Source organism: Tepidimonas ignava (genome assembly GCF_004342625.1).
Classification (GTDB): Bacteria; Pseudomonadota; Gammaproteobacteria; order Burkholderiales; family Burkholderiaceae_C; genus Tepidimonas; species Tepidimonas ignava.
Map to the genome: position 1 here is coordinate 1 of NZ_SMAH01000015.1, position 56,759 is coordinate 56,759.

Consider the following 56,759-nt stretch of genomic DNA (forward strand, 5'->3'; position numbering starts at 1 on the left):
CGGCGCTCAGGTGCTGGTAGTGGGTTCCCATGGGACGGCGGCAGGGTCGAGTGCAGGGCAGATCAGGGGTGTTGCACTTGATTATTGACTCCACCGGGCGCTACAGGGAGCGGAGATGAGCGACTTTTATTTAGACGAAGAAATTTCGGACTACTGGCGATTGCCCAATGAGTTGACAGTCAGGCAGGCAGCACTATTGATTGTTGGGGTTGACCCTGCATCTAAGACTGGGAGCAATTGCGAAGTTTGGGCGGTTCACGAGCGCCCCCGAGGCTATGAGGCGGCGAAACATGGAATTTGTGCCGCGTTACGTAGCGGGAGAATCAAAGGCGTGCACGTTCCCTTGTTTGAACGTGACATCAACGGGCGCGAATGCGGCGAAATCGAGGGGACAACGGACATAGACAGGTCAAGCGTCGATCGAGATTCGTTGGTCGAATGGCTTTCAAGCCGTGGCATCCGCACCGGCTTTTTCTTCCCGGCGACAACCGGCACACCTGATTACATGGATCCGAAGCATCCCCGCTATGCCCCCAAGCTGGCTGCGGCAGTTTCAGCATGGCAAGCCACGACTGACCCGGCGGGGAGAAGCCCCAGACAGGCGCTTGAAAAATGGCTACGGGAGCACGCGGCGCAGTTTGGCCTGACCGATGACGAGGGCAACCCCATCAATCAGGCGATGGAAGAGTGCGCGAAAGTCGCCAACTGGGAACTTGGCGGAGGGGCTCCAAAAACCCCCTCACGAGCGAACCCACCCACCCCCAAACCCTAACCCGTCCACCCCCTGTTTTTCTGGGTTTCCCCTAGGAGCGAGGGGCTTTGCCCCGTTGGGCCGGGCGGTTTTTCTGCCTCGCCCGCTACCCCACCCATCCACCCCCCACCCCTTTCGAGGGGTGGGTTTTTTGAACTTGCCCATCTATTCCAGACGTCGCCAAGCTGGGAAACTGCGCTCCATCAACACCGATCGACGGAGCTCAGAAATGACGCCAAACGATGCCCCCGCAATTGACCCGCGTGCCCGCCCGCTCCTGAACACGAACGAGGCGGCAGCAATCCTTTGCCGGAAACCGCAAACGCTGCGCAAATGGGCAGCCTTGGAGTGCGGCCCCATTCGGCCCGTGCGGGTTTTCGGCCGTCTAGGCTGGCGGACTGATGAGGTGCTGCGCCTGGCGCGGGAGGGCAGCAAATGAGCGCGGAGCCCGAAAAGAAAAACCTCGCCGTTGGAATCGGCACCCCAGATTGCGTCGCAAGTGCCGCAGACCTGCAAGCGGCAGCCAAAGCCGGGCTGCTGGCGCTTGACCGCCTGGTTGCGCTGACCGAAAAGGCGGGGAGCGACATCGAAGCGCTGGCCGCCGATGCGGCCGGGCTGGGCATTGCGCGGGAAATGCACCATGCTGGCTGACGCGACCCGCGCCGCGACGCTGCTAACCCTGCCCGCCGACTGGCCGCAGCAGCTGGCCGGAGCCGCCGAGCGTTACGAACGCGCTGGCGGGGTGCTGCCCGCTGGCCACCGTGGCCGGTTCGATCGCGAGCGGCTGCCGGATGCCTTGACCTACTGCGCCGAGCACGGCATCGAAGGCCCGCGCGAGCGCCGGGGCCAATGGCGGACGTTCAAGTGTCCGCGGCACGGCGGATGGAGCCTGCGGATCAACGTCGAAGCCAGCAGCTGGTGCTGCATGGCCGGCTGCGGCAGTGGTGGCGACGTGCTGAGCCTGCACCGGTGGCTGACCGATGACGACTTCGTGACCGCTGCCCGAGTCTTGGGCGCTTGGGTTGACGACCCGACCGCCCCACCTGTTCGCCGCGACCGCCGCCCGGCAGGGCTGTCGGCAGCCGATGCGCTGACGTTGTTGCGCAGCGATGCGTTGCTGATCGCGCAAGAGGCTGCGCGCGCCTGCCGAATCGGGGTGATCGAGACCGCCGTGAAAGATGCGCTGCTGGCCGCCGCCGCGCGCATCCTGCGCGTGTGCGACTCGCGGGAGGATGGGTATGCGCCGCGATGACTTCGATCGTTTGCAGGCCCTGCGCGCCCGCCTGGACGCCGAGGCCCTTGGCGAAATCGAGCGCGTGCTGCCGCCGTTGCAGCCCGAGGACGCCGCGGCGGTGGCGGACGATGACGCCGTGGATCTTGACCGCGACGCCATCCTTGAGGCCGCGCGCCAGCGCCTGGAGCCGGACATCGGCGACGCCATGCCGCGCTACCCCGTCGAGGCGCTGGGGCCGCTGGCCGGGGTATGTCGCGCCATTGCCGACGGAAAGCAGGTCGAGGCCGCCATCGTCGGCAATGGTTTGCTGGCGACGTCGGCGCTGCTGGCTTCGATCCACTGGGACGTCGAAACCATCGATGGCGACCGCCGTCCCCTGTCGCTGTTCGCGCTGACGGTGGCCGTCTCGGGGGCCGGAAAGGACGTGTCCGACCGCATCGTCGGCGCGGCGCTGCACCGCTGGCAGCGGCAGGCAAACGAGACCTACCGGCAAGCCATGCGCGACCACGAGGCCGCGCTGGGCGGCCGCAGGAAAGGCGAGCCGGCGCCGGAGCCGCCGACCGCGCCGCACCGGCTGTGCTCAGACATGACAGTGGAGGGCCTGCGGCGCGCCTACAACGAAGGCGTGGCGGCGCAGGCTGTGTTCAGCACGGAAGGCGCCGCCGTGCTGGCTGGGCATGGGTTCGCTGATGAGAACCGATCCAAGACCGCCGCCGCGCTGTGCAGCTTGTGGGATCGGGGGGACTTGTCGGTGCTGCGCGCTGGTGGCGGTCGATTCGAGCGTAGCGGGCTGCGGCTGTCCGCCCACCTGGCGATCCAGCCGGTGGCGGTGACGCAAGCCCTGCACGATCCGCTGCTGGCGCAGATCGGGCTGTGGCCGCGCTTCCTGCTGGCGTGGCCGCCGTCCCCGAGGCCACGCCGCCATCACGTCTGGCGAGCGGAAGATGACGCCGTTGTCCGGCGCTGGTGGGCGCGCTGCGAGGAATTGCTGGCGTTGCCCGAGCCGGACGGCGAGCGCCTGGTCTTGCGCCTGAGCGATGAGGCGCGGCAGGTGCTGGCGGACTTCTTCGAGACCTGCGAGCGCCGCGCCGCGCGTGGCGGTGATCTATGGGGCGTGCGCCCGTTCGCGTTGCGCGCCTCCGAGCAAGCCACCAGAGCTGCCGGGGTGCTGGCTGCCATCCGTGGGCACGCGGTGGTGGGCGCGGACGATGCGCAAAACGGCGTGGCACTGGCCGCCTACAGCCTGCAATGCTGGCAGGTGGCGCTGGGCCGCCGCCAGCGCGACAAGGCCGCCGACCACGCCATGACGCTGCTGCGCTGGCTGCTGGATCGGCCTGGTGCGCGCGCCAGCAACACCGAGATCATCCGGCAAGGGCCGCGCGCGCTGCGCAACGCCGAGGCGCGCGACGCCTCCGTGGCGCGGCTGGTCGAGGTTGGCGTGGTGCGCGTTCGGGACGGCATCGTGGCCGTGGTCGGCGATTCCCCTTCGCCACCTGCGGCGAAAGCGGCGAAAGCGGCGAAAAGCCTTGACTGCCAAGGCTTCGCGCATGGCGAAGAAGTGGCGAAAGACGGCGAATCGCCGGCGCATCGTGCCGATCCTTCGCCAGCCGTTCGCCGCTTTTCGCCAGCCGTTCGCCGTACCGGAAACCTTGCGGCGCAAGGGTTTTCGCCGGATTCGCCGCTTTCGCCGGGGGTGGATGCGGCGAATCATGAGCCGCTGGTCGACGACGACACGGAGGTGTTCTGAGATGGGCGCGCGTGAGACCTTCCTCGACCTGGCCGCGCGCGGCATCCGGCTGGTGGCACAGGGTGACCGCCTGGTGGTGACGCCAGCATCCCTCCTGACCGCCGAAGATCGCGATGCCATCCGGCACTACCGCGACGAGCTGCTGGCGCTGCTGACCGAGGGGCCGGATTCCGACCACCGCCGCGCCGGAGGGACTTCCGCCACGCCAGTCCCTGCCGAAAGGGCCGCCGATCCGGTGGTGCTTTCCGACTGGCAAGCTGCCGACCGTGCTTACCAGCGTCACGCCTGGCGCTGCCCCGCCTGCTCATCGGCTGGCCGGGGCTACGGCAGCCGCTGCCCGACCGGAGCGGAGCTGTGGAAGGCTTACACCGCACAGCCTGGTCCCGCGACCAGCAAGCCAGAGCGCCAGCCGCAGCCCGCCGAGCCGCCGCGCCATCCGTTTGAGCGCGAGCGTCGCAACTGGACGCCGGCCACCGAGCCGGAGCTGCGGCGCATGGCCGCGATGTTCGAGCGCGCAAGGGCGCTGGGCTTCTCGTCGGAAGAGGCCGATCGCGCGGCTGATGTCGCGCAGTGGCGCGACCGCACGGGCGACGACCGGCGGCTGTGCCTCGAGTGTCGCAGCCTGCGCGCCGGGGCCAGCAGCCGCTGGTGGTGCGCAGCGCAGCGCCAGCCGCTGCCGCAACAGCTGGTGATGCAGCCGCACCGATGCGAGCTTTTTGACGACTACAGCACCAAGGAAGTGCATAACGATGGGGATTGACGTTCTGGTCCAAGACCGCCTGCACGGCAACCCCGCGGCCCGCGCCACGAAAGCCGTCAAGCCCTGCGCCACCGCGCAAATGATCGTCACGGACACCGGCGGAGAGCAGCACTTGGCAGGCTTGATGAGATTCGACGGCGACGCGATGCGCCAGCTGCTGACGCTGGCCGATGGCGATTAGCTGGCCGCGGTTGTCGAGCTGCCGGTCACGACGTGCATGACGAAGGTCGGCGAGACCAATTTCGCGCTGCGGGTAACGGTGCACCAGGTGTTGACGCTGTATCAGGTACCCCGCCGACATGGGGCCGCTCGAGGCGCGGCGTTGCGGGATGCGTCCGCAGCCCGCAGCGATGCCGCAGTCCGCCAGCGGCACCACGCCACTGCGCGGAGCGCAATGCGCCAAGCGCAAGACAATGATCTGCTCGGCCCGGCCCCCAATCTTCCGTAGGCTGGAGTGGACCACCAGCTCGCACGCTGGTATCCGTCATGTCTGTGTGGGCGGATGCTCTGAACCGCCTCTACGATTTCCGGGACGGTTCAGTGCCGGATGGAGCCGAAATTTGCATGTGCAGCTTCATGCGGTGGCACTTCCGGTGGCATGCGGTGTGGCGGCGTTTTGTCGGTCCCACGCCTCCAGCACCAGCCGCCGGGTGCGGTACTCGCCGTAGGCGCGAATCTCGCCCTCCTTGAGCACGCGGAAGGTCTCGCTGGGGTAGTCGGCGCCCATCACATCCGCGGGGTCGAGGATGTAGCGCAGTTCGTCGCGGGTAAGGCCGTACAGGCGCGCGTAGTACGCATCGAGCTCGGCGCGCAGCAGCGCCCGGCGCTCGGGGTCCCAGGCGAAGGGGCGGCCGCGCTCGCTGGCCGGGCGCGGGTCGTAGGCGGCCAGGTCGTCGTACCAGGCTTTGAGGTCGTGCGCGGTGTAGGTCAGCTCCAGCACGCGCGGGACGATGAAGGCCAGGTCGGCGGGGGTGTAGCGGGAGGGGGGTAGCATTGGGAACTGCTTCAAGTAGTGGTAAGTCAAGGACGTCCCACCAACTTTCTGGCGCGCGACAAAGTCAAGCACGAGAGCATCCAGATTCCCGAAGAAGACAGCGGCCAAGGTAGGTTCGGTCCCTGGCCCAAACCGGAACAACGGTAACTTATGCCCTACCCCCACCCTCGGCACCACGGACGCAATCACCGTGCGAAGGACGTGCGCACTGGTAATGTCGCGCCAGCCCATCAGCCACCGCGGACTGCGGCGGTCCATCCAGGCGTCGAGCAGCGCGGCCAGCGCCGCATCGCCGGCGCGCAGCGCCTGGGCGAGTTCGGCGAGTTCGTCGTCGGCCAGCCGCGCCTCGAGGTTCTGCTGCGCCCACTTCGGGAATTCGGCCGGCGCGTTCTTCGTCGTCAGACCTTCGCTGCGCAGCGCGGCGAGCAGGCGCGGGAAGCGCGCCTCGAGCTGCGCCTCGGTGGGCGCGACGTGCGGCTGGGCCTGCGCGGGCGTCCAGCCTGCGGGGCCTGCCGCGGCGCCGACACCGGCGGCTTGGCGGTGGAACAGCTCGCCGGCCACCCACTGGGCAAGCGCCAGCAGCAGGGCGGCCCGAGCCACCTCCTGCGCGGCACGCTCGCCCCGGCCCTGCTGCGCCGCGAGGAAAGCGAGCCACGCGCGCGCCACAGCACGCGGCACGCGGGCAATGCGCGCGAGCACCTCGCGCTCGTCCACCCAGTAGCGCGGGCGCACGCTGTAGGCCGGATCGGCCTTGCGCGCCTCGGGCACGTCCACCGTGTCCGGCTCGCCGCCGGCACCGGCGGCCTCGTAGCTGGCCCAACGGTGGTCGAACTGGTGGATCATCTTCGCCTCGTACAGCGGCAGCCGCGGCGGCTGGCCGGGGGCGGCGGGGGCGTCGAAGAACAGGCCGCTGTCGTTGGTCATGTTGAACAGGCCCTGGGAGAACGAGATGCCCCACGGATTGACCTCGGGCGCGAGCACCCGGCCCTCGGCATCGACCACGGCCTCGCGGATGAGCACGGGGGCGGCGCGGTAGAGCTTTTTGGTGAGCTCGGCATCCGCCCGGCTGCGGAACACCGGGCAGGTGCGGGTGTTCGGGTTGATGAGCGCGAATTCGTCGGCGGCGAGGGTGAAGCGTCGGCGGGCGTCGTGAATTTGTGCAGGTTGTCGAGCGAAGAAGACGAGCGACGCTGGCTCTGCTGTCGGGCTGCCACACAACGTCAGAAGAGCGAAACGGAACGAGTGATGGACTGAAGGGAAGACAAACTCCTCGTTCTCCAGACACAGCAGACTACGTAGGTAGCCGCCCACAGCGAGGCGTTCAAAGTAGGCCTTGGTGGAGTCGTCGGTGGCGATGCCGGTGGGCACGATGAAGCCGGCTCGCCCCCCGGGCCGGGTGGCCTGCAGGAAGGTCTCGGCAAAAAGGGCGTAGGTATTGAGCTTGCCAAACGCCGAGAGCGGAAAGCGCCCTCCCGCTCGAAAAAACAGGTTGGAAGCGTCGTACTGCCGCTTGGCGGCGTGGAACTCTCGCCACAGCCACGGAGTGGACCGCTCCAGCTCGGCGATGGCTTTTTTGCGCTTGTCCCCCGCCAGAGCAGCCACCGAAGGCGCGCGTGACGCGAAGAACTCTTCTTCGCTGATCTGCAGCTGCTCCCACGGCGGATTGCCGAGCATCACGTCGAAGCCGCCACGCGTGGCCACCTGCGGGAAGGCCAGCCACCAGTGGAACACCCGATGCTCGCGGCACAGTTGGCGTGCAGCTTCCTCCACCCCCTGCGGCAGCGGTTGGCCGTGGCGCACGCGCCAGAGGTCGCTGGTCTGCGGTACGGTGTCTTCGGTGTCGCGGCGCTTGGGCGCGAGGAAGGCCGCCACGTAGAGGTCGGCCAAGCGGGCCAGGGTGCTGGTCTGCGCCTCTTCCTGCAACCGCTGCCAGGCGGCGCGCTTTTCGGCCAGGCCCTCGGGGGTGTCGTCGGCCATGGCCTCCACGTCCAGCACGCGCGCGGCCAGTTCCTCCTCAGCGAACAGGCTACCGGCTGACTGAGCCTGCCAGCTCTGGCGGTCGGCGCGGTTTTGCTTCTTGAGCGCGGCGGCCACCTCGCGTTCGTCGCCGGAGAGGGCCGTGTAGGCTTCGTCCGGGATGCCGCCTTGAAGCACCTTGGGGTCGAGCACGCCCAAGAGCGCGTCGCCCACGCGCAGGTGGTGGTCAAGGAACGTCAGCGGCCGGTCAGGGCAGTAAGCCTCCAGCCACAGCGCGGTGCGGGCCAGCTCGATGGCCATGGGGTTCTTGTCCACGCCGTAGAGGCAGTGGCTGACCACGTCGCGCAGGGCGTGGCGGTAGTCGTCGGGGGTGGGGGCGCCGCCTACGCGCTCGGCGGCGGCACGCTGTTGCGCCACCTCGTCGGCCAGCCGCCGCGCCGCGGCCAGCAGGAAGTGGCCGCTGCCACAGGCCGGGTCGCAGATGGTGAGCGCAAGCAACGCCTGCACCGGCTGTTGTGGGTGGTCGCGCAGGGTTTGCTGGATGACCGGCTCCAGGGCGCTCTTGATCAGCTCCTGCACCAGGGCGTCGGGGGTGTAGTAGCTGCCGGAGAGCTTGCGCGCGTGACCGCGGGTGCTGGCCTGTGTGTCACCGTCGCCGACGAAGGCCAGGCGCGCGGTGGCGGGAGTAGTCAGGCCCTGCACGTCGGGCACCAGCTCCAGCAGACTTTCGTAGACGCTGCCGAGCTCCTCCGGCCCCATGTCGCGGTAGTTGATGCGCGCGAGGCCCGTGTCGGTGCGGGTCCAGCCGAGGTGGAAGATGGCGCGCAGCAGGTGGGCATTGTCCAGGCGCGCGGCGTCCAGCACGGGACACTGGTCGGCGCCGAAGAGGCCGCCCAGCGCCGGCAGCCCAAGCGCCGGCTCGCCACGCTGCAGCGCCGCAAAGGTGATGGTGAGCGCCTGCCAAAGGTCGTCGTGCGGGTCGTGGCGCTGATGTCGCAGCGAGCGCCGGCGCAGCCACGTCAGGGAGTAGCCAGCCAGGTAGCGGCTGCGCGCCTCGGGGCTGGCGCCCGGGGCAAACAGCAGGGGCTGGCCGCTGGTCGGGTCGCGCCGGTCCTCCACGGTGGCCAGAAAGATGAGGCGATAGACCAGCCGCAGCAGCTCCTCGAAGTAGGCTTGGGGACCATAGTTGCCGTCGGGAGCCCGCAGTCGCTGGCGCAGCGCGTCGTTGGCAGGGTGGCGCAGGAAGCCGGTGCCCAGCTCGCGCAGCGCCTGCGTCACCTGATGGCGCAGACGGCCGCGCACGGTCTGGCCGGTGGCCAGGCCCAGCGCGCGCCAGCGCTCCCAGGGGCAGTCGGCGGCGCTGGCGGGCGGCTTGCCGCCATAGCCGGCAAAGCGGCTGGCGTGCGCCAGCAGCCACAGCGCCGTGAAGTCGGCCAACAGGGCCTGGCTGAAGATGGCCTCCAGGTCGAACTCGAGGTAGGTGGGACGGGTGAGGCTTGCACTGTCGCGCAGGATGCGCAGCTGCAGCCCGTTGCTGACCAGGCCCCAAAGCCAGCCGTCGCGGGCGTTGAGTGCCTGCTGCGCGAGCTGAAACGGGCTGCGCTGGCGCACTTGGCGGCCATCGGCGGCGAGCTGGCCGTAGCGCTCGGCACGGCTGTCCAAGCCCTCGGTGTGCGCGGCCAGTACCAGCGGCACGTGGCCGCCGTGGGCAACATGAGTAGGCGCAGGGTCATCGCTGCGGTCGGCCGGGGTGACGTCGGCAAAGTGCAGCACGTGGCGCAGCAGCGGCAGCAGCCAGGTCTGCACGGTCAGCGTCCACGCATGGGCATCGTGACGCTGGCGCGCCTGCTCAAACGACTGCCACAGCCCCAGCGCGATGTGAAAGTCGCGGCGGATCTCGTCGCGCAGTTTCAGACCCTTGGGAATGTCGTAATGGCTTTCGGTCTGTTCGGTCGCGCCGGGGTCGGCCAAGTGGGTCAGGCGCAGCAGCTCTTCGGCGGGCAGCAGGCCACCTTCCAGGCGCACGGCGGTGTAGGTGAGGACGGGAGCGCGGGTGGACATGGGCTTCAGGCGGTGGCGGCGTCGGGCAGCAGCACATAAAGGCCGATGACGTCGGCAGGCAACAGGGCGGTGACGTCCAGTGCGCCGCGGGCGTCGGCGGCATCCCGCACGCGCCGGTGGTCGGCCAGCAGTTGCGCGGCCTGCGCGCGGGCCAGGGCATCCAGCGCCGGCTGCCACGTGGGCAGGGCCTGCAGCGCGGCCTGCAAGTGGCGCTGGCGCACGGCAGCGGGCATGTTGCGGCTGGCGGGCTGGTGCAGAAGCGCGCGGGCCTGCGGCGCCGTCAAGATCCGTGGTGTCCCATCCGCCGCTACGGCGATAGCCAGGGCCTGTTCGCACAGCATCAGATGAGTGCCGTGGGCACCGCTGCGCGTCAGGCGATGGCGCAGCCGCAGCAGCAGCACGGTGGTCTTGACGTTCACCCCGGTTACGAAAGCCGCACCACAGCGCGCAGCAGCGGGCTCGCCTTCGTCGCCAGCGCCTTCCAGCGCCTGCTCCAGCACATAGTCGGCCAAGGCCGCCACGATCGGGTGGGTGCGGTGCAGTTCGATGCAGCCGGCGGCGGCCGGGGGCTGCAGACTCACGCGCAGACTGCCTTCCCAACCGAGGGTGGCCAGCCGCTCGCGCAGCGCAGGCGGCAGGCTGCTCACATGCAGCTTGTGGTGCGCCGCAGCGCCGTGGCCAGTGGGCTCGAGCTCAGCGCCCAGGCGTGCCATGACACGCTGCACGAAGCGGGCCACATCCTCCTGTTGACCAAGGGCCTCGTTCATCTTGTCCCATTCAGGCAGCACGTCGGCTGGCCGCAGGCGGCGCTGGGCGAAGATGCTGCGGCTTTGCTTAGCCTTGTCGCGAGCGCTTTGCCAGGCGAGCTCCAGCTCGCGGCCTGCGGCATCGTCGGCGCCGAAAAGGTCCAGCGTGCCTTGACGCCGCAGCAGCCCCGCGCGCTGGCCGCGCAGCAGCACCGCGTTCATCAGGGCCTGCTCCAAGCGCTGGCCATCGTCGGGCATCGGCACCAGCACACCCAACTCGCGCCGGATGCTTTCGGCCTTGCGCAGGATGACCTCCAGCACTGCACCGTCGACGGGGTTGTTTTCGCCGTAGAGCATCGTGCAGCGCACCTCGCGCGCGCGCTGGCCAAAGCGGTCGACGCGGCCTTCGCGCTGCTCGTGCCGGGTGGGATTCCAGCTCAGGTCGTAATGCACGACGGCGTCAAAGAGGCTTTGCAGGTTGATGCCTTCTGCCAGGCAGTCGGTGGCTACAAGTACGCGGTGGTCGGCCTCACCGAGCCGCAGCACGGCGTCTTCACGCTCGTCGGAGGTGAGCTCGCCGGTTACGGCTGCCACTTGAGCGTCGCGCAAGTGCTCGCGCAGCGCCTCGGCCACGTAGTGGGCGGTGGCGATGTAGCGACAGAACACCACGGGGTGGAAGCCATCGGCCAGAAGCTGACGAACATGGGTCAGCAAGGTCTTCAGCTTGGGGTCGTGACTGGGGCCGTGCAACGCGCGGGCCGCCTCGATGAGGGCCTGCAGTCGTGCGCCGTCCTCGGTTTGCGCGGCAGGTTCGAGGTCATCGCCGGAGAGGTCGTCTTCGTGGCCGTCGAGGATGCGCTCGCTGGCTTGCTGCTCCAGTTCCTTCCACGGCGCCGTTTCGCCATCCCCCGGCAGACCGCCTTGAAGACGGGTAGTCAGCGCCCGCACCGCCGCTGCCGGCGAGGACGAGATGCAGCGCAGCAGGGCCAGCGCCGCCCACCCGTTCATGCGCTGTTCGCGCTGGCCGCGGCCCTGCGAGCGCTCGACCAGCTCGCGTGCGTAGTCCAGCACGTCCTCGAACAGCCGCCCCCAGTCACCGCCCAGGCGGTAGGTCAGCTCCGCGGAGCGGCGGTCGGGGAAAAGGGTGTTGTCATGCCACTCGGCGATGTCGGGACGGCGGCGCTGGACGAAGTGCTGGGCCAAAGCTTCACGCAGGGCGGCGCGCCTGTCTGGAGCAGCCTCGCGCAAGCCGGCGAATTCGGGCCTGAGCAGGCCCAGCAGGTTGTAGAAGGCCTCCTCGTCGCCGCTGTGCGGGGTGGCGGTCAGCAGCACCAAGTGCCGTTCGGGATCATCGGCCAGTCCGCGCAGCAGCTGATAGCGCAGCTGCCGTCCCTGTCCGCCGTAGGTGCAGGTATGCGCCTCATCCACGATGACGAATTCCGGACAGGCGCGCTGGAAGGCATCGCGGCGTCGGTCGGACTTGATGTAGTCCAAGCTGACGATGGTGTAGGGGTGCGCCTCGAACAGCGAGACGCCGGGGGCCAGTTCACGCTCAAGCCGGTCGGCGGTGTGGCTGCGGACGACGACGGCGTCGATGTGGAAGCGCTCGGCCAATTCGCGCTGCCACTGCTCAGTCAGGTGTGGCGGGCACAGCACGGCAAGCCGCCGGATGTCGCCGCGGTCCAGCAGTTCGCGTGCGATCAGAGCCGCCTCGATGGTCTTGCCAATGCCGACGTCGTCGGCGATCAGCAGCCGCACCACCGGCATCTTGAGCGCCATCAGCAGAGGGACGAGCTGATAGGCCCGCGGCTGCACGGCGATGTGGCCAAAGCTGCGCAGCGGGCCGGCGCCGTGGCGCAGGCTCAGCATCAGCGCATCAAGCAGCAAGGCGCTGGCGGCGTGATCTCGCGCCTGGGTGGGGTCGGGCGGGGCGAAGCTGGCGGGCTCGGGTGGCTGGGGCTCCAGCGGGACGTAAAGGATGGTCTCGTCCTCTTCGCTGCCGCCCAGAGGGCGCAGGTGCAGCTCGGCACCGCGGGAGGCTGGCATCACGATCCATTCCCGGCCGCGTGCGCGCACGAGCGAACCGGGCGGAAAGTCGAGGGTGTGGGTCGTCATGTCGTGGAGGGGGTACCGGTGCCGAACAGGTCGGCATGTTGCGCGAAGATCGCGGGCCAAGTTGCCGGATCCTGCCCGAAGCGCACGACGAGGATACCCAGCGCTTCGAGCTGGTGGTTGATTCGCTGATCGTGCTGCTGTTGCGCGGGGTTTTGGTGGTGCGGACCGTCGATGTAGATCGCGACCTGCATGTCGTCGTAGTAGAAATCCGCGCGGGTTTGAGCGGCCGGAATGAGGTGCTGAACCCGGTCGGGCGGCCGCAGGCCATGATCCACTACATATTGCAGCCAAGCCCGCTCCAGGCTGCTGCCGGCACCACGTTGCAACTGCTGCAGTTGCTCGTCTGCGGTACGGCCCTGGGTGCCCATTTCGATCTGTGCCCGGGTCAGTCGCGCAAGCAGCCGCAGCAACAGGCCCTGACCTGCCTGGTCCTTGCGGTCGATGTGCCCATGGTCAGGTTGGTTGTAGTAGGACAGCAGGCAGCGGTAGCAACCCGCCTCGCAGTAAGGCTGCCCTTTGGCGTCGAGCTCTTCCTGCAGGGCTTCGACCAGCCATTGGCTTTGCCCATCGGGCAGCCGGTAGTGCATGGCACGCAGCGCCTCCACGGCCACCCGCGCCAGTGCCGCCGGTTCGGTGGCCAGGCGCGTCAGCACGCCGGCGCCGCCCTCCGCTGCCTCGAAGAAAAGGATGGCACGGCGCTGCTCGCGTGTGGGCAAGGGTTCGGCCATGAGCTCGCTTTCCTCGAGCTGGAACGCTGTCTCGATGCCTCGCTTGAGCGCGTATTGCAGGGTGATCAGGGTGGAAGGCTGTAGCGGACCCAGCGCCTCGTGCGGGCGCACGATGAGGATGTTGCGCCGATCCTCCACGTAGGGGACGATGCGTTGGGCAGGCGTGGTGGCCGCGACGGCTTCGTGCGCGTCGGCATCCTCGCCTTCTGCGCCCTCTTCGCGCCAGTAGCCGGTCAAGGGGTCGATGTTGAAGCCGCGGATGGCCTTGTTGGCCCGCCTGCGCCAGCCGAAGTTCATGCGCCAGACGGTGGCGCTCGGGGCGTACTGCAACTGCAGCAGCGGCCCCCGCTCATCGCGAACGATGGCCTGCACGACCTGCAGCCGTCCGTCCACCTCGGCAAACTGAAGCGTGGTCTGCATCTCGTAGCCTTGGCGGATACGGTCTTCCTCGTTGGCCGTGATGCGCTCGACGCGTTTGGTGGAGACGTTCTCGATGCGGTAGAGCTCGCGCACTTCGGTTGCGCCGGACAGGTCGGCCCCACAGGAGATGCAACGCTCGGCGTCGCGCTGGCTGCGGAAGTGACCGTAGCCGCAAGAGGGACACAACCGCGCGGTCTCCACCGCCAAGCGCGCGCCGGTGCTGACCTGATCTTCGGCCTGGATAGTGAGGATCGCCTTGACGACGCGGTACTGCGCACCTTCGTGGTAGATAAGGCTGTAGGGGCCGAACTCCGACAGCGCCAAAAAGCGCGGTCGCGACAGAAAGCTCTCGCGCGCCAGCGCCCCCTTTTGCCCTGGCAGATACGCCAGCAACGGCAGGCGCGGAAAGTTGTAGCCCGGCAGAAACCCCTGGCTGGCCAAGTAGCGGTAGGTGTTGAAATCACTGTTGAGTGGGTTGTCGCCCGCCAACAGCAGGTCACGCTGGCGACGTGCCTCGTTGTGGCGCTGCTGGGCTTCGCGCCGTTCGCGTTCGCTGGCCGCGGGGTTGTTTTCGATGGCGTGGTTGAGGGCGATGGCACGCTGGGTTGCGCGATACAGGTCACGCCAGCGCTGCAGCGCACGGTCCAGCATCGCGGCGGCCTGCTGGAATACTTGGTGCGCCCAGGTGTCGTGGTACCAAGGCGCGCGCTCGGGCGTGAGCTCTCCGGCCAGCATGTTCAGCACGCGAAGACCGCGCTGGTGCGCCGCTAGCGTTACCGACGGCTTGCCCAAGGCTTCGGCCAGCGCGGGCTCCAGCGGCATATCGGGCTGGCTCAGGTCGAGCAGCTTGGCGATGCTGCTCTCGAGCTGTTGCCGGGTCTCGGCCAGCCAGATCGCATGCAGGTGCGCCTGGATCAGTTCGCGGTTGGCCAGATCCAGCTGTGGCGGGCGAACCTGACCATGCACCATGCGCACCGGATCGCGGAAGTAGTACTGGTCGTGAGGCGACTGCGCGGCACAGTAGGTGATGACGAGGGCTGGCTGGCCGGCGCGACCGGCGCGGCCGCTGCGCTGCGCGTAGTTGGCGGGTGTCGGGGGCACATTGCGCAGGTAGACGGTGTTGAGGGTCGCGATGTCTACGCCCAGCTCCATTGTCGGGGAGCAGAAGAGTACCGGCAGGCGATCGAGCGCCTGCCCGGTGGCGGAGGCATGCGTCTGTCGGTCTTTGGGCGTGTAGCGAAAGCGTGCCTCGCGCTGCAGACGTACGTCCTGATCCACTTGGGCGGTGTGCTCGCGCGCCTCGCACTCCAGCAGCCAGTGCACCGGCTGCCCTAAACCTGCGGCGACGTTGGTGTACAGATCGCGAAAGAACCGATTGACCTTGCCATCGTCCACTGCCTCCGGGCTAGCCAAGCGCCAGCGCAGCGCAGTTCCGTTGAGCTGCCAGCCCGGCACGCCCCATTCGGTGTCCAACCGCTGCACCAGCCCCCAGCGTTGGGCTGCCACGAGGATGGCGCCGATGACGGTGCCCCAGCTGCGGTCGTTGAGGTCGGCCGCCTGCGGGGCCGAGTCCCAGAAGCTCACTCGGCGCAACGTGCGCGCCAGCCTAGAACGGGCGGTAGCCAGCAGCACGGCATCGTCCGGCCGCCGGGCTCGGCGCTGCGCCAGGTTTTGGGGGTGTCGCGTCAGCATGACCCGGGAAGGCAGCAGCGCTTCGTCCTCCGCGAAGCCCCACGGCTGTTTGAGCAGTGAGTAGCCGCGCGAGCGCATTCCCTCCAGCTGGTTGGGGTCGAGGTGAAGCGAGGCAATGGCCAGTCCGCCGCGCATCGTATCGAGCACGGCACGCAGCGCCTTGGCACGTAGCTGCGGCGTAGCATCCCTCAGGAGCGCTGGAGCGTCATGCCATGCGTCCGGGTCAGCGGCGACATCCTCCAGATCCACGTAGTCGATGGTCAGCAGCTTGAGCTGCTCGAGATTCGGGTTGTTGAAGCGCCAGCCGTGACGCACGTCGCGCAAAGCACGGTAGGTCAGAATCTGCCTCATGAGCGCCTGGGCATCGCGGCGCTGTTGGCCCTTAGCCGTAGGCTGCTGGAGGTATTCGCTAAGCAACGCCGGATCGTCTCCGCCGAAACCGAGCGCGGCGAACACGCGGTCGCCCACGATGTCTTCGGTCAGCTCGTGCGAAGGTTCCTTCTGGAGTGCAGCCAGAAGCGCTGCACGCAGCAGCAGCACTTGGACGAAGTCGTTGAAGTGGCCGGCCTGCAGCGCCGCGTCCTGTCGGTTGTCGGTGAAGCCAAGCACCTTCTTGGCCTCCAGCGGCAGTTCGGTGTCGGCTTCGTGCAGGTAACGCAGCGCCGATAGCGTCAAAACCGTGGTGGCCGAGCTGCGCCCTTCGCCCGAAAGCGAGGTCAGCCGCACCGAGTCCTTGCTTGGGCCTTCGGTGGTGGTGCGGCAAACCAGACAGAACCGGAACTTGCCGGGCATGAACCAGGCTGCCAAGCCGTCGCCACCCTGGATGAGGCGTCCATCCGGCAGCACCCGCACCGGTTGGGGCACCACATGACGGTACGAGCGCCTGATGCGCCAACCGTCGGGGCCGCCTTCCTCCAGCCAAGTTTCGGGATAGGCGTCGGGATCGTTGGGGTTCCACAAGTCCCCGCTGAAGTCCGGCGCCAGAAAACCATGCTTGAGGTTGCTTTCGTCCTCTCGCTGGGGACGATCGTCGATGTCGCGTGGCTCAAACTGGGGATGGCCGTCGTCGGTCTCGGTCAGCCAGACGGGGTGGTATTCCTGTCCACACTCCCGGCAAAAATGGGTGGCGTAGTAGCGGCGGCTGCGCGCCTCGTCGCCGGTGACGAACTGCTGGCCATCCAGCGTGACATGCCGCTGCCCCGGCGGCTCCAGCGTGCTGAAGACTTTGCCGCCGCCCGAAATGAATTGGTGCAGCTTGAAGGCAAATAGGCTGCGGCCGTCCGCATCACGAACCTGGTGGGCCAGCAGCAGGAACTCCTGCAGGTAGCGACGACAAGTCGGCTGGGGCTGGCCGCTGTCGCAGCTGAGCCGCTCGGCCGCCTGCGCCAGAGTCAGAGGCTGGGCGCGCTGGGCCACGCCGTCCTCGTAAGCCAGTCCTAGGGTCAGCTCCACCCATACTGAAACAGGATGGGCTGCCAGGGCCTCGAACGTGGCCTGCTCCGGGACACCCTGCTGGATCGCTTCGGCCAAGCACGGGCGGATGGTCTCGAGCGTTTCGTGGGCGGGGGTGATGCGCTGCAGGGTTTCGCCGATGACATCGTCCTCGGTGAAAACTTGGCCGAAAAGGCGCTGGGCTACCTCGGCCACCACGCGTTGGCGCTGGCGCCGGTCACCGTCGGTGGCCATCGTGGCCGACGTCCCGATGCAAATGAGAGAATCATCTCCTGCCAAAGCCTCGCGCACCCGCCGCACCAGCAGTGCGACATCGGCACCTTGGCGGCCGCGGTAGGTGTGCAGCTCGTCCAGAACGAGAAAACGCAGACCACGGGCATTGCGCATGACCATCTTCGCGTCCTCTTGCTGCTTGGTCATCAGCAGCTCGAGCATCATGAAGTTGGTCAACAGAATGTCCGGCGGGTTGGCGGCTAAACGTTCACGCTCGGCCTGATCCTCCTGTCCGGTGAAACGGCCGAAGGTGACCGCCTGCCGGGCGGGATCGGCCCCCAGAAACTTGGCCAGCTCCTCCAGCTGCGAGTTCGCGAGGGCGTTCATCGGATAAACGATGATGGCGCGCGTGCCGGGCGCCGCGCCCTGCTGGCGCAGCCGCAGGCAATGATCGACGATCGGGATGATGTACGTGAGCGACTTGCCCGATCCCGTGCCGCTGGTGACGATGTAGCCCCGCCCCTGGCGGGCCGCCTGGATGGCTTGCACCTGGTGCCTGTGCAGCCGCAGAGGCGTGCCGGCGCTGGTGGCGCTTTTGCCGATTCGGAAGATTTCCGCACAGGCGGGGTGCAGCAGCCCCTGCGCCACGAGTGCATCCACGCTGCCGCCGTTTTCGAAGGTCGGGTTGACCTGGATGAGCGACTCCGGCCAGAAGCGCTGACTCTCGTACTCCGCATCGATGGTCGCGCGCAAGTCGTCGGCCTTGATGGTGGTGAAGCTGCGCGTGAAACGCTGGTAGTCTTGGATCAGTCGCTGCCGAAATTCGAAGACGTTCATCGTCTGACTTCCTCATCAGGCCTTGGCCGTGCATGGACTCAACCGCGTCGCCGCGACTGCAGCCCGAACATCACCCCCCAGACGCGCGCGTAGGCGTCGTGCAGATCATCGTCGGCGACGCTGGCCTTGAAATTGCCGTAATCCACCTCGCGCAGCCGCTGCGCGATGGTCTCGGCCACCACCTCGCGCGGCACCACCGCCCGGTAGCGGTAGTCGGTGTGCAGCGACTCGCGCACCGGGTAGCCCGGAAACACCCGCTCGATGTCACCCGCGCGGCGCGCCCGCACCAGCAGGCTATCCGGCGGGCACTCCTTAGACACGATGGACAGAAAGGCGTCGTTGAGGCAGATCCACATTCGCGTATACCCCCTTTCCCTGTTCCTCTTACCCCGCACCCGACCACGGATCCGGCATGCGCCCACCGTGGGCCTGCAACACCTTCTCCACCAGATCGACCACCTTGTGGTCGTAGGGCGAATCCAGCACCTCGCGCGCACGCTTCAGCGGCACCAGATGCACCGCCTGACTCTCCCAGCCCATGTCGGTCGGCGTGCCCCCCGTCCGCTTGGCAAGGTAGTAGCGCGTGCGCGTCGTGCTGCGATCCACGTCGCCCAGGAACGCCACGATGTAGGCCTTCAGGCCCGTCTCCTCCCACGCCTCCTTGATCGCGTTGGACTGCCAGGACGACCACTCGTCCTCCTCGAAGCGCCCTTTGGGGAAGGTAGCCGCGTAGCCGCCGAAGCCGTTGGTGGGCGATGCCATCCACAGCCGCCCGTCGGGCTCCATGATCACCAGCCCGGTCGAGAACTTCTGCCCGGGCTTCAACGGCGCCACGTCCGGCTCGTCCTCGATGATGAGCTGCCCGTCCACCTCGCCCCAGCCCTCGGCATCCTCCGGCGGCTCCCACGGCTCAAACGGCACGCCGTTGAGCGCGCCCACCGGCAGCTCGCAATGCGGCGTGATGGTGGCAATCTGCGCCGGGTTGGTCAGGCCCTGCAGCACGGGCTTGTGCGGCCGCTTGATCAAGACGTCCTGCCCGGCATCGTCGGGCCTCAGGTGGAAGGCCGGCTCCTCCTCGTAGGCAAAGACGACTTTCTTCTTCTGGATCAACTTCCGGTTCTCCCTGGGAACGGTTTCTTGGGATGGGCGATGCCGGCCCACCTGAGCGACGAAATGACCGGCGACAAGCGACAAGCGGTGGACACCTTGTCAGGCAGGCTGTCGCCGAGCATCCCGATCGACACGGGTCAACGCCAATCCATGATAGCGCCGGCGAAAGCGGCGTAGGCCAGGCCCCAACTCCCCTTTTTAGGGGAGAACGACCATGCGCAGGCTTGCCGCAAGCTTGTCGGCACCGGCATCTCTGGACCGACGTCATCGATCCAAGGCCCGCACGATCCGGACGTGCTGCCGCCAGCGTCAGCCCCATGGACCGCAGCCCTGCCATGCGCGAACGGCTGGAGCAAGAGGGCCGCCACTTGCCAAAACTGGCTACATGGTGGCTACATGGCGGCGAGCGCCCACAAAAAAGCCCGCTTGCTGTCGGGCTAAGTCGTTGATTTTTTTGGTGGGTCCTGTAGGATTCGAACCTACGACCTACGGATTAAGAGTCCGCTGCTCTACCAACTGAGCTAAGAACCCACGTGGTGGACCGAAGGAGGATCGAACTCCCGACCTCCGCATTGCGAACGCGGCGCTCTCCCAGCTGAGCTATCGGCCCGTGAGGCGCGCATTATAGCTCAGGTTTCGGTGCTTTTGACGTCCATGACGCGCAGGCTGACGCCGCCCGCTTGGCGCGCGGCTTTGTCGCCGATGACGGGTTTGTTGGCCCACGACTGGTAACGTGTGCGCAGTGGCTGCAGCCGCGCGGCCAGCGCCTCGGCGTCGTCGATGCGGGCTTGGTAGCGTTTGAGGGTGCCCCAGGCGGACTCGATGATTTTGGCGTTGCAGGTGGCTTCGCCGTGGGCGAGCAGCTCCAGCACCGCGGCGCGCGGGTTGCCCGCCAGGCTGTGGCGCATGGCGCCTTCGATGAGGCTGAGCACGTCGTTGTACAGGGCGCTGAGCCGCTCGGCGTAGGGCGGGTGGGCGCTGGCCGCCTGGGCCAGCAAGGCCGTCAGCGCCTTGGAGGTGCAAAAGCGCCGCCCCAGCACGGTCAGGCGCTCTTCGACTTCGTCGATTTGGATGGCGCGCTCGGCGGTGTACGCCAGCAGCGTGGCCAGGTTGCAGGCGGCTTCGAAGTCGAAGCCTTCGTCCAACAGTTGCGCCATCATGGCGCGCAGGCCCTGCAGCACGCGTGCGACTTGCGCCTCCAGCAGCAACTGGGCGATGTGCAGCACCTGCACCAGCCGTTGCAGGCGCTGCGATTCGGGGTGGCGTTCCAGGATGCGGCCGGCGTCGTCGATGCAGCGCTGCAGGCCCTTGCGGTCGCCGGCTTCGAAGCGCATGAAGCCCAGCAGCACCAGCGTCTGGGCGTCGAACATTTTGGAATCCAGCCCCAGGCGCACGCTGCGCGCCAGCATCTGTTCGGCCAGCTCGCGCTGGCCGCAGTAGTGCGCCAGCATGCCGTGGCGTTGCAGCCGGCTGATCGAGTACGGCGTGAGCTCCGTGGCCATGCGGTAAGCGGCCAACGCGGCGTCGAAGTTGCCCAGCTCGATTTGCGCACGGCCCATGACGTCGTAGGCGTCGGCGTAGCCGGGGTCGCTGTCCAGCAGGGCCTGCAGCGTGCCGCTGGCTTTTTGCGGTTGCCCCGCGTCCAGTTGCGCGCGTGCCACGCCCAGCCGGGCCCACGGCAGGGCTTTGGCTTCGACGACGGCTTCGTACAGGTGCTGCGCTTCGTCGTAGCGGTGCAGCCGCAGCAGCAGCTCGGCGCCCACGCGCGCGGCGTAGAGCCAGTAGTCCTGCCGGGCGTGGAAGCGTTGCAGGCACAGCTCGGCGGCGCGCTCGAAATCCTGCGCTTCGACGGCGCTGAAGATGTCGCGCAGCACGGTTTTGCGGTGGCGGGCGTACCCGATGCGCTCGGCCAGCTGACGCGCCGTGAACGGCTTGAGCAGGTACGAGTCCAGCGCCGATTCGGCGGCTTCGGCCACGCGGGCGTACGAGGCCTCGGCCGTGACCATGATGAACACGGTGGCAAAGGGCAGCAGCCCGGCGCGGCGCAGGTCGTCCAGCAGCTCCTGCCCAGTGCCGTGGTCGTTGGGAAAGTTCTGCTCGCACACCACGATGTCGAAGGTGCGAAATTCGAGCTGGCGGCGTGCGTCGGCGATGCGCGGCGCCTGGGCCACGGTGGCCGCGCCCAGGTCGCGCAGTTGCGCCACCAGGATGGAGCGCGAGGTGGGGTTGCCATCGACCACCAGGGCCGTGGCGCCGTACAAGTCCCAGGGGTTCATGCGGGCTGGTCAGGGCGTGGAGGCAGGGGGCGGCGGTCCAGCGGCCCCAGGGCGATGCCGCCGGCGGGGCGCAGCCGCGGGTCGCCCAGCGCGGGGCGGTGGCGCGCGGTGCCATAGGCGGCGCGCAGCGTGGCAACCTGCTGGTGCCAACGCTCGCCGTTGGGCAGTTGGTCGCGGTGGCGCTGCAGCACCAGCCAGGCCGATTCCACCGCGCGGGCGTTGTAGGTTTGCTGCGCCAGCGTCACCAGCTCCGCCAGGCCCATGACGGGGTCGCCGTCGGCGACGCGGCGCAGCGCCGCCTCGATGCGCTGCACCATGGTGGTTTCGCACTGGCGCAATTGCTCGGCGTAGGGGGTGTGGTGGCGCGCGGCGCTGGCCAGCAACTCGCCCATGGCCTTGGAGGTGGCCCAGCGCAGGCCGACGCGCTCCACCAGCGCCGGCTGCGGCGCGAGGGCGCCACGGTGCGTTAGCGCCGCCAGCGCGGCCAGCAGGTTGCAGGCCGCCTCCATCGTGAAGTCGGGCGCGGTGGCGTCGTCGTGCCAGCGTGCGACGTCGCCGTCCAGCGCGGCGCTGTCGTGGGCGCGCTGCAGCGCGTCGGTCAGGTGGACGAAGCGCTGCAGGCGGACGTCGTCGGGGTCGGCGGCGGCGCGCTTGTGCAGCTCGGCGCGGTGGCGTTGCAGCTCGTCGGCGTCGTCATGCTCGTGGGCGGCGATGGCCAGCAGCACCAGGCTTTCGGCGTCGAACATTTTGGAGTCCAGCCCCAGCGCCGCGGCGCGCTGCAGCAATTCCACGGCCTTGTCCCGGTTGCCGATGAAAAACGCCAGCATGCCCAGCCGTTGTTGGCGACCGATGGCCAGCGGGGTGGCTTCGAGCGCGCGCTCCAGGCTGTCCAGCGCCTGGGCGAATTGCCCCAGCTCCGTTTGCACGCGCGCCAGCACGTCCAGCGCGTCCGGGTCGTCGGGGTGCAGCTCCAGCAGTTGGCGCAGCGTCTGCTCGGCCGCCGCCGGGGCGCCGTCGTCGAGCTGGCAGCGCGCCACGCCCAGCAGCGCCCACGGTTTGGGTTCGGTGTCCCAGATCGATTGGAACAGCGCTTGCGCCTGCCCCAGCCGCCCCAGGCGCAGCAGGATTTCGGCGCCCCAGCGCGCCGCTTGCAGCCATTGCGGGCCGCGCGTGGCGAAGCGCTGCAAGCACAGCTCGATGGCGTCGTCGTGGCGGCCCTCTTCCAGCGCGCGGTGGATGTCCCACAGGGCGACTTTGCGCCGCTGCGCCTGCTCGATGCGGTCGTACAGGCTGCCGGCGGAGTAGGGGCGCACGATGTAGCTGTCCACCGACGACTCCGCGGCTTCGGCCACTTTGAGGTAGGTGGCTTCGTCGGTGATCAGGATGAACACCGTGCCAAACGGCAGCAGGCCGCTGCGGCGCAGGTCGTCCAGCAGCGCCTGGCCCGAGCCGCCGCGTGGAAAGCTGTCGCCGCAGACCACGACGCCGAACGGGTGGCGTTCGATTTCGCGCCGCGCGTCGGCGATGCGGCCCACCTGCGTGATGGAGCTGAAGCCAAACGCCCGCAATTGACCGGCGATGGTCATGCGTGCGGTGGGGTTGGCGTCCACCACCAGCGCGGCGCTGCGCTGCATGTCGGGCGGCAGCGGGGCCAAGCTGCCCGCGGCGGCGGTGGTGGTCACACGACGGCCCCGAGCTTGAAGATCGGCAGGTACATCGCCACCACGATGCCGCCGATGATGGTGCCCAGAATGACGATGATGATGGGCTCCATCAGACTGGACAGGCCCGCGACCATGTCGTTGACCTCCTGCTCGTAGAAGTCGGCCGCCTTGCCCAGCATGTGGTCGACGGCGCCGGACTCCTCACCGATGGCGCACATCTGCAGCACCATCGAGGGAAACACGCCGGTGTTGGTCATGGCCTGCGTCAGCCCGGTGCCGGTGGCGACTTCTTGCTGGATTTTTTCGGTGGCTTCGGCGTACACCGAGTTGCCGGCGGCGCCGCCCACGGAGTCCAGCGCCTCCACCAGCGGCACGCCGGCGGCGAACATCGTGGCCAGCGTGCGGGTCCAGCGCGCGATGGCGGACTTTTCGACCAGCGGCCCAAAGATGGGCAGCCGCAGCAGCAGCCGGTCCATGAAGCGCTGCACTTTTTCGCTGCGCCGCCAGGCCTGGAAAAAAAAGTACAGCCCGCCGCCCAGCACGCCAAAAATCAGCCACCAGTAGGCGACGAAAAATTCGCTCATCGCGATGACCGCCAACGTGGGCGCGGGCAGGTCGGCGCCGAACGAGGTGAACACCTCCTTGAACGCCGGCACGACGAAGATCATGATGACCGACACGACGATAAAGGCCACCACCAGCACCGCGGTGGGGTACATCAGCGCCGACTTGACCTTGCTTTTGATGGCTTCGGTCTTTTCCAGGTAGTTGGCCAGGCGGTCCAGGATCTCTTCCAGGATGCCGGCCGCCTCGCCCGCCTCGACCAGGTTGCAGTACAGGGCGTTGAAGTACATGGGGTGCTTGCGAAACGCCGCCGACAGCGAGGTGCCCGTTTCGACATCCGTGCGGATGTCGTACAGCAGCCGCGACACGCTGGGGTTGGGATTGCCGCGGCCGACGATGTCGAACGCCTGCAGCAGCGGCACACCGGCCTTCATCATCGTGGCCAGTTGCCGCGTGAAAATGGCGATGTCTTTGGGCTTGATGCGCTTGGCCGAGGCCAGGCGGCGTTTTTTGACCTTGCTGACCACGATGCCCTGGCGGCGCAGCTGGGCCTGCACCTGGGCTTCACCAACGGCGCGCATTTCGCCTTTGACCGCTTTACCGTTGCGGTCCTTGCCCTCCCACTCGAAGATGTGTTCGCGGGCGGTTTGGGTTGCCGTGGCCATGCGCGTTCCCCGATCGTGTGTGGCGGTGGGTGGTGGTGCCGCTGGGTGCCCTGGAGCTAGTCGTTGGTGACCGACAGCACCTCTTCCAACGACGTGATGCCCATCTTAACCTTGCGCAGCCCGCTTTCGCGCAGCGTGCGCACGCCTTCGCGGCGCGCCTGTTGCGCGATGTCCACGGCGCTGGCGCCGCGCAGGATGAGCTGCTGGATGGCTTCGGACACCGGCATCACCTGGTAGATACCGACGCGGCCTTTGTAGCCGTCGTGGCACGCCGAGCAGCCGACCGGCTTGTACGGCTGCCAATCGCCGGCCAGGTCCTCCTCGGTGAAGCCGGCGTCCAGCAGCGCCTGGCGGGGAATGTCGTGGTGGGGGGCCTTGCACTTGGGGCACAGCCGCCGCGCCAGCCGCTGGGCGGTGATGAGGTTGACGCTGGCGGCGATGTTGAACGGCGCCACGCCCATGTTGATCAGGCGCGTCAGCGTCGAGGGCGCGTCGTTGGTGTGCAGCGTGGACAGCACCAGGTGGCCGGTTTGCGCGGCCTTGATGGCGATGTCGGCGGTCTCGAGGTCGCGGATTTCGCCCACCATGATGATGTCGGGGTCCTGGCGCAAAAAGGCGCGCAGCGCCGCGGCGAAGGTCAGACCGGCTTTTTCGTTGACGTTGACCTGGTTGACGCCCGGCAGGTTGATCTCGGCCGGGTCTTCGGCGGTGGAGATGTTGACGCCAGGTTCGTTGAGGATGTTGAGGCAGCTGTACAGCGACACCGTCTTGCCCGAGCCGGTGGGGCCGGTGACCAGCACCATGCCGTAAGGGCGGCGGATGGCGGCCAGCAGTTTTTCTTTTTCGTCGGGCTCGTAGCCCAGCGCGTCGATGCCCATTTGCGCGCTGCTGGGGTCGAGGATGCGGATGACGACCTTTTCGCCAAAGAGGGTGGGCAGGGTGCTGACGCGAAAGTCGATCACCTTGTCCGGCCCGACCTTGAGCTTCATGCGGCCGTCCTGCGGCACGCGCTTTTCCGAAATGTCCAGCCGCGAGATGACCTTGATGCGCGAGGCGAGCTTTTCTTTGACGGCGATCGGGGGTGTGGCCACCTCGCGCAGTTGGCCGTCGATGCGAAAGCGTACGCGGTAAAAATGCTCGTACGGCTCGAAGTGCAGGTCCGACGCGCGCATGGCGTAGGCGTCGAGCAGCATTTTGTGCAAAAAGCGCACGATGGGCGCGTCTTCCACCTCCGAGGGCGTTTCCTGCTCCTGGTCGGCGGGCGCCATTTCGATGCCGGCGGCGGCGAAGTCGAACTCGGTGCCGACGATGTGCTGCAGCGCCTGCCCCGCGCCGGTGGTGTAGGCCTGCACCAGGTGGTCGAGCTTGTCGACCTCGGCCACGATCCAGTCGACGGTGAGCTGGGTTTCGAACTTGACCTTTTCGGCCGCTTGCAGGTCCGACGGGTCGGCCGTGGCCAGGCTGAGCCGGTTGCCGCGCCGCGCCAGCGGCACGATGCGAAACTGCTGGCAGGTGCGCGCCGACAGCACGCCCTGCGGCAGGCGCTGCGGGTCGACGGCGTCGAGGTCGATCAGCGGCGCGGCGAACGCCTGCGACATGGTGTGCGCCAGCTCGCGCGGCGACACGGCGCGGCTGTCGATCAGCTCGGCGATAAAGCCCGTGCGCTTGCGCTGCGCTTCGGCGTACAGTTGCTGCGCCTGCTGCTGGGTCAGCTGGCCCTGCGCGATGAGGGCGCGCGCCAGCCCCGGCAGCGCCATCGTTGGCACGGCGTCAGCGGCTTCGATCATCGAGTCCTCCGTTCAGGGTGGATGGTGTGGGTGGGGTCGGCTTCGTGTATATTGCGCCCTCCTTGCGCGCCGTTGCCGGCGCGATGCCTGCCAGTTCGGAGCATATACGGAGTCACCATGGATCTGCGCAAGCTCAAAACGCTCATCGACCTGGTCTCGGAGTCCAACATCTCCGAACTCGAAATCACCGAGGCCGAAGGCAAGGTGCGCATCGTCAAGGGTGCGCCCGCCACCCAAGCCGTGGTCGCGGCCCCCGTGGCCATGCCCGCGCCTGCCGCGCCCGCCGTGGTGGCGGTGCCGGCGCCGGCCGAACCCGCGGCGCCCGCCACCGCCCCGGCCGCCGCACCCGTGCCGCAAGGCCATGTGATCAAGTCGCCCATGGTGGGCACCTTCTACCGCGCCCCCAGCCCCGGCGCCAAGCCCTTTGTCGAAGTGGGCCAGGCGGTCAAGGAGGGCGAGCCGGTGTGCATCATCGAAGCCATGAAGATTCTCAACGAGATCGAGGCCGATCGGGCGGGCGTCATCAAAGAGATTCTGGTCGAAAACGGCCAGGCCGTGGAATACGGGCAACCCCTCTTCGTGCTCGAGTGAGTCGCCGCGGCCATGTTCAAGAAGATTCTGATCGCCAACCGCGGGGAGATCGCGCTGCGCGTGCAGCGCGCCTGCCGGGAGCTGGGCATCAAGGCCGTGGTGGTGTACTCCGAAGCCGACCGCGAGGCCAAGTACGTCAAGCTGGCTGACGAAGCGGTCTGCATTGGCCCGGCGCCGTCGGCGCAGAGCTACCTCAACATGCCGGCCATCATCTCGGCCGCCGAGGTTACCGACGCCGAAGCCATCCACCCGGGTTACGGCTTCCTGAGTGAAAACGCCGACTTTGCCGAGCGGGTGGAAAAGAGCGGCTTTGTCTTCATCGGACCGACGCCGGAGTCGATCCGCCTGATGGGCGACAAGGTGTCGGCCAAGCAGGCCATGATCAAGGCCGGGGTGCCCACCGTGCCGGGGTCCGATGGCGCGCTGCCTGACGACCCGGCCGAGATCAAGCGCATCGCGCGCAGCATCGGCTACCCCGTCATCATCAAGGCCGCCGGCGGCGGCGGCGGGCGCGGCATGCGCGTCGTGCACACCGAAGCGGCCCTGCTGCACGCGGTGCAGACGACCAAGAGCGAGGCCGCGGCCGCCTTCAACAACCCCGAGGTGTACATGGAGAAATTCCTCCAAAACCCTCGGCACATCGAAATCCAGGTGCTGGCCGACCAGCACCGCAACGCGGTGTACCTGTTCGAGCGCGATTGCTCGATGCAGCGGCGCCACCAAAAGGTGATCGAGGAGGCGCCCGCGCCTGGTATTGCGCGACGGCTGATCGCGCGCATCGGCGAGCGCTGCGCCGCCGCGTGCAAAAAAATCGGCTACCGCGGCGCGGGCACCTTCGAGTTCCTGTACGAAAACGGCGAGTTCTACTTCATCGAGATGAACACGCGCGTGCAGGTCGAGCACCCGGTGACCGAAATGATCACCGGCATCGACATCGTGCGCCAGCAGATCCTGATCGCCGCGGGCGAAAAGCTGCCGTTCACGCAGCGCCAAATCGAGCTGCGCGGGCACGCCATCGAGTGCCGCATCAACGCCGAAGACCCGTACAAGTTCACGCCGTCGCCCGGGCGCATCACCGCTTGGCACGCGCCGGGCGGCCCCGGGGTGCGGGTGGACTCGCACATCTACACCGGCTACAGCGTGCCGCCCAACTACGACTCGATGATCGGCAAGATCATCGTGCACGGCGACACGCGCGAACAGGCGCTGGCGCGCATGCGCGGCGCGCTGGCCGAGGTGGTGGTTGAGGGCATCAAGACCAACGTGCCGCTGCACCGCGAGCTGATGGTGGACGCCAATTTCGAGGCTGGCGGCACCAACATCCACTACCTCGAGAGCTGGTTGGCCCAACGTGAGCGTGCCTGAACCCACCTCCGGCGCGGCGGCGCGCTGGTTCGAGCTGGTGTTGCGCGTGCCCGAGCCGCGCGTGGAAGACGTGTGCGACGCGCTGGAAGCGTTAGACGCGCTCAGCGTCAGCGTGGAAGACGCCGACGCCGACACAACGGCGGAGCGGGCGCTGTTTGGCGAGCCGGGGCTGCCACCGCCGGCGGCGGGCTGGCAGCATTCGCGCGTGGTGGCGCTGTTCGACACCGAAGCGCAGGCGCGCGAAGCGGCGGCGCTGCTGGCGCCGCAGGACTTTTTTGCCGAGTGCGCGGTGCTGGGCGTGCGGCCGGTGGCCGACACCGACTGGGTGCGCCTGACGCAGGCGCAGTTCGACCCGGTGCCGATCACGCCGGCGTTTTGGATCGTGCCGAGCTGGCACGAGCCGCCGGCGCAGGCGCGCACCGTGATCCGGCTGGACCCGGGGCTGGCGTTTGGCACCGGCACGCACCCCACGACGCACATGTGCCTGCGCTGGATCGCCACCCACGGGGTGGCGGGCCGCAGGGTGCTGGACTACGGCTGCGGGTCGGGCATTTTGGCCATCGCCGCGGCCAAGCACGGCGCGGCGGCGGTGGACGCGGTGGACATCGACCCCGCGGCGGTGCAGGCCACCGAAGCCAACGCCACCGCCAACGGCGTGACGCTGCGCGCGGGGCTGCCCGAGCTTGCGCAAGGCCCCTACGACGTGGTGCTGGCCAACATCCTGGCCACGCCGCTGAAGGTGCTGGCGCCGCTGCTGAGCAGCCTGGTGGCGCCGGGCGGCCATCTGGTGCTGGCCGGCATCTTGCAGCGCCAGGCCGACGAGCTGCGCGACGCCTACGCGCCCTGGCTGGCGTTGCAGGTGCACGACGCCCTGGACGGCTGGATCCTGATGACGGGCACACGAACCGCGGCCGCGTGAGCGCGCGCGCCGGCACGCCGCCGCGTGCGGGCGCCGTCATAATCGCGCCATGCGCTTCGTCACCCGCTGCCCCTCGTGCGGCACGTCGTTTCGCGTCGTCGTCGATCAACTCAAGATCGCCGACGGGTGGGCGCGCTGCGGCTGGTGCCAGCACGTGTTCGACGCCACGCAGGATTTGCAGCCGGAGCCAGCCTTGGCGCCGGGGCAGCCGCCCGACGCGCGGGTGCTGCCCGAGACCACGGCGACGCCAGCCCCCACGGCGGCGCAGCACCTGGTCGAGCCGCCGCCCGCGGGGGCGCCGGCCGAACCCGGGCCCCAGCCACAGCCTGTGGCGGCGCCTGCGCAGCCCGAGGCGGCGACCCAGCCGCCGGCGCCTGCCGGGGCGCCCGAGCCTGAGCCGGCGTCGTGGCCGGACGAGCCCGTTTCGCAGCCCCAGCCCGAGCCTGAGCCTGAGCCGGCGTTTGTGCGCCAGGCGCGTCGCCGCGCGCGCTGGCAGCACCCGCTGGTGCGCGCGGTGCTGGCGGCGGTGGCGCTGGGGCTGACCGGTCTGCTGTTGGCGCAGGTGGCCTGGCTGGGGCGGGCGGCGGTGCTGGCGCGTTGGCCGCAAGCCCTGCCGTGGTACGAACTGGCCTGCCAGCCGCTTGGCTGCACGGTGGGGCGGCAGCGCCCGGCCGGGGCGGTGGTGGTCGAGGGGTCGGTGCTGCTGCGCCGCGCCCCCGACCGCTACAGCTTCCACCTGGTGCTGCGCAACCAGGCCGACGCCGAGGTGGAGGCCCCGGCGCTGGAGTTGACGCTGGTCGACGCGCAGGGCGAACCGCTGGCGCGCCGGGTCTGGTTGCCGCCGCAGTGGCCGCAACCGACCGAACGGCTGGCCGCCGCGACCGAGTGGCCCTTGCAGTTTGAGCTGGCCTTCGACCACCCCCAAGCCAGCCGCATGAACGGCTACCGGGTGGTGCTGTTTTACCCTTGATCCCCTGACACCATGACCATTCTTGTTTGCGGCTCGCTGGCGTTCGACACCATCATGGACTTCGAAGGCCGCTTCGCCGACCACATCCTGCCCGATCAGCTGCACATCCTCAACGTGGCTTTCGTGGTGCCGGCGCTGCGGCGCGAGTTCGGCGGCTGCGCTGGCAACATCGCGTATGGGCTGCGCCAGTTGGGCGCGCCCGTGCGGCCCGTGGCCACGCTGGGCGACGACGGTCGGCACTACCTGCAGCGGCTGCGCGCGCTGGGTGTGGACATCGACGCGATCCGGGTGCTGGGCGAGCACTACACCGCCCAGGCCATGATCATGACCGACCGCGACAACAACCAGATCACGGCCTTCCACCCCGGCGCGATGGCGCTGGCGCACACCAACCCCGTGGCCGACACCTCGGGCGTGCCGCTGGCCATCCTGTCGCCCGACGGCAAGCAGGCCACCTGGGAGCACGCCCACCAACTGCACGCGGCGGGCGTGCCGTTCGTGTTCGACCCTGGGCAGGGGCTGCCGATGTTCAGCGGCGAGGAGCTGCTGCGCCTGGTGGAGCTGGCCGACTGGGCGGCACTGAACGACTACGAAGCGCGGCTGCTGTGCGACCGCACGGGGCTGACGCTGGCGCAACTGTCACGCCACCTGCGTGCCCTGGTGGTCACGTTGGGCGAGCACGGCTGCGACGTGTGGATCGAGGGCACGGCCACGCGCGTGCCGGGCGAGCCGGCCAGCGCCATCGTCGACCCCACCGGCTGTGGCGACGCCTTCCGCGCCGCGCTGCTGTACGGCCTGGCCCAGGGCTGGTCGGTGCTGCGCGCGGCCCGGCTGGGTAACCGCATCGGGGCGCTCAAAATCGCCACGCGCGGCGGCCAGAACTGGCGCTTGCCGCCTGGCTTCGACGTGCAGGCCTGACGAAGCTGGCGGGCCGGGAGCCCCGTGCCCGCCGTGAGGCTGCCTTCAGGGCCGCGTTCCGGTGGGGAAAGGCCAAGCCGCCGTGGGTGCGAGCTTGGTTTGCGCCGCTGGTGCGGGGGCGGTGGCCTTCTTGGTGGCGGTTTTGGCGCTGCGGGCCTTCGACGCACCTGATGGGGTGGCCTTGGCGGTGGCTTTGGCCGGTGCAGGCTGCGCGGCGCTGGCCTTGGCTTTGGTTTTGGCTTTGCCGGTGGTGGCCGGGGCGGCCGCGGTTTTGGCGGCTGCTTGCTTGGTCGGCGTGGTCTTGGCCGCGGGGGCTGAGGTGGCCTTAGCCGTTGTCTTCGGGGTGGAGGGCTTCTTGGCGCTCACGGGGGCCGCGGCGGCCTTGGTGGCCTCGGCGGTGGCTTTGGCCGGCGCCGGCTGCGCGGCGCTGGCCTTGGCTTTGGTTTTGGCTTTGCTGGTGCTGGCCGGGGCGCCGCTGGCCGCTGCCGCCTTGCTGGCCTTGGCCTTGACCTCCGTGGTCTTGGCGGTGGCCGCCTTGGACGCTGAGGTCTTCTTGGCCGGTGCCGCCGGGGCTGCCGGGGCCTTGGCGGCAGCCTTCTTGGCGGGGGCCTTGGCGGTGGCGTCGCTCACCTTGGTGGCGCGTTTTTTCGGCGCGGTCGCCGCAGCAGGCTCGGTGGCGCTGGACGGCTGCGCTGCCGTCTTCTTCGTGGCCGTCTTGTTCTTGGCGGGCTCGGTGGCCGCGGCGGCGGCCTTCTTCGCGGTTGCCATGAGGTTCTCCTGTCTCAGGTTGGCGGGTGGGAACACGGTGACGGCGGCGCAGCGCTGCGGCGGACCTGGCTCAGGGGCAGGGTCTCAATCCCACGACAAGGCGCCGCCGGACTGGTATTCGATGACGCGGGTCTCGAAGAAATTGCGCTCCTTTTTCAGGTCGATCATCTCGCTCATCCACGGGAACGGGTTGTCCTCGTTGGGGAACAGCGGCTCCAGACCGATTTGCGTGGCGCGCCGGTTGGCGATGTAGCGCAGGTAGCCCTTGAACATGCTGGCGTTGAGGCCCAGCACCCCGCGCGGCATCGTATCTTCGGCGTAGCGGTATTCCAGGTCCACCGCGGTGAGGAACAGTTCCTTGATCTCGCGCTTGAACTCAGGCGTCCACAGGTGGGGGTTTTCCAGCTTGAGCTGGTTGATCATGTCGATGCCGAAGTTGCAGTGCATGGATTCGTCACGCAGGATGTACTGGTACTGCTCGGCCGCGCCAGTCATTTTGTTTTGGCGGCCCAGCGCCAGGATCTGCGTGAAGCCGACGTAGAAAAACAGCCCCTCCATCAGGCAGGCAAAAACGATCAAGCTCTTGAGCAGCTTTTGGTCGTTTTCCGGCGTGCCGGTTTTGAACGCCGGGTCCATGATCGCGTCGATGAAGGGGATCAGGAACTCGTCCTTGTCGCGGATCGATGGGATTTCGTGGTAGGCGTTGAAAATTTCGCCTTCATCGAGCCCAAGCGACTCCACGATGTACTGGTAGGCGTGGGTGTGGATGGCTTCTTCGAACGCTTGGCGCAACAGGAACTGGCGGCATTCCGGCGCGGTGATGTGGCGGTAGGTGCCCAACGTGATGTTGTTGGCCGCCAGCGAGTCGGCGGTGACGAAAAAGCCCAGGTTGCGCTTGACGATGCGGCGCTCGTCTTCGGTCAGGCCGTTGGGGTCTTTCCACAACGCGATGTCGCGCGACATGTTGATTTCCTGCGGCATCCAGTGGTTGGCGCAGGAGGCAAGGTATTTTTCCCAGGCCCACTTGTACTTGAAGGGCACGAGTTGGTTGACATCGGTCTGGCCGTTGATGATGCGCTTGTCGGCCACGTTGACGCGCCGAAAGCTGGCGGCCTGCGCGCGCGAGGCCTGCGTGGGCCCCGTCACCGCGGGGGTTGGGGAGGCCGCAACGGCCGCCACATGCGGCGTGACGGCGGAAACGTAGTCGAAGCCACCCACGGAGGGCGTGGGCGGCACGCCCAACACACCGGGGTGGGCCGTTGGTGAGCCAGCACCGCCCGCCGTGGGGCGGGCCGGCGGGGTGGCAACGGTGGGGGTGGCGTCGTCCCAGGTTAGCATGGTCAATTCCGTTTCGTGTCAATTATTGAAAGATGTACGCGCTTTGACAAGTCTGTGCCGCTGGCTGCTTATTGGCAGGCTTCGCAGCCGGGGTCGTCGATGGCGCAGAATTTGATGTCGGTGGCGGGCTCGACCGACGCCGGCGTGGCCAAGGTGGTGGCGCTGCCGGCCGTTGGCACGGCGTTGAGCGCGCCGCTGCGCACGGTGGCTTTTTCGGCGTGGGTGGCGCCGGTGGTGCGCAGGTAGTAGGTGGTCTTGAGGCCGCGAATCCAGGCCAGTTTGTAGGTTTCGTCGAGCTTTTTGCCCGAGGCGCCGGCCATGTAGATGTTGAGGCTTTGGGCCTGGTCGATCCATTTCTGGCGCCGCGCGGCCGCTTCCACCAGCCACACCGGTTCGATTTCGAACGCCGTGCGGTACAGCTCTTTGAGTTCGCGTGGCACGCGGTCGATCGGCCACAGCGAGCCGTCGAAGTGTTTGAGGTCCATGATCATGACCTCGTCCCACAGGCCCAGGCGCTTGAGGTCACGCACCAGGTAGTGGTTGATGACGGTGAATTCGCCCGACAGGTTGGACTTGACCGACAGGTTGCCAAAGCACGGCTCGATCGAGGCGTCCACGCCGACGATGTTGGAGATGGTGGCGGTGGGGGCGATGGCGATGCAGTTGGAGTTGCGCATGCCGTCGCGCTGGATTTTGGCGCGCAGCGCGTCCCAGTCGAGCGTGCGCGAGCGGTCCACTTCCAGGTAGCCACCGCGCTGCTCGGCCAGCAGATCCAGCGAGTCGATCGGCAGGATGCCGCGGTCCCACAGCGAGCCTTTGTAGGTGGAGTAGCGCCCACGCTCCACCGCCAGGTCGCTGCTGGCCCAGTAGGCGTAGTAGCAGATCGCCTCCATCGAGCGGTCGGCGAATTCGATCGCTTCGGGCGAGGCGTAGGGGATGCGCAGTTCGTACAGCGCGTCCTGAAAGCCCATCAGTCCCAGCCCCACCGGACGGTGGCGCAAGTTGGAGTCGCGCGCCTTTTTGACCGCGTAGTAGTTGATGTCGATGACGTTGTCGAGCATGCGCATCGCGGTCGTGATGGTGCGCTTGAGCTTGTCGTGGTCGAGCTCCTTGCCGTGGGGGCCGTCTTTGAGGTGCTGCGCCAGGTTGACCGAGCCGAGGTTGCACACGGCTGTTTCGGTGTCGCTGGTGTTGAGCGTGATTTCGGTGCACAGGTTGGACGAGTGCACCACGCCGACGTGCTGCTGCGGGCTGCGGATGTTGCATGGGTCCTTGAACGTGATCCAGGGATGCCCGGTTTCGAACAGCATCGTCAGCATCTTGCGCCACAGGTCGACCGCGCGCACCTTTTTGAACGGCCGGATTTCGCCGCGCTCGGCCTTGGCTTCGTAGGCGACGTAGGCTTCTTCGAACGCCTTGCCGACCTTGTCGTGCAGGTCCGGCACGCTGGACGGCGAAAACAGCGTCCAGTCGCCGTTGTCCATCACGCGCTTCATGAACAGGTCCGGGATCCAGTTGGCGGTGTTCATGTCGTGCGTGCGGCGGCGGTCGTCGCCGGTGTTTTTGCGCAGCTCCAGGAATTCTTCGATGTCCAGGTGCCACGTTTCCAGGTAGCAGCACACCGCGCCTTTGCGTTTGCCGCCCTGGTTGACGGCCACCGCCGTGTCGTTGACCACCTTCAGAAACGGCACCACGCCCTGGCTTTCGCCGTTGGTGCCCTTGATGTGGCTGCCCAGCGCGCGCACGCGCGTCCAGTCGTTGCCCAGGCCGCCAGCGAATTTGGACAGCAGCGCGTTTTCCTTGATGGCGTCGTAGATGCCTTCGAGGTCGTCCGGCACCGTGGTGAGGTAACAGCTCGACAGTTGCGAGCGCAGCGTGCCGGAGTTGAACAGCGTGGGTGTGCTGCTCATAAAGTCGAAGCTGGACAGCACCTCGTAAAACTCGATGGCGCGCGCTTCGCGGTCGATTTCGTTGAGCGCCAGCCCCATGGCCACGCGCATGAAAAACGCCTGCGGCAGTTCGATGCGGCGCTTGCGCACGTGCAGGAAATAGCGGTCGTACAGGGTTTGCAGGCCCAGGTAGTCGAACTTGAGGTCGCGTTCGGGCTTGAGCGCCGCGCCCAGCTTGGCCAGGTCGAAGGTGAGCAGCTCGGGGTTGAGCAGCTCGGCCTCGACCCCCTGCTTGATGAACGCGGGGAAGTACTCGGCGTAGCGCTCGTGCATCTGGGCGTGGGTGGTTTCCTGGCCCAACACCTCTTTGTAAATGGTGTGCAGCAGCAGCCGCGCGGTGACGTAGGTGTAGTCGGGGTCGGTCTCGATCTTGGTGCGCGCGGCCAGGATGGCGGCTTTGTGCACCTCGTCCAGCGGCACGCCATCGTAGAGGTTGCGCAGCGTTTCGGCGACGATGGGTTCGGCCTGCACGTCGGGCCCCAGGCCTTCGACGGCGGAGTGGATCAGCGCCTTGAGCCGATCCAGATCCAGCGGTCGGCGCTCGCCGCCGTCGAGCACGTGGATGGTGGGCTGCACCGGCGCGGCCGGCGCTTCACCACGCGCGGCACGCTCCTGGGCGCGGCGCTCGCGGTACAGCACGTAGGCGCGCGCGACCTCGTGGTGGCCGTCGCGCATCAGGCCGAGCTCGACCTGGTCTTGCACGTCTTCGATGTGGAAGGTGCCACCGCCAGGGCGCGAGCGCATCAGCGCGCGCACCACGTTTTGCGTCAGGCGCTCCACCGTTTCGCGCACGCTGGCGCTGGCCGCGCCTTGCGGGCCGTGCACGGCCAAAAAGGCCTTGGTCATCGCGATGGCGATTTTGGCCGGCTCGAACGGCACCACCGCGCCGTTGCGGCGGATGATCTGGTAGTTGGGCAGCGTCGTGGGGCTGCTGGCGCGCGGCGCTTCGGCGCTGGCCGCGGGGGTGACGGTGGGGGAGGAGAGGGTGGTTTGCATGGTTCCTCGCGAATCGTCGGCGGATCAAGGTTGTGTGTGGTGCAACACTAGATCTAGTGTGCACAGCAGCCGAAAAACACTAGCGGTAGTGTAGCGGGGCTGGCGCGGGGTGCAAGCGCGCCGAGGTAGAAATTTTTTACAGGGCCGCGCTGCGGCGATAGCTTGGGGTCAACCCGAGGTGGGGGCGGCCGGCGCCGTGCTGGCAAACCAGGCCGCGGGCCAGCCGGTCAGGCGGATCAGGCGTGCCCAGTCGAACCCCGGGCCGGGGTCGGCCTTGCGCCCCGGGGCGATGTGCTCGTGCCCGGCCACCGCGCGCAGCGTCGGCAGGTGCGCGCGCAGCGTGGCCAGCAGCGCGGCCAGCGCGGGGTACTGGGCGTCGGCAAACGCCGTGCCTTCCAGGCCTTCGAGCTCGATGCCGATCGAGTAGTCGTTGCAGTTGTCGTGCCCCTGCCAAGAGGAGCGGCCCGCGTGCCAGGCGCGGCGCTCGCAGGCGACGAACTGCACCAGCTCGCCGTCACGGCGGATGAGGAAGTGCGCCGACACCTCCAGCCCGCGGATGGACTGGAAGTAGGGGTGCGCGTCCCAGTCGAGCGTGTTGGTGAAGAGTTGCTCGATGTGCGGGCCACCGTAGTGCCCCGGCGGCAGACTGATCGAGTGCAGCACGACCAGCCACGGCTGCACACCGGGCGGCCGCGGCCCGTGGTTGGGCGAGGGCACGTGGCGGGCGGTGGGTAGCCACGTTTCGGCCATGGGTGCTCAGTTGCCTCCGCGCAAAAACAACCGGTACACCGGGTTGTCGGTTTCTTCCACGTAGGGGTAGCCCAGCTCGCGCAGGAAGCGCTCGAACGCTTTGCCATCCTTGGGCGGCACCTGCATGCCAACCAGGATGCGGCCGTAGTCCGCGCCTTGGTTGCGGTAGTGGAACAGGCTGATGTTCCAACTCGGGCGCATCAGGGTGAGGAACTTCAGCAGCGCGCCGGGGCGCTCGGGGAAGATGAAGCGCAGCAGCCGCTCGTCCTGCGCCAGCGGCGAGTGGCCGCCGACCATGTGGCGGATGTGCTCCTGCGCCAAGTCGTCGTGGGTGAGGTCCAGCGTGGCAAAGCCCTGTTTTTCGAATGCGGCGGCGATCTTGACGCTTTCGCCGCGGCCGTGCGTGGTCAAGCCCACGAAGACGTGCGCCACGCGCGTGTCGTGGATACGGTAGTTGAACTCGGTGACGTTGCGCGGGCCGCCGGGCAGCGTGCCGATGGTCTGCAAAAAGCGCAGAAAGCTGCCGCGCTCTTCGGGGATCGTCACGGCAAAGAGCGCCTCGCGCTCCTCGCCCACCTCGGCGCGTTCGGCCACGAAGCGCAGCCGGTCGAAGTTCATGTTGGCGCCGCACAGGATGGCGGCGTAGGTTTCGCCCTTGGTTTTGCGCTCGGCGACGTATTTTTTGATCGCGGCCACGGCCATCGCGCCGGCGGGCTCGACGATGCTGCGGGTGTCGACAAACACGTCTTTGATGGCGGCGCAGACCTCGTCGGTGTCGACGGTGACGTAGCCGTCCACCAGCTCGCGCGCGATGCGGAACGTTTCCTCGCCGACCAGTTTGACCGCGGTGCCGTCGGCAAACAGCCCGACGTCGGCCAACTGCACGCGCTGGCCCGCTTGCACCGAGCGCAGCATGGCGTCGGAGTCGTCCATTTGCACCCCGATAACGCGGATGTCGGGCCGCACCGCCTTGAGGTAGTTGGCCACGCCGGCGATCAGCCCGCCGCCGCCGATGGCGACGAACACGGCATCCAGCCGGTTGGAGCCCAGCCCCTGCAGCTGGCGCAGCATCTCCATCGCGATGGTGCCCTGGCCGGCGATGACGTCGGGGTCGTCGAAGGGGTGCACGAAGGTCAGCCCCTGCTGGCGGGCCAGTTCGGTGGCGTGCTGCGCCGCGTCGGAGTAGCTGTCGCCGTGCAGCACCACCTCGCCACCCAGCGCGCGCACGGCGTCCACCTTGACCTGCGGGGTGGTGGTGGGCATGACGATGACGGCGCGCGCGCCGAGCTTATGCGCGCCCAGCGCCACGCCCTGCGCGTGGTTGCCGGCCGAGGCACAGATGACCCCGCGCTGCAGTTGCTCGGGCGACAGGTGGGCCAGTTTGTTGTACGCCCCGCGCAGCTTGAAGCTGAACACGGGCTGCTGGTCTTCGCGCTTGAGCAGGATTTTGTTGTGCAGCCGGCGGCTGAGGTTGCGCGCCGGCTCCAGCGGCGTTTCGCGCGCCACGTCGTACACGCGCGCGGTGAGGATTTTTTTCAAGTAGTCCTGCGGGGTCAGGGCGGTGCGGGGGGTGTCGGCCATCACCGTATGATACGCGGCGCCTCGGGCTTGGCCGCGGCGGGCCGGGCTCGGCAAAAAAAGACCCGAACGCCGTCAGACGTCCGGGTCATGAACCACCCATAGAGGGCAGAGGAGACAACGGGCCGTATTATACACGGCTTATATTGCGCTGCAACATCCCCGCGTGCGGCGGGGCGCAGGAGGTGGACACGATGGAATGCACGGTGGCGTGGAGCGGCCCGCTGGGGCTGGGCTCGGGCATGGGGTTTGTGGCGCGCACGGGCAGCGGCCACGTGGTGGCGATGGACGGCGCGCCCGACGCCGCGCGGCCCGAGCTGGGCGGGGCCAACCTGGCGCCGCGTCCGATGGAGCTGCTGCTGGCGGGCACCGGCGGCTGCACGGCCTACGATGTGGTGCTGATCCTGCGCCGCGGACGCCACGACGTGCGCGGCTGCCAGGTGCAGCTCAAGGCGGTGCGCGCGGACACCGACCCCAAGGTGTTCACCCAGATCCACATGCACTTCGTGGTGCAGGGGCGGGGGGTGCCGGCGCAGGCGGTGCAGCGCGCCATCGAGCTCAGCCACGACAAGTACTGCTCGGCCAGCGTGATGCTGGGCAAAACGGCGCAGATCACAACGAGCTTTGAGGTCGTCGAGGTGGACGGGCCGCCGCCCGCCTCGGCGAACCCAGCGGCGGCGTGACGGCTGTCCGCGGCCGACGGGCCGCGGCCCGGCGCCGGGTGAGCGTGGGCGCGGTTCCGCGGCGGGGTCAGATCCGGTGCGCCACCGTCGTCATGACCTTGGCCGCGGCGCGCATGGCCCACTTGACCGGGGTGGGCAGCTCCACGCCGCCGGCGTGCAGCGCGTCGCGCGCGTGGCGGATTTCGTCGTCTTTCATCTGCTGCACGATGGCGCGCGAGGCGTGGTCGTGCGCGGGCAGGCGGTCCAGGTGGCCGTCCAGGTGCGCTTCGACCTGGCGCTCGGTTTCGACGACGAAGCCCAGGCTGACCCCGCGGCCGGCCAGGCCGGCGGCCACGCCGATGGCAAACGCACCGGCGTACCACAGCGGGCACAGCAGCGAGCGGCGGTCGCCCAGCTCGTCGAGCCGTTGCTGGCACCACGCCAGGTGGTCGGTTTCGTCTTGCGCGGCGGCTTCCAGGTGGCGCGCGGTGCGCTCCTGGTCCGCCGTCGCTGCGCCAGGCGCGATGCGCGCGGCGTAGGCCTGGCCGGTGTACAGCGCCTGGGCGCAGATTTCGCCGACGTGGTTGACGCGCATCAGCGCGCCGCTCAAGCGCCGCTCGGCGTCGCTCAGCGCCGCCGGGTGGGCGGCGAGTTCGGCCGGCGGCTGCGGGGTGGGGCGCGCCGCGCGGTGCGGCGCCAGCAGCGTGCGCAGCGCGTTGTCGGCGGCGATCAGGGTGGCATCGACGAAGCTGTTCATGATGGCGGCCATCGTAGCGCAGCGCTCACGGCGCGGGCTTGATCTCGGTCACGAAGTACCCGCCGCCGGCTTGCTCAGCCCGAAAGCGCACCCGCTGGCCCACCTGCAGGCCTTGCAGCAACGCGCGCTCGCGCACCTGGAACACCATCGTCATTGGGGGCATGTCCAGGTCGGGGATGTGGCCGTGGCGCAGCGTGATTTTGCCCGTGGCGGGGTCGAGGCGCCGTACCTCGCCCTCGGCCCAGGGGGACGTCGCCTCGGCGGGCCGCAGGTCGCCGGGGCGTGCCTGCACGGGGCGCACCCCCTCGGCGGCGTGGTACTGCGCCCATACCCGGTGCGAGCCATCGCGCTGCACCAGCAGCACGGCGTAGGGGTCGCGGCGGTGGCCGTACGCAGGGCCGTCCATGCCGGGGCTGCCCACGGGCATGCCCGGCACAGCCAAACCCAGGGCGGCTGGGCGTTCGCGCAGCAGGCGCTGGATGTCGACGGCGGGCACATGCCCCTCGATCACGTAACCGTCCACCACGGCGGTGTGGCACGACGCGTAGCGCATGGGCAGACCCAGCCGCTGGCGCATCGCGGTGTTGCCGACGTCGTGGCTTTGGACACGGAAGCCATGCTGCTGCAGGTGCGCGATCCAGTCGCCGCAACAGCCGCAGTGGGGGTCTTTCCAAACGTCGACCTTGGGGGTCGACGTGGCCAGCGCCGGCCAGGCCAAGGCCCCGCACAGGGCGCCCAGGTGGCCCAGCAGCAGGCGGCGCGATGGGGTGTGTGCGTTCATGGACGACTCTCCTGAGGGGCCGGGGTGACGACGATGGTGCCGCGCATGCCGGCTTCGAAGTGGCCTGGGATCAGGCAGGCGAAAGCGAATGTGCCGGCGCGGTTGAAGTGCCAGACGATCTCGCCACGCCGATCAGGCGGCACGTGCGCCATGTACGGCTCGTCATGTTCCATCGTGGGGTGTTGTTTCATGAGTTCGGCGTGGGCGGCGAGTTCCTCGTCGGTGCCGATGACGAGTTCGTGCATCACACGCCCGCGGGTGATGGCGCGCAAGCGCACCGTTTCGCCCTCGCGCACGGTGATGCGGTCGGGGCGAAAGCGCATGTCGTCGCCCATGCGGATGTCGATGGTGCGGCGCACGCGCGTCGGGTCGCCTGCAATGCCCCAGGGCTTTTGTTCGGGCGCTGCGGTGGGCATGCTGTGGCCGGCGTGGTGGGCGGCACTGCCGTGCGCGGCCGCCCACGCGGGCCAGCTGGCGGCGGTGGCCAGCAGCGCGCGGCGCACGCGGTCAATGGTGGTCATGGTGTCCTCCGTGGGGTTTGCGGGCGTCGAAAGGGGCCGGTTGGGGGGCAGGGCCGTGCCCGCCGTGATGGTGCATGGCGCCGTGCGGCGTCGGGGCGGCGTCGGGGTGCAGCGGGCGCGCTTGGGTGCCTGGGGGCTGGGCGTACCAGCCAGGGTCGCGGTAGCTGCCCGCCGGCAGGTCGCGGCGCACTTTGAGCGTGGTGAACATGCCCCCCATTTCGATGGGGCCATAGGGGCCGGTGCCGGTCATCATCGGCGGGGTGTTGTCGGGCAGGGGCATTTCCATCGCACCCATGTCGGCCATGCCGCGTTCGCCCATCACCATGTAGTCCGGCACCAGGCGCTGCAGCCGGTGCACCAGGCCCCGGTGGTCGGCGCCGATGAGGGTGGGCACGCCATGCCCCATGGGGCCCATGGTGTGGTGGCTCTTGTGGCAGTGCATGGCCCAGTCGCCTTCTTCGTCGGCGATGAACTCGATCTGGCGCATCTGCCCGACGGCCACGTCCACGGTGACCTCGGGCCAACGTGCCTCGGGGCGCACGGGGCCGCCGTCGGTGCCGGTGACTTCGAACTCGATGCCGTGGATGTGGATGGGGTGGTTGGTCATCGTCAGGTTGCCGATGCGCACGCGAACGCGGTCCCCCAGGCGTGCCAGCAGCGGGTCGATGCCGGGGAAGACGCGGCTGTTCCACGCCCAGACGTTGAAGTCCAGCATGGTGTTGACGTTGGGGGTGCGTGCGCCGGGCGTGATGTCGAAGGCGTTGAGCAGAAACGCGTAGTCGCGCTGCACGTCGGCGATCCACGGGTGGCGGCCCTTGGGGTGGGTGATCCACAGCCCCATCAGGCCCATGGCCATTTGGGTCATTTCGTCGGCGTGCGGGTGGTACATGAAGGTGCCAGGGCGGCGCGCGACGAATTCGTAGACCCAGGTCTGGCCGGGCGGGATCTGCGGCTGGTTGAGGCCGCCGACCCCGTCCATGCCGTTGGGCAGGCGCTGGCCGTGCCAGTGGATGGTGGTGTGCTCGGGCAGCCGGTTGGTGACGTAGATGCGCACGCGGTCGCCTTCGACGACTTCGATGGTGGGGCCGGGGCTGCTGCCGTTGTAGCCCCACAGGTTGGCGCTAAAGCCGGGCGCGAACTCGCGTACGACCGGCTCGGCCACGAGGTGGAACTCCTTGACGCCATCGTTCATGCGAAACGGCAGCGTCCAGCCGTTGAGGGTGACCACCGGCTGGTAGGGCCGGCCGGCGCCGGTGACACCGGGCGGTGTCCACGGGCCGGCGGTGCCGGGGTCGGTGCGGGTGACGGGCTCGGGCAGCGTCAGCAGGCTGGCGCGGGCCACGGTGGCAACCCCCAGCGCCGCGGCCCCGGCCAGTGTGTGGGCAAAGAAATGTCGGCGTTGCATGGTCAGTGTCCTTGGTCGGCAGGGGTGGCGTCGGCGGGCGTGGCGCCGCGTGCGGTGGGCGTGTACGGCAGACCGGCCTGCACCGCGCGCAGCATCAACTGCGCGTCCCAGGCGTCGCGTTCGGCCTGCAGCAGGGTTTGCTCGACTTGCAGGCGCTGGCGCACGGTGGCCAGCAGCTCCCAGGTGCTGATGAGCATGCCGTTGTAGCGCAGCACCGCTTCGTCTTCCAGTTGGCGCAGCGCGGGCTGGAGCTGGTCGCGCAGCAGCGCCAGGTGCGCCTCGGCCGCTTGGGCGGCGTGCCAGGCCAGGTGCAGGTCACCCACCAGCTGCCGCTGCAGCCGTTGCCAGTCGGCCTGCGCCTGCAGCGCCTGCTCCCACGTGTGGGGCCAGCGCGGCGCGCGCAGCGGCAGCGCCGGGGCGTTGGGTGCGCTGGCGGCCACGGCGGTTTCCCAGGCCGCCTGCAGGGTGGCTTGGGCGTGGGCGGGCACGCCGGCCGCGCTGCGCTCGGCCTCGGCGCGCCGCTGCACGGCCAGCGGGTGGCGCTGCAGCAGCTCGGCTTGCAGGCGCGGCAGGTCATCGGCCGTGGGCAAGGGCGCGCGCGCGGGCAGTTGGGTCGGCAGGTGGCGCCGCAGCGCCTCGGGGGTTTCGCCCACGCCCAGGCGCTGCCACAGGCGAATGAGCGCCTGGCGCTCATCCAGCCGCGCTTGCTGCAACCGCGCCGCGGTGGCCTGGCGCGGCAGGCTTTCGCGCAGCGCGCGCTCGGCGCTGAAGTTGCCCACCTGCTGCATGCGTTGGGCGAGCTCGGCGGCCAGCTCGGCCGCTTCGTGTTCGCGCTCGGCCAGTCGGCGCAGCGCACGCGCGGTCACGGCATCGAGCCACGCGCGCTGCGCCTGCAACACCGTTTGTGCCGCGGCTTGCTGGCGCTGCGCCTGCGCCACGGCGCCTTCGCCGGGCTCGATGCGCAGCTCGGGCGCTTGCCGCAGGGCGGCGCGCGCCACGTCGTCCAGGGTCCAGGGCTGGTCGGGGCCGGGTTCGTCGGCCGGTGGGTGGTGCAGGCCACGGGCCCGCTCCCAGGCGACGATGTCAGCGTGCCCACGCGGCATCGTGCCGACGGCGGCGTTGGCGTCGCGCCAGGCGTTGCGCGTGGATGGGGCGGGGGATGCCGCCGGCGCGGCGGCGGCATCGGGCGAACTGTGGTCGTGGGCGGTCTGGGCCAGCGCGGCGGCGCTGCCCAACAGCGCGGCCACGGCCCAGGCACCCACCACCAGGGGGTTGGAAGGCATCGATCGATCTCCTGTGCATCGCAAAGGGGGCGGCGATGGGGGGCGCGGCAGCGCCACCCGGCCACGGCGGAGAGGGCGATGTCAGGCGATGGGGGGACGCAACTCCGGTACGCGCGCCGCCTGCGGCGGTGCGCTCAGACGCAGCACCGGCCACGTGTGGCGGCTGGGCATGGCACTCCAGGTGGTGGGCACCGCAGCGCCCAGGGGGTTGTGGCACAGGTCGCACAGCGTGCAGCCCAGGTGGGTGGGCTGCGCGCCGTGCGGGGCGGGCGCTGGCTTGCTGGCAAGGCCGTGGTGTGCATGCGGCTCTGCCGCCGGCGTGGCGTGCGGCGACGCGGCGCCATGGGGCCCGTGCTGGGCAGCGTCCGCGTGGGTGACGGCGGTGGCGGCCGCGGGCTGATCGTGGCATGCGCGCAGCGCCATCACGTCGGCCGCCCACAGCCGCCATGGCAACAAGCACAGCACGCACCAAACGATCCAGCGCCGCATGATGGCCCGCATGATAAGGCAAAGCCGCTGTCCGATGGGCACACCGGGTTGGGGGCCGCGCCGGCTGTAGCGCACGGGACAGCGGGGTGCTTGGCGCTGGGCCCGTGCCGTGGCTATGCTGAGCAGCCTGCCCACCGACCACGAGGAGACGACACCGATGACCGCCGCCCTGCCCGAAGCCCGTGGTGCCCGCGTCGGCGACGACCGCCCCCACGCCGCGGTGTGGCCGCCGCGCGTGCCGCGCGCACTGCGACCGCCGCAAACCTCGCTGTGGTTCAACCTGGAGGTCAGCGCCCGGCGTTACCCCGACAAGCCCGCCACGGTGTTTTTCGATCGCGTGATGACCTACGCCGAGCTGCAGCACCAGGCCGAGCGTGTGGCGGCGTGGTTGGCGGCACGCGGCGTGCGCAAGGGTGACCGGGTGATCTTGTTGTCGCAAAACTGCCCGCAGTTCATCGTCGCCTACTACGGCATCGTGCGTGCCAACGCGGTGGTGGTGCCGGTCAACCCGATGAACAAAGCCGACGAGTTGGGCCACTACATCACCGACCCGCAGGCACGCGTGGCCATCGCCGCGGCCGACTTGGCTCCGGCGCTGTGCGCCGCCGACGCCGCGTTGCCCCCCGAGCAGCGGTTGCGCGACTTGCTGGTGTTGCACTACCACGACGCGATGCCGCCTGATGCGTTCGAGGGCGAGGCCGTGCCTGCGGCTTGGCGCGACTGGCTGCGCACGCGTCACCCGCTGCCCGTGCTGACGCACGGCCGCGTGGCCGATTGGGCCGAGGCCGTGGGCTGCCCCGCGCCGCTGCCGCCGCACGAGGTCGGCCCCGACGATCTGGCCGTGCTGCCCTACACCAGCGGCACCACCGGCTTGCCCAAGGGGTGCATGCACCCCCACCGCACGCTGATGCACAACGCGGTGGCGGCCGCGGTGTGGACCAACGGCACCGCCGAAAACGTTGGCCTGCTGGTGGTGCCGATGTTTCACATCACCGGCATGGTGGCGGGCATGCACACCAGCGTGTACCTGGGGGCGACGGCCGTGGTCATGCCGCGCTGGGACCGCGACCTGGCCGGACGGCTGATTTCGCGCTGGAAGGTCACGCACTGGACCAACATCCCCACCATGGTCATCGACCTGCTGGCCAGCCCGCACTTCGAGCGCTACGACCTGTCCAGCCTGGTGTTCATTGGCGGAGGCGGGGCGGCCATGCCGGCGGCGGTGGCGCAGCGTTTGCAGGACCAGTTCGGTCTGCGATACGTCGAGGGCTACGGCCTGACCGAGACCGCCGCGCCGTCGCACCACAACCCACCCGACCGCCCCAAGCCGCAGTGCCTGGGGGTGCCGTTCATCGGCTGCGACGCGCGCATCGTCGACCCCGACACGCTGCAAGAGCTGCCGGTGGGGCAGGCGGGCGAGATCGTGGTCAGCGGCCCGATGGTGTTCGACGGCTACTGGCAGCACCCCGAAGCAACCGCCGCGGTGTTTTTCGAGCGCGACGGCAAGCGGTTTTTCCGCACCGGCGACCTGGGCCGCATGGACGAGGAGGGCTACTTCTTCATCACCGACCGCTTGAAGCGCATGATCAACGCCAGCGGCTACAAGGTCTGGCCGGCCGAGGTGGAAGCGTTGATGTTTCGCCACCCGGCGATCGCCGAAGCATGCGTCATTGGGGTGCCCGACGCGTACCGGGGCGAAACGGTCAAGGCGGTGGTGGTGCTGCGGCACGAGGCCCGTGGCCGTGTCAGCGAGGCCGACATCATCGCCTGGTGCCACGAGCACATGGCCGCGTACAAGGCGCCGCGCATCGTCGAATTCGTCGAGGCGCTGCCCAAGAGCGGCAGCGGCAAGGTGATGTGGCGGCTGTTGCAAGAGGCGGCGCGCGGCGCGGCCAGCGCCGCGTGAGCGCGCGTCCCCTATGCTCGTGGACAATGATGCGGTGGCGTACCGTTGGTGGAGAAACCCTTATGGCTTTGCGTGCACTGTGGATCGACAAGACCGACGCGGCGGGTTACACCTGCACCCTGACCGAGCTGCCCGACGAGCGCCTGCCCGCGGGGGAGGTGACGGTGCAGGTGGCGTACTCGACGCTGAACTACAAGGATGCGTTGGCCATCACCGGCCGCTCGCCGGTGGTGCGGCAGTTCCCGATGGTGCCGGGCATCGACCTGGCCGGCACCGTGCTGGCCAGCGACGACGCGCGCTTTCGACCGGGGGATGCGGTGCTGCTCAACGGCTGGGGCATGGGTGAGGTGCACTGGGGCGGGCTGGCGCAGCGTGCCCGGGTGCGGGCCGACTGGCTGCAGCCACTGCCGGCGCCGTTGAGCGCGTGGGACGCGATGGCCATCGGCACCGCGGGCTACACCGCCGCGCTGTGCGTGCAAGCGCTGCAAGCCCACTGGGCCGCGCAGGGGGTGGCCCCAGGCAGCGGTGAGGTGCTGGTGACCGGCGCCGCAGGCGGCGTGGGCAGCATCGCCGTCGTGCTGCTGGCGCGCGCCGGCCACCGCGTGGTGGCCAGCACCGGACGCCCGCAGGAAGCCGATTACCTGCGCCAACTGGGGGCGGCCGAGGTCATCGACCGCGCGACGCTGGCCGCGCCAGGCAAGCCGCTGCAAAAGGAGCGCTGGATCGGCGTCGTCGATGCGGTGGGCAGCCACACGCTGGCCAACGCCTGCGCCAGCACCCGCTACGGCGGCGCGGTGGCCGCGTGCGGCCTGGCGCAGGGGATGGACTTCCCCGCCACGGTGGCGCCGTTCATCTTGCGGGGGGTGACGCTGTACGGCATCGACAGCGTGATGGCCCCGATGCCGCGACGCCACGCGGCGTGGGCGCTGCTGGCGCAGACGCTCGACCACGCCACGCTGCAAGGGTTGAGCCGCACCATCGGCCTGGCCGATGCCTTGGACGCGGCGCAGGCGGTGCTGGCTGGCCAGGTGCGTGGCCGGCTGGTGGTGGACGTCAACGCGTGACGTCGCTCGGGGTGCGCGCCGGCACGATGTGGCGGTACGCGTGCCACGTGGCGTGGCCCAGCACCGGCCCCACCACGAGCAGGCCCAAAAAGGCCGGCACCATCGCCAGCAGGCACAGCAGCGTGATCAGCGCGCCCCACAGCAACATCACGCCGGGGTTGTTCAGGCAGGCGCGCAGGCTGGTCAGTGCCGCCGACACGGCGTCGGTTTGGCGGTCCAGGATCATCGGGATCGAAATGGCGCTGCTGACAAAAATCAGCCCGGCGAAGATCGCGCCCACCACCAGGTAGCTGATGATGAACTCCAGGTTGTCCCAACTGAGCAGCGCGGTCAGCATGTTGGCGCCGGACGGCATGGTGTTCATCGTCACGGCAAACACCACCATGGCGGCGCGGCCCCACAGCATTTCCAGGATCAGCAGCACACCGCCAAAAATCGCCATCGTCGACAGCGTCGGCCGCCACGCCAGCAGCGACTGGCGCAACGACGGCGGCTCGCCGCGCTCCAGCGCTCGGCTGACGTCGTACAGCCCCAGCGCCAAAAACGGCCCCATCAGCAAAAAGCCCGCGCTCAGCGCCAGCACGTAGGCCGGCGCGTGCTGAAACGCCTGCCACAGCGCCTGCCCCATCAACGCAAAACAGGCGCCGTAAAACAGCCCGATGCGCGGGCTGCGCCGAAAGTCCTGCCAGCCCTTGGCCAGCCAGCGCAGCGGGTCGGTGGCGTGCAGCTCGGCCAGCCGTAGGTCGAACACCGATTCGCGCGCGGGCGCTGCGGTGGGGTTGGACGAGGTGTCGCTTGGGTCGTGGTGCAGCGTGGCCATCGGTCCCTCCGGATGCACGGCGTTTGATTTTTGTCAAAGCAACGGTAGCGCGTGCGTGGCCCGCTGTCCACCGTGTTTACCCCTAGGGGTTGTCCCCCGGCTACACTGTGCACCGCCATGACGACCACGTTTGCACCCCCGACCGTCGCCCCCGCCGAGCTGTTGGCCACGCTGCGTCACCAAGGCTATGCGGTGCTGGACGCGGCCGGCGTGTCAGCTTGGCTGGGGATGCCGCCGGCCGCGCTGCAGGCGCTGCAGCCGGCGTGGGATGATTTGCCGCCCGACGAGTACCTGAAGGACGGCGGGCGCTACCGCCGTCGGCGCCACGGCTGCTACCGCATCGAGGGTGACCAAGTGCAGCCGGTGCCGCACCGGGCGCACTACCAGCCGGTCGAGTACAACGCCCTGCACGGCGGCATGCGGCGCTGGTTTGCGCCGCTGACCCCGGCCCTGACCGCCCAGCCGGTGTGGCCGCGCTTGCTGCACGCGGTGGCCGATGTGGCCGGCGCGCTGCGCGGGCCGCAGCCGTGGTTTGTGGAGGCGCATCCGTTTCGCATCGACACCACCGGCGGCATCGGCCGGCCCACCCCGGAAGGCGCGCACCGCGACGGGGTGGACGTGGTGGCGGTGTTTTTGGTCGCGCGCCACGCGATCAAGGGGGGCGAAAGCCGCGTCTTCGCGGCCGACGGCCCCAACGGCCAGCGCTTCACGCTGACCGAGCCGTGGTCGCTGCTGCTGTTGGACGACCTGCGCGTGATCCACGAGACCACGCCGATCCAGCCGCTGCAGCCGGGTGTGCCGGGCTGGCGCGACACCTTGGTGCTGACGGTGCGCGCGGGCGGCTTTTTGGGTGACGACGAACCCGGCGCGCCCGTGGCTGGGTCGGCCTGAGCCACGCCGCCAGCGACCCGCAGCCGGTGGCTCAAGCGGGCGTCACTGCGGCTGAAAGCCGCTGTCGCGGATGATGCGGGCCCACACCTCGCGGTAGGCGCGCTCGCGCGCGGCCAACTGCTCGCCGCTCATGTGACCGACGTTGAGGCCCATCGCGGTCAAACGCTCGCGCAAGGCGGGCTGCGCGAGCACCTTGGCCAGCGCCGCGTCCAGCTGCGCCAACGTGGCCGCCGGCGTGCCCGCCGGCGCGAACAGGCCATAAAACGGCACCTCCTCGAACCCGGCCACCCCGAGCTCGGCGAACGTGGGCACGTCCGGCAAGGCAGGCTGGCGCTGGCGGCCCATCACGGCCACCACGTGCAGCTTGCCGGCTTTGTGGTGGTCGATGAAGTCGGGGATGGAGCCGACGCCGGCGGGGATCTGGTTGCCCAGCATGTCCGCCATCATCGGGGCGCTGCCGCGGTACGGCACCGGCACCAGGTCGAGCTGCTGCTGGCGCGCCAGCACCTGCACCAAAAACTGCGGCACCGACGCCGGCGCCGGGATGCCCACCGCCGCCTTGCCGCCTTGGCCGCGTACCCACTGCATGAATTCGCGCAGCGAGCGCGCCGGCGTGCCCGCAGACACCGCCAAGGCGTTGACGAAGGTGGCCAGCCCGCCGACCGCGACGAAGTCGCGCGCCGGGTCGAAGCCGGGGTTGCGCAGCACCAGCGGCAGGATCGACACCGTGTGGTCGTGCGTCAGCAGCACGGTGTAGCCGTCGGCCGGCGCTGCCTTGAGCGCTTGCGCCGCCAACTGACCACCGGCGCCGGCGCGGTTGTCCACGACCACGGGCATGCCCAGCGCCTCGCGCAGGGGATCGGCCAGCAGCCGCGCGATGGCGTCGGTGCCGCCCCCGGGCGGAAAGCCCACCAGGATTTTCAGCGTGCGGCTGTCGGCACGCACCGACCACGGCGCGGCCAGCGTTGCGACGGCCGCGCTGGTTTGGGCGATGAAGCGGCGGCGGGTGGGCGACAGGTCGAGCATGGGGCCTCCGAGACGTTGGACACAAGCGTATCGTCAGCCGCTTATCTTACGCTCCTGGCGCCGGCGGCGGTGTCGCCTGGGGGCGGCGCGGCCCGCACGGCTGCCGGATAATGCGGGGCCGATGTGGATCGACACCCACTGCCATTTGGACGCCCCCGAGTTCGGCCCGGACGCCGAGGCTGAGCGTGCGCGGGCTCGGGCGGCCGGGGTGGCGTGGTGCGTGTTGCCGGCGGTGCAGGCCGCTGACTTTGAGCGGGTGCGTGCGTTGGCCCACGCCACCGGGGATGTTTACGCGCTGGGTATCCACCCGCTGTACGTGCCGCAGGCGCACGACGACGATCTGCGGCGCTTGGACGACGCGCTGCAGCGCTGGGGCGACGACCCGCGGCTGGTGGCGGTGGGGGAAATCGGGCTGGATTTTTGGGTGCCGGCGCTGTGCACCGAGGCGATGCGTGCGCGCCAGCAGCACTTTTACCGCGCGCAGCTGCGCCTGGCGCAGCGCCACGGGCTGCCGGTGATCGTGCACGTGCGCCGCAGCGCCGACGCCCTGCTGGCGGGCCTGCGCGCGCAGGCCGCCGCGGGCCGCCCGGTGCTGGGCGGCATCGCCCACGCCTTCAACGGCAGCGTGCAGCAGGCCATGGCGTTCGTGGCGCTGGGCTTCAAGCTGGGCTTTGGGGGCGCGGCCACGTTCGAGACCGCGCGGCGGCTGCGCGCGCTGTGGGCCGCGGCGCCGGCCGACGCCATCGTGCTGGAGACCGACGCGCCCGACATTCCCCCACAGTGGTTGTACGTGCCGGCGCACGCGCGCGCCGCGGGCCGGCCGCAGGGCCGCAACAGCCCGGCGGAGTTGCCGCGCATCGGGGCCGCGCTGGCGCCGCTGCGCGGGTTGGAGCTGGCGGCGCTGGCCGCGTTGACGTCGGTCAACGCGCGCGCGGCGCTGCCGCGCTTGGCCGCGCTGGCGCGGCAGGAGGGGATGCCATGAGCGCCACCCCACGCCTGCAGGGTCTGCCGCCGGTGCTGGACGCCTCCACCGGCATCGTCGTGCTGGGGAGTTTTCCCAGCGTCGCGTCGCTGCGGGCGCAGCAGTACTACGCCCACCCGCGCAACCATTTTTGGGCCATCCTCGGGCTGCTGTGGGGCGAGCCACTGACGCAGTGGCCTTACGAGCAGCGGCTGGCCGCGGTGCTGGCGCGTGGCCTGGGCATTTGGGATGTGTACGCCCGCTGCGAGCGCCAGGGCAGCCTGGACAGCGCCATCCGCGCCGCCGAGCTCAACGACCTGGCGTGGCTGCGCCAGCGCTGCCCGGCGCTGCGGGCGGTGGCGCACAACGGTGGGGAGAGCTGGCGCCACGCACGTCACACCCGGGCGCTTGGGGTCGCGGTGGAGCGACTGCCTTCCAGCAGCCCGGCCAACGCCCGCTGGCCGCTGGCGCACAAGGCCCAGGCGTGGGCGCGTGTGCTGGCGCGCCATGGGGTGCCGGTGCGCCCGGACGTGTGGCAGCAGCCCGTGGACGAGGTCTGACCGCGATGCGCCACGCGCCCGTGTTGCCCCCCGTCACCCTGTCCGAGCAGGACGGCGTGCGCCACCTGCACCTGGGCACCCCCTGGATCCAGGGCAGCATGCGCTTGAAGCGCCCGCACGAGCTGGTGCTGCAGTACGTGCAGCGCATGATGGCGTGGCTGCTGTTCGTCGAGCCGGACGGGGTGGCGCAGCGGCGCGCCCTGCAGTTCGGGCTGGGGGCCGGGTCGATCACACGCTTTTGTCACCACCGCCTGGGCATGCGCACCACCGCGGTGGAGCTCAACCCCCAGGTGGTGGCCGCGTGCCGCGGGTGGTTTCGGCTGCCCGACGACGGCCCGCGGCTGCAGGTCATCGTGGGTGACGCCGCGCACTGGGTGCACCACGGCCCGTGGCAGGGCGCCGTCGACGCCCTCAGCGTCGACCTGTACGACCACGAAGCCGCCGCGCCTGTGTTGGACAGCGCCGACTTTTACGCGGCCTGCCGCGCACTGCTGACGCCCGATGGCTGCATGAGCGTCAACCTGTTTGGTCGCTGCGCGAGCTTGGCGCGCTCAATGGCGGCGCTGCAGCAGGCCTTTGGCGCCCAGGCCCTGTGGGTGTTCAAGCCCACGCGCGAGGGCAACACCGTGGTGCTGGCGCAGCGCCAGCCCCAACACCCGCCGCGCGAGGTGCTGCAGGCCCGCGCCGAAACAATCCGTGCCCGCTGGGGGCTGCCCGCCCCGCAGTGGTTGCGCAGCTTGCGCCCCTGGTCGCCATGAGTGCCGCTCCGCCCAACGCCGCCACCCACGCCCCGGATGCCCATGCCCAGGCCCGCCAGCGCAGCGGCCTGCTGCTGGCCGCGGCGGGGGCCGTGGCGTTCAGCGGCAAGGCCATCATCGTCAAGCTGGCCTACCGCCACGGGGTGGACGCGGTCACCCTGCTGATGTACCGCATGCTGTTTGCGTTGCCGTTGTTTGCGGCGATGGCGTGGTGGAGCACGCGCCGTGCGCACGGTGGCGTGCCGCTGACGTGGCGTGACCGGCTCGGTATCGTCTGGCTGGGGTTCACGGGCTACTACGCGGCCAGCTTTCTGGACTTTTGGGGCTTGCAGTACATCAGCGCGAGCCTGGAGCGGCTGATCCTGTACCTCAACCCGACACTGGTGCTGCTGCTGGGGTGGCTGCTGCATGGCCGGCGGGTGACGGCGCGCCAGTGGGGCGCCGTCGCGCTGAGCTACGCCGGCGTGCTGCTGGTGTTTGGGCACGAGGTGCGCTTCGACGGCCAGGCCACCGTGGTGGGCAGCGCCCTGGTGCTGGCCAGCGCCGTCAGCTACGCGCTGTACCTGGTGCACAGCGGGCAGATGGTGGCGCGCGTGGGCGCGCTGCGGTTGGTGAGCCTGGCCACGGTGGTGGCGTGCGTGCTGTGCATCGCGCAGTTTGTGCTGTTGCGGCCGCTGCACGCCGCCGTGGTGCCGGCGCCGGTGCTGTGGCTGTCGGTGGCCAACGCGGTGCTGTGCACGGCCGCGCCGGTGGTGATGGTCATGATGGCCATTGAGCGCATCGGCGCCGGTTTGACGGCCCAGACCGGCATGCTGGGGCCGCTGTCCACCCTGGCGCTGGGCGTGCTGCTGCTGGGCGAGCCGTTCAACGTGTGGATCGTGGCCGGCACCGCCTTGGTGCTGGCCGGGGTGCTGTGGGTGAGCCGTGCCAGCTCTGGGCGCTAGCGGCGCGGTGGGGTGCGGCGGCAACGAAAGGAGTGCAACGATGGACTTGGGCATTGCCGGGCGTTGGGCGCTGGTGTGCGGCGCCAGCCAAGGCTTGGGGTGGGGCTGCGCGCGTGCGCTGGCGCGCGAAGGGGTCAACGTCGTCATGGCGGCGCGCGGCGAAGCGGCGCTGCAGGCCGCCGCCGACGCTTTGCGCGCCGAGCTGCCGGCGGGCGCGGCCACGCGTGTGCTGACCGTGGCCGCCGACGTCACCACCGACGCCGGCCGCGCCGCGCTGTGGCGCGTGCCGGGCGGCCCGGGGCGCGACTTCGATATCGTCGTCACCAACGCCGGCGGCCCGCCGACGGGCGACTTTCGGCAGTGGGGTCAGGCCGAGTGGATGCAAGCTTTGCAAGCCAACATGCTGGCCCCCATCGAGCTGATCAAGGCCACCGTCGACGGCATGGCCGCGCGGGGGTTTGGCCGCATCGTCAACATCACCTCCAGCGCCGTCAAAGCGCCGATCGACATCCTGGGCCTGAGCAACGGCGCGCGCAGCGGGCTGACCGGCTTCGTGGCCGGCCTGGCGCGCAGCGGCCTGGCCGCCCGAGGCGTGACGATCAACAACCTGCTGCCGGGCAAATTCGACACCGACCGCCTGCGCGCCACGCTGCAGGCCGCGGCCGAGCGCAGCGGCCGCACGCTGGACGAGGTGCGCGCCGCGCAGCTGGCGCAGATCCCCGTGCGGCGCTTTGGCACGCCCGAGGAGTTCGGCGCCGTGTGCGCGTTCCTGTGCAGCGTGCAGGCCGGCTACCTCACCGGCCAGAACATCCTGCTCGACGGCGGCGCCTACCCGGGGACGTTTTGAGGCTCGCCTTCGGGGCGGCGCACGCCGCATGGCGCAGGCCGCCGCCGGCCACCGTGCGCCGCACCCTCATGCGCGCCGCGCCGACACGACGATGCCGGCGACGATCAACACGAACGCCACCGCGTGGTAAGCGCGCGGCGGCTCGCCCAGCAGCAGCGTGGACATCAGCGCCGTGAACAGCGGCGTGAGGTTGGTGAAAAAGCCCGCCACCGTGGGGCCGGCGCGCTGCACCCCCGCGCCCCAGGCGCGGTAGGCCAACACCGACGGCCCCACCGCCACGAACAGCACGATGGCCGCCAGCGGCCAGCTCCATGCGATGCGGGTCGGCATGTCCGCCGGCGCGGCCAGCGTCAGCCACGTCCATTCTCCCGCGGTCAACACACCCGCGGTCAGCAGGCCAAACACCGTTTGCGCCAGCAAAAACGCCGCCCAGTCGGCGCGCACCCGGGGGTCTTCGTCGTGGCGTGTCAGCAGCCAGCTGTAGCACGACCAGGTGAAGGCGGCGGCCAGCATCCAGGCGTCTCCGGGCACGAAGCGCAGTTGCATCAGGTTGGCCCATGAGCCCTGCGACAGCACCACCAGCACGCCCGCCAGCGACAGCACCGCGCCACCCAACTGCGGGCGCTGCACCGGGGCGCCGAAGAACAGCCGCCCCACCAGCATCATCCACACCGGCATGCTGGAGGCCACCAGCGTCACGTTCAGCGGCGACGAGGTGTGCAGCGCCAGGTATTGCAGCATGTTGTAGCCGGCCACGGCCAGGCTGCCCAGCAGCAGGTAGCGGCGCCAGTCGCCCCAAACGGGGCTGCCGCGGCGCAGGATCCAGCCGCCCAGCGGCGCCAGCAACAGCGCCGCCAGCACCCAGCGCAGCAGGTTGAACGTGATCGGTGGGATCCACGGGGCGGCCACGCGGCCGACGATGGCATTGCCCGCCCACAGCAGGGGCGGCAGCGTCAGCAGGGCGATCGTGGCGGGCGACAGCGGCGTGGGTTGGGCGGGTGAGCTTGACGGCATACCCCCTCACTGTAGCCGAGGCCGAGCGACCGGGGCCGTTGCGGGGGTGACAATCGGGTGGCGGCAGGGCGTGCCGGAATGTGGCACCATCGGCGGCCACGACCAACCACGTGACGCGAGGAGCATCGAACCATGAACACCACCAGCCGCGCCGTGCTGATCGACGCCCCCGGCGGCCCCGAGGCCATGCGTGTGGCCGAGGTGCCGGTCGGCGCGCCGGGCCCTGGCGAAGTCCGCATCCGCCACCGCGCCATTGGCCTCAATTTCATCGACGTGTACCACCGCACCGGGCTGTACCCGCTGCCGATGCCGGCCCGCCTGGGGATGGAGGGCGCCGGTGTGGTGGAGGCGGTGGGCGAGGGGGTGACGCACCTGCAGGTGGGCGATCGCGTGGCCTACGCCGCCCAGCCGCCGGGTAGCTATTGCGACGTGCGCGTGATGCCGGCGATGAACGTATGCCGCTTGCCCGACTCGATTGGGTTCGAGGAGGGCGCGGCGATGATGCTCAAGGGTCTCACGGCGCAGTACCTGCTCAAGCACTGCCGGCCGGTGGAGGGGCTGCAGCCGGGCGATTGGGTGCTGCTGCACGCCGCCGCCGGGGGCGTGGGGCTGATCGCCTGCCAGTGGGCGCGCGCGCTGGGGCTGCGGGTGATTGGCACCGCCGGCAGCGACGACAAGTGCCGCCTGGCGCAGGCCCATGGTGCTGAGGTGTGCATCAACTACCGCACGCACAACTTCGTCGAGCGCGTCAAGGCCATCACCGGCGGGCAGGGCGTCAAGGTGGTGTACGACTCGGTGGGCAAGGACACGTGGGAGGGCTCACTGGACTGCCTGCAGCCGTTCGGGCTGATGGTGTCGTTTGGCAACGCCAGCGGCCCGGTGCCGCCGTTCGCCCCCGGCATCCTCGGGCCCAAAGGCTCGCTGTACGTGACGCGGCAGACGCTGTTCACGCACATCCGCTCGCGCGAGCGCACCCAGGCCATGGCGGACGATTTGTTCAGCGTCGTGACGTCGGGGCAGGTGCGCATTCACGTCGCGCAGCGCTTTGCGCTGGCTGACGTGCAGGCCGCGCATCGGGCGCTGGAGGCGCGTCAGACCATCGGCTCGACGATCCTGCTGCCGTGACCGGTGAGGGTCAGCGCGTGGCGGCGGTCGGGTCGGCGGCGGCGCTGATCGCCGCCGTGCGCTCGCACCAGTAGCTGAGCGCGTGCCCCCGCGTGGGCTCGCGCACCACCTGCAAACCCGTGAAGCCGTGGGGCGCCACGGCGGGGCTGCCCGGCAGGTAGTGCGCCTCGTGCAACAGGTACGTCTGGCCCTGCCAGCGCCCCAGCGTGCGCACGGTCACGCCCGCGCCGGGCGCGGGGGGCAGGCGGTTGACGATTTCCAGCGCGATGCTGGCCCCCTCCAGCTGGGGCAGCACGGGGTCGTCCGGCGCGCTGGGGGGCACGATGAACGAGCGCGCCGCCCCAGCCCAGGCGACGTGGCACTGCACGGGCTGCGCCGCCGCCGACGCCACCAGCACGGCCGCGCCCAGCCCCACGAGCCAGCCCCGTGCCCCAACCCATGCCTGTGCGTTGCGCGCCATGGGTTGGCATTCTACGCACATGCCCGCCTTGCCACCCAACCCTGCGCGTGGTGGACTGTGGCGTGCCCACCACGCGCGGGATGGCGGCGGATGCGTGTCAGCGGCTGCGCCGCACGCGCCGCAGCTCATCGACGATCAGGCCGATGGCCCCTGCGGTGATGGCCATGTCCGCCACGTTGAACGCGGGGTAGTGCCCGCCGGCGAACAGAGGCGCCAGCCAACGGTGGTGAACGTCCAACATGTCCACCACGTAGCCGTGCAGCGCGCGGTCGATCACGTTGCCCAGCGCGCCGCCCAGCAGGCACGCCAGCGAAAAGGCAAACAGCTTTTGTTGGTGGTGGGCGCGCAGCAGCCACAGGATGACGGCCACCGCCACGAGCCCGATGCCGAGGAACAGCCAGCGCTGCCAGCCCCCCGCGCCGGCCAGGAAGGAAAACGCTGCGCCGGGGTTGTGCACCCGCACCAGGTTGAAAAAGCTGGTCACCGGCAGCACCTCGCCGGGGCGAAACAGCGCCAGGATCAGCCCCTTGGAGGCCTGGTCCAGCAGCAC

General features: G+C 69.4%; 46 protein-coding genes and 2 tRNA genes (1 of these 48 running past the window's edge). 21 read left to right on the top strand and 27 right to left on the bottom strand.

What is annotated here, in order from left to right:
- The first annotated feature begins 115 nt into the window (after positions 1–115).
- The 6 genes from EDC36_RS10990 (at position 116) to EDC36_RS11020 (ending at position 4,673) form a co-directional block, all read left to right on the top strand.
- The gene (locus EDC36_RS10990) at positions 116–772 is read left to right on the top strand and encodes a hypothetical protein (RefSeq protein ID WP_132963309.1); all 657 of its coding nucleotides are present in this window, start codon (positions 116–118) and stop codon (positions 770–772) included.
- Between the two features lie 414 nt (positions 773–1,186).
- Entirely contained in the window at positions 1,187–1,402 is a 216-nt protein-coding gene (locus EDC36_RS11000; protein ID WP_132963311.1) for a hypothetical protein, read from the top strand.
- Positions 1,392–2,003: a hypothetical protein gene (locus EDC36_RS11005; RefSeq protein WP_132963312.1), complete on the top strand. Its 612-nt coding sequence runs from the start codon at positions 1,392–1,394 to the stop codon at positions 2,001–2,003. Before EDC36_RS11000 ends, EDC36_RS11005 begins: the two co-directional genes overlap by 11 nt.
- Positions 1,990–3,732 (top strand): DUF3987 domain-containing protein, encoded by a 1,743-nt coding sequence (locus EDC36_RS11010; protein WP_165902859.1) that lies wholly within the window; start codon positions 1,990–1,992, stop codon positions 3,730–3,732. The genes EDC36_RS11005 and EDC36_RS11010 overlap by 14 nt, the downstream gene beginning before the upstream one ends.
- Positions 3,695–4,492, top strand: a complete 798-nt coding sequence (locus EDC36_RS11015; protein ID WP_132963314.1) for a TubC N-terminal docking domain-related protein — start codon at positions 3,695–3,697, stop codon at positions 4,490–4,492. Before EDC36_RS11010 ends, EDC36_RS11015 begins: the two co-directional genes overlap by 38 nt.
- On the top strand, positions 4,482–4,673 hold the full coding sequence (locus tag EDC36_RS11020; protein WP_132963315.1) for a hypothetical protein: 192 nt from the start codon (positions 4,482–4,484) through the stop codon (positions 4,671–4,673). Before EDC36_RS11015 ends, EDC36_RS11020 begins: the two co-directional genes overlap by 11 nt.
- Before the next feature lie 393 nt (positions 4,674–5,066).
- Here the strand turns inward: EDC36_RS11020 and EDC36_RS11025 are convergent, their stop codons facing one another.
- The 11 genes from EDC36_RS11025 to pilB form a co-directional block, all read right to left on the bottom strand.
- On the bottom strand, positions 5,067–9,524 hold the full coding sequence (locus tag EDC36_RS11025; RefSeq protein WP_165902860.1) for an Eco57I restriction-modification methylase domain-containing protein: 4,458 nt from the start codon (positions 9,522–9,524) through the stop codon (positions 5,067–5,069).
- A 5-nt stretch (positions 9,525–9,529) separates the two neighbouring features.
- Positions 9,530–12,316, bottom strand: coding sequence for a helicase-related protein (locus EDC36_RS11030; protein WP_132963316.1), 2,787 nt, complete (start codon positions 12,314–12,316; stop codon positions 9,530–9,532).
- 65 nt (positions 12,317–12,381) lie between these two features.
- Positions 12,382–17,727: a DEAD/DEAH box helicase gene (locus tag EDC36_RS11035; protein WP_132963317.1), complete on the bottom strand. Its 5,346-nt coding sequence runs from the start codon at positions 17,725–17,727 to the stop codon at positions 12,382–12,384.
- Positions 17,728–17,765: 38 nt separating this feature from the next.
- A complete protein-coding gene (locus EDC36_RS11040) occupies positions 17,766–18,083 on the bottom strand; it encodes a hypothetical protein (RefSeq protein WP_132963318.1) in 318 nt (105 codons plus the stop codon).
- A 28-nt stretch (positions 18,084–18,111) separates the two neighbouring features.
- The gene (locus tag EDC36_RS11045; protein WP_132963319.1) at positions 18,112–18,837 is read right to left on the bottom strand and encodes an NUDIX domain-containing protein; all 726 of its coding nucleotides are present in this window, start codon (positions 18,835–18,837) and stop codon (positions 18,112–18,114) included.
- Positions 18,838–19,292: 455 nt separating this feature from the next.
- A tRNA-Lys gene (locus EDC36_RS11050) sits at positions 19,293–19,368 on the bottom strand.
- A gap of 3 nt (positions 19,369–19,371) precedes the next feature.
- A tRNA-Ala gene (locus EDC36_RS11055) sits at positions 19,372–19,447 on the bottom strand.
- Between the two features lie 19 nt (positions 19,448–19,466).
- Positions 19,467–21,113 (bottom strand): response regulator, encoded by a 1,647-nt coding sequence (locus tag EDC36_RS11060; RefSeq protein WP_132963320.1) that lies wholly within the window; start codon positions 21,111–21,113, stop codon positions 19,467–19,469.
- Complete coding sequence (locus EDC36_RS11065) at positions 21,110–22,795, bottom strand: tetratricopeptide repeat protein (protein ID WP_132963321.1); 1,686 nt, start codon at positions 22,793–22,795, stop codon at positions 21,110–21,112. Before EDC36_RS11065 ends, EDC36_RS11060 begins: the two co-directional genes overlap by 4 nt.
- Entirely contained in the window at positions 22,792–24,006 is a 1,215-nt protein-coding gene (locus tag EDC36_RS11070; protein ID WP_132963322.1) for a type II secretion system F family protein, read from the bottom strand. The genes EDC36_RS11065 and EDC36_RS11070 overlap by 4 nt, the downstream gene beginning before the upstream one ends.
- Positions 24,007–24,062: 56 nt before the next feature.
- Positions 24,063–25,793, bottom strand: coding sequence for a type IV-A pilus assembly ATPase PilB (pilB, locus tag EDC36_RS11075; RefSeq protein ID WP_185971229.1), 1,731 nt, complete (start codon positions 25,791–25,793; stop codon positions 24,063–24,065).
- A gap of 117 nt (positions 25,794–25,910) precedes the next feature.
- Between pilB and accB the strand changes: the two genes are divergently transcribed.
- The 5 genes from accB to EDC36_RS11100 are packed head-to-tail and all read left to right on the top strand — an operon-like array spanning position 25,911 to position 30,556.
- A complete protein-coding gene (gene accB, locus EDC36_RS11080; RefSeq protein WP_132963323.1) occupies positions 25,911–26,384 on the top strand; it encodes an acetyl-CoA carboxylase biotin carboxyl carrier protein in 474 nt (157 codons plus the stop codon).
- A gap of 12 nt (positions 26,385–26,396) precedes the next feature.
- Entirely contained in the window at positions 26,397–27,749 is a 1,353-nt protein-coding gene (accC, locus tag EDC36_RS11085) for an acetyl-CoA carboxylase biotin carboxylase subunit (RefSeq protein WP_132963324.1), read from the top strand.
- Complete coding sequence (gene prmA, locus EDC36_RS11090; RefSeq protein WP_390617154.1) at positions 27,736–28,668, top strand: 50S ribosomal protein L11 methyltransferase; 933 nt, start codon at positions 27,736–27,738, stop codon at positions 28,666–28,668. The genes accC and prmA overlap by 14 nt, the downstream gene beginning before the upstream one ends.
- A 49-nt stretch (positions 28,669–28,717) precedes the next feature.
- A complete protein-coding gene (locus tag EDC36_RS11095) occupies positions 28,718–29,638 on the top strand; it encodes a zinc-ribbon and DUF3426 domain-containing protein (RefSeq protein ID WP_132963365.1) in 921 nt (306 codons plus the stop codon).
- 12 nt (positions 29,639–29,650) lie between these two features.
- Positions 29,651–30,556 carry a carbohydrate kinase family protein gene (locus EDC36_RS11100; protein ID WP_132963325.1) on the top strand — a complete coding sequence of 302 codons (906 nt, stop codon included), beginning with the start codon at positions 29,651–29,653 and terminating at the stop codon, positions 30,554–30,556.
- Positions 30,557–30,601: 45 nt separating this feature from the next.
- Here EDC36_RS11100 and EDC36_RS11105 read toward each other — a convergent pair whose 3' ends face one another.
- From EDC36_RS11105 to ilvA, 5 genes are all read right to left on the bottom strand, one after another.
- Complete coding sequence (locus tag EDC36_RS11105) at positions 30,602–31,324, bottom strand: histone H1 (RefSeq protein ID WP_132963326.1); 723 nt, start codon at positions 31,322–31,324, stop codon at positions 30,602–30,604.
- A gap of 84 nt (positions 31,325–31,408) precedes the next feature.
- Positions 31,409–32,662: a ribonucleotide-diphosphate reductase subunit beta gene (locus EDC36_RS11110; RefSeq protein WP_243646571.1), complete on the bottom strand. Its 1,254-nt coding sequence runs from the start codon at positions 32,660–32,662 to the stop codon at positions 31,409–31,411.
- A 68-nt stretch (positions 32,663–32,730) separates the two neighbouring features.
- A complete protein-coding gene (locus EDC36_RS11115; protein WP_132963327.1) occupies positions 32,731–35,607 on the bottom strand; it encodes a ribonucleoside-diphosphate reductase subunit alpha in 2,877 nt (958 codons plus the stop codon).
- A 168-nt stretch (positions 35,608–35,775) separates the two neighbouring features.
- On the bottom strand, positions 35,776–36,357 hold the full coding sequence (gene ampD, locus EDC36_RS11120) for a 1,6-anhydro-N-acetylmuramyl-L-alanine amidase AmpD (RefSeq protein WP_132963328.1): 582 nt from the start codon (positions 36,355–36,357) through the stop codon (positions 35,776–35,778).
- Positions 36,358–36,363: 6 nt separating this feature from the next.
- On the bottom strand, positions 36,364–37,938 hold the full coding sequence (gene ilvA, locus EDC36_RS11125; protein ID WP_132963329.1) for a threonine ammonia-lyase, biosynthetic: 1,575 nt from the start codon (positions 37,936–37,938) through the stop codon (positions 36,364–36,366).
- 191 nt (positions 37,939–38,129) lie between these two features.
- On the opposite strand from ilvA, the gene EDC36_RS11130 reads away from it, so the two are divergent.
- Positions 38,130–38,618 (top strand): OsmC family protein, encoded by a 489-nt coding sequence (locus EDC36_RS11130; RefSeq protein ID WP_132963330.1) that lies wholly within the window; start codon positions 38,130–38,132, stop codon positions 38,616–38,618.
- 67 nt (positions 38,619–38,685) lie between these two features.
- Here the strand turns inward: EDC36_RS11130 and coq7 are convergent, their stop codons facing one another.
- The 6 genes from coq7 to EDC36_RS11160 all read right to left on the bottom strand — a co-directional run bounded on the left by coq7 (position 38,686) and on the right by EDC36_RS11160 (position 43,809).
- Complete coding sequence (gene coq7, locus EDC36_RS11135; protein WP_132963331.1) at positions 38,686–39,354, bottom strand: 2-polyprenyl-3-methyl-6-methoxy-1,4-benzoquinone monooxygenase; 669 nt, start codon at positions 39,352–39,354, stop codon at positions 38,686–38,688.
- Between the two features lie 25 nt (positions 39,355–39,379).
- Positions 39,380–40,135, bottom strand: a complete 756-nt coding sequence (locus EDC36_RS13500; protein WP_132963332.1) for a DUF411 domain-containing protein — start codon at positions 40,133–40,135, stop codon at positions 39,380–39,382.
- Positions 40,132–40,656 (bottom strand): cupredoxin domain-containing protein, encoded by a 525-nt coding sequence (locus tag EDC36_RS11145; RefSeq protein ID WP_132963333.1) that lies wholly within the window; start codon positions 40,654–40,656, stop codon positions 40,132–40,134. The genes EDC36_RS13500 and EDC36_RS11145 overlap by 4 nt, the downstream gene beginning before the upstream one ends.
- Positions 40,643–42,061, bottom strand: coding sequence for a multicopper oxidase family protein (locus tag EDC36_RS11150; RefSeq protein ID WP_132963334.1), 1,419 nt, complete (start codon positions 42,059–42,061; stop codon positions 40,643–40,645). Before EDC36_RS11150 ends, EDC36_RS11145 begins: the two co-directional genes overlap by 14 nt.
- A 2-nt stretch (positions 42,062–42,063) precedes the next feature.
- Positions 42,064–43,344, bottom strand: coding sequence for a TolC family protein (locus tag EDC36_RS11155; RefSeq protein ID WP_132963335.1), 1,281 nt, complete (start codon positions 43,342–43,344; stop codon positions 42,064–42,066).
- Between the two features lie 81 nt (positions 43,345–43,425).
- Entirely contained in the window at positions 43,426–43,809 is a 384-nt protein-coding gene (locus EDC36_RS11160) for a hypothetical protein (protein WP_132963336.1), read from the bottom strand.
- A 181-nt stretch (positions 43,810–43,990) separates the two neighbouring features.
- Between EDC36_RS11160 and EDC36_RS11165 the strand changes: the two genes are divergently transcribed.
- The gene (locus tag EDC36_RS11165; RefSeq protein ID WP_132963337.1) at positions 43,991–45,739 is read left to right on the top strand and encodes a long-chain fatty acid--CoA ligase; all 1,749 of its coding nucleotides are present in this window, start codon (positions 43,991–43,993) and stop codon (positions 45,737–45,739) included.
- 62 nt (positions 45,740–45,801) lie between these two features.
- A complete protein-coding gene (gene acuI, locus EDC36_RS11170) occupies positions 45,802–46,803 on the top strand; it encodes an acrylyl-CoA reductase (NADPH) (RefSeq protein WP_132963338.1) in 1,002 nt (333 codons plus the stop codon).
- Here acuI and EDC36_RS11175 read toward each other — a convergent pair.
- A complete protein-coding gene (locus tag EDC36_RS11175; RefSeq protein ID WP_132963339.1) occupies positions 46,793–47,623 on the bottom strand; it encodes a DUF2189 domain-containing protein in 831 nt (276 codons plus the stop codon). The two genes, acuI and EDC36_RS11175, sit on opposite strands and share 11 nt — an antisense overlap.
- Positions 47,624–47,740: 117 nt before the next feature.
- Between EDC36_RS11175 and EDC36_RS11180 the strand changes: the two genes are divergently transcribed.
- The gene (locus tag EDC36_RS11180) at positions 47,741–48,514 is read left to right on the top strand and encodes a 2OG-Fe dioxygenase family protein (protein WP_132963340.1); all 774 of its coding nucleotides are present in this window, start codon (positions 47,741–47,743) and stop codon (positions 48,512–48,514) included.
- 42 nt (positions 48,515–48,556) lie between these two features.
- Here the strand turns inward: EDC36_RS11180 and EDC36_RS11185 are convergent, their stop codons facing one another.
- Positions 48,557–49,531 (bottom strand): Bug family tripartite tricarboxylate transporter substrate binding protein, encoded by a 975-nt coding sequence (locus tag EDC36_RS11185; RefSeq protein ID WP_243646575.1) that lies wholly within the window; start codon positions 49,529–49,531, stop codon positions 48,557–48,559.
- 130 nt (positions 49,532–49,661) lie between these two features.
- On the opposite strand from EDC36_RS11185, the gene EDC36_RS11190 reads away from it, so the two are divergent.
- From EDC36_RS11190 to EDC36_RS11210, 5 genes are read left to right on the top strand one after another with little or no spacing between them, the layout of a single operon-like run.
- Positions 49,662–50,522 (top strand): TatD family hydrolase, encoded by an 861-nt coding sequence (locus tag EDC36_RS11190; RefSeq protein WP_132963342.1) that lies wholly within the window; start codon positions 49,662–49,664, stop codon positions 50,520–50,522.
- Complete coding sequence (locus EDC36_RS11195; protein ID WP_132963343.1) at positions 50,519–51,061, top strand: DNA-deoxyinosine glycosylase; 543 nt, start codon at positions 50,519–50,521, stop codon at positions 51,059–51,061. The genes EDC36_RS11190 and EDC36_RS11195 overlap by 4 nt, the downstream gene beginning before the upstream one ends.
- Before the next feature lie 5 nt (positions 51,062–51,066).
- Complete coding sequence (locus EDC36_RS11200) at positions 51,067–51,819, top strand: class I SAM-dependent methyltransferase (RefSeq protein WP_132963344.1); 753 nt, start codon at positions 51,067–51,069, stop codon at positions 51,817–51,819.
- Positions 51,816–52,763 (top strand): DMT family transporter, encoded by a 948-nt coding sequence (locus tag EDC36_RS11205; RefSeq protein WP_132963345.1) that lies wholly within the window; start codon positions 51,816–51,818, stop codon positions 52,761–52,763. Before EDC36_RS11200 ends, EDC36_RS11205 begins: the two co-directional genes overlap by 4 nt.
- Positions 52,764–52,803: 40 nt before the next feature.
- Positions 52,804–53,610, top strand: a complete 807-nt coding sequence (locus EDC36_RS11210) for an SDR family oxidoreductase (protein ID WP_132963346.1) — start codon at positions 52,804–52,806, stop codon at positions 53,608–53,610.
- 66 nt (positions 53,611–53,676) lie between these two features.
- Here the strand turns inward: EDC36_RS11210 and EDC36_RS11215 are convergent, their stop codons facing one another.
- On the bottom strand, positions 53,677–54,624 hold the full coding sequence (locus tag EDC36_RS11215; protein WP_132963347.1) for a DMT family transporter: 948 nt from the start codon (positions 54,622–54,624) through the stop codon (positions 53,677–53,679).
- Between the two features lie 132 nt (positions 54,625–54,756).
- Here EDC36_RS11215 and EDC36_RS11220 point away from each other — a divergent pair, with 132 nt between their 5' ends.
- Entirely contained in the window at positions 54,757–55,749 is a 993-nt protein-coding gene (locus EDC36_RS11220; protein WP_132963348.1) for a quinone oxidoreductase family protein, read from the top strand.
- A 10-nt stretch (positions 55,750–55,759) separates the two neighbouring features.
- On the opposite strand, the gene EDC36_RS11225 is transcribed toward EDC36_RS11220, so the two are convergent.
- Both EDC36_RS11225 and lspA read right to left on the bottom strand, forming a co-directional pair.
- Positions 55,760–56,209: a hypothetical protein gene (locus EDC36_RS11225; protein ID WP_132963349.1), complete on the bottom strand. Its 450-nt coding sequence runs from the start codon at positions 56,207–56,209 to the stop codon at positions 55,760–55,762.
- Between the two features lie 97 nt (positions 56,210–56,306).
- Positions 56,307–56,759, bottom strand: the 3' portion of a protein-coding gene (gene lspA, locus EDC36_RS11230; protein ID WP_132963350.1) for a signal peptidase II. It continues 57 nt past the right edge of the window; 453 of the gene's 510 nt are visible here — the last part of the coding sequence; its start codon lies beyond the right edge, outside the window; it ends in the stop codon at positions 56,307–56,309.

Bases quoted from the DNA above. Each gene is read 5' to 3' on its own strand.
- EDC36_RS10990 (WP_132963309.1), top strand. From the start codon at position 116: ATGAGCGACTTTTATTTAGACGAAGAAATTTCGGACTACTGGCGATTG.
- EDC36_RS11000 (WP_132963311.1), top strand. From the start codon at position 1,187: ATGAGCGCGGAGCCCGAAAAGAAAAACCTCGCCGTTGGAATCGGCACC.
- EDC36_RS11005 (WP_132963312.1), top strand. From the start codon at position 1,392: ATGCTGGCTGACGCGACCCGCGCCGCGACGCTGCTAACCCTGCCCGCC.
- EDC36_RS11010 (WP_165902859.1), top strand. From the start codon at position 1,990: ATGCGCCGCGATGACTTCGATCGTTTGCAGGCCCTGCGCGCCCGCCTG.
- EDC36_RS11015 (WP_132963314.1), top strand. From the start codon at position 3,695: ATGAGCCGCTGGTCGACGACGACACGGAGGTGTTCTGAGATGGGCGCG.
- EDC36_RS11020 (WP_132963315.1), top strand. From the start codon at position 4,482: ATGGGGATTGACGTTCTGGTCCAAGACCGCCTGCACGGCAACCCCGCG.
- EDC36_RS11025 (WP_165902860.1), bottom strand. From the start codon at position 9,524: ATGTCCACCCGCGCTCCCGTCCTCACCTACACCGCCGTGCGCCTGGAA.
- EDC36_RS11030 (WP_132963316.1), bottom strand. From the start codon at position 12,316: ATGCCAGCCTCCCGCGGTGCCGAGCTGCACCTGCGCCCTCTGGGCGGC.
- EDC36_RS11035 (WP_132963317.1), bottom strand. From the start codon at position 17,727: ATGAACGTCTTCGAATTTCGGCAGCGACTGATCCAAGACTACCAGCGT.
- EDC36_RS11040 (WP_132963318.1), bottom strand. From the start codon at position 18,083: ATGTGGATCTGCCTCAACGACGCCTTTCTGTCCATCGTGTCTAAGGAG.
- EDC36_RS11060 (WP_132963320.1), bottom strand. From the start codon at position 21,113: ATGAACCCCTGGGACTTGTACGGCGCCACGGCCCTGGTGGTCGATGGC.
- EDC36_RS11070 (WP_132963322.1), bottom strand. From the start codon at position 24,006: ATGGCCACGGCAACCCAAACCGCCCGCGAACACATCTTCGAGTGGGAG.
- pilB (WP_185971229.1), bottom strand. From the start codon at position 25,793: ATGATCGAAGCCGCTGACGCCGTGCCAACGATGGCGCTGCCGGGGCTG.
- accB (WP_132963323.1), top strand. From the start codon at position 25,911: ATGGATCTGCGCAAGCTCAAAACGCTCATCGACCTGGTCTCGGAGTCC.
- accC (WP_132963324.1), top strand. From the start codon at position 26,397: ATGTTCAAGAAGATTCTGATCGCCAACCGCGGGGAGATCGCGCTGCGC.
- EDC36_RS11095 (WP_132963365.1), top strand. From the start codon at position 28,718: ATGCGCTTCGTCACCCGCTGCCCCTCGTGCGGCACGTCGTTTCGCGTC.
- EDC36_RS11100 (WP_132963325.1), top strand. From the start codon at position 29,651: ATGACCATTCTTGTTTGCGGCTCGCTGGCGTTCGACACCATCATGGAC.
- EDC36_RS11105 (WP_132963326.1), bottom strand. From the start codon at position 31,324: ATGGCAACCGCGAAGAAGGCCGCCGCCGCGGCCACCGAGCCCGCCAAG.
- EDC36_RS11110 (WP_243646571.1), bottom strand. From the start codon at position 32,662: ATGCTAACCTGGGACGACGCCACCCCCACCGTTGCCACCCCGCCGGCC.
- EDC36_RS11115 (WP_132963327.1), bottom strand. From the start codon at position 35,607: ATGCAAACCACCCTCTCCTCCCCCACCGTCACCCCCGCGGCCAGCGCC.
- ampD (WP_132963328.1), bottom strand. From the start codon at position 36,357: ATGGCCGAAACGTGGCTACCCACCGCCCGCCACGTGCCCTCGCCCAAC.
- ilvA (WP_132963329.1), bottom strand. From the start codon at position 37,938: ATGGCCGACACCCCCCGCACCGCCCTGACCCCGCAGGACTACTTGAAA.
- EDC36_RS11130 (WP_132963330.1), top strand. From the start codon at position 38,130: ATGGAATGCACGGTGGCGTGGAGCGGCCCGCTGGGGCTGGGCTCGGGC.
- coq7 (WP_132963331.1), bottom strand. From the start codon at position 39,354: ATGAACAGCTTCGTCGATGCCACCCTGATCGCCGCCGACAACGCGCTG.
- EDC36_RS13500 (WP_132963332.1), bottom strand. From the start codon at position 40,135: ATGAACGCACACACCCCATCGCGCCGCCTGCTGCTGGGCCACCTGGGC.
- EDC36_RS11145 (WP_132963333.1), bottom strand. From the start codon at position 40,656: ATGACCACCATTGACCGCGTGCGCCGCGCGCTGCTGGCCACCGCCGCC.
- EDC36_RS11150 (WP_132963334.1), bottom strand. From the start codon at position 42,061: ATGCAACGCCGACATTTCTTTGCCCACACACTGGCCGGGGCCGCGGCG.
- EDC36_RS11155 (WP_132963335.1), bottom strand. From the start codon at position 43,344: ATGCCTTCCAACCCCCTGGTGGTGGGTGCCTGGGCCGTGGCCGCGCTG.
- EDC36_RS11165 (WP_132963337.1), top strand. From the start codon at position 43,991: ATGACCGCCGCCCTGCCCGAAGCCCGTGGTGCCCGCGTCGGCGACGAC.
- acuI (WP_132963338.1), top strand. From the start codon at position 45,802: ATGGCTTTGCGTGCACTGTGGATCGACAAGACCGACGCGGCGGGTTAC.
- EDC36_RS11175 (WP_132963339.1), bottom strand. From the start codon at position 47,623: ATGGCCACGCTGCACCACGACCCAAGCGACACCTCGTCCAACCCCACC.
- EDC36_RS11180 (WP_132963340.1), top strand. From the start codon at position 47,741: ATGACGACCACGTTTGCACCCCCGACCGTCGCCCCCGCCGAGCTGTTG.
- EDC36_RS11190 (WP_132963342.1), top strand. From the start codon at position 49,662: ATGTGGATCGACACCCACTGCCATTTGGACGCCCCCGAGTTCGGCCCG.
- EDC36_RS11195 (WP_132963343.1), top strand. From the start codon at position 50,519: ATGAGCGCCACCCCACGCCTGCAGGGTCTGCCGCCGGTGCTGGACGCC.
- EDC36_RS11200 (WP_132963344.1), top strand. From the start codon at position 51,067: ATGCGCCACGCGCCCGTGTTGCCCCCCGTCACCCTGTCCGAGCAGGAC.
- EDC36_RS11205 (WP_132963345.1), top strand. From the start codon at position 51,816: ATGAGTGCCGCTCCGCCCAACGCCGCCACCCACGCCCCGGATGCCCAT.
- EDC36_RS11210 (WP_132963346.1), top strand. From the start codon at position 52,804: ATGGACTTGGGCATTGCCGGGCGTTGGGCGCTGGTGTGCGGCGCCAGC.
- EDC36_RS11215 (WP_132963347.1), bottom strand. From the start codon at position 54,624: ATGCCGTCAAGCTCACCCGCCCAACCCACGCCGCTGTCGCCCGCCACG.
- EDC36_RS11220 (WP_132963348.1), top strand. From the start codon at position 54,757: ATGAACACCACCAGCCGCGCCGTGCTGATCGACGCCCCCGGCGGCCCC.
- EDC36_RS11225 (WP_132963349.1), bottom strand. From the start codon at position 56,209: ATGGCGCGCAACGCACAGGCATGGGTTGGGGCACGGGGCTGGCTCGTG.